This window comes from Pseudoxanthomonas beigongshangi, assembly GCF_016820515.1.
Taxonomy (GTDB): Bacteria; Pseudomonadota; Gammaproteobacteria; order Xanthomonadales; family Xanthomonadaceae; genus Pseudoxanthomonas_A; species Pseudoxanthomonas_A beigongshangi.
Genome location: NZ_JADHDV010000013.1, coordinates 1 through 56,994 on the forward strand (window position 1 = coordinate 1; position 56,994 = coordinate 56,994).

General features: G+C 67.8%; 49 protein-coding genes. 33 read left to right on the plus strand and 16 right to left on the minus strand.

Annotated features, from left to right (window positions below; genetic code table 11):
* The first annotated feature begins 605 nt into the window (after positions 1-605).
* The gene (locus IQ458_RS11020; protein WP_203322838.1) at positions 606-953 is read left to right on the plus strand and encodes a hypothetical protein; all 348 of its coding nucleotides are present in this window, start codon (positions 606-608) and stop codon (positions 951-953) included.
* A gap of 388 nt (positions 954-1,341) precedes the next feature.
* Here the strand turns inward: IQ458_RS11020 and IQ458_RS11025 are convergent, their stop codons facing one another.
* Positions 1,342-2,421: a hypothetical protein gene (locus IQ458_RS11025; RefSeq protein WP_203322839.1), complete on the minus strand. Its 1,080-nt coding sequence runs from the start codon at positions 2,419-2,421 to the stop codon at positions 1,342-1,344.
* Between the two features lie 176 nt (positions 2,422-2,597).
* Positions 2,598-3,293 (minus strand): class I SAM-dependent methyltransferase, encoded by a 696-nt coding sequence (locus tag IQ458_RS11030; RefSeq protein ID WP_203322840.1) that lies wholly within the window; start codon positions 3,291-3,293, stop codon positions 2,598-2,600.
* A gap of 167 nt (positions 3,294-3,460) precedes the next feature.
* Here IQ458_RS11030 and IQ458_RS11035 point away from each other — a divergent pair, with 167 nt between their 5' ends.
* Positions 3,461-4,084 carry a glutathione S-transferase family protein gene (locus IQ458_RS11035; protein WP_203322841.1) on the plus strand — a complete coding sequence of 208 codons (624 nt, stop codon included), beginning with the start codon at positions 3,461-3,463 and terminating at the stop codon, positions 4,082-4,084.
* A 134-nt stretch (positions 4,085-4,218) separates the two neighbouring features.
* Positions 4,219-5,118: a TolB family protein gene (locus tag IQ458_RS11040; RefSeq protein ID WP_203322842.1), complete on the plus strand. Its 900-nt coding sequence runs from the start codon at positions 4,219-4,221 to the stop codon at positions 5,116-5,118.
* Between the two features lie 73 nt (positions 5,119-5,191).
* Here IQ458_RS11040 and IQ458_RS11045 read toward each other — a convergent pair whose 3' ends face one another.
* The 3 genes from IQ458_RS11045 to IQ458_RS11055 all read right to left on the minus strand — a co-directional run bounded on the left by IQ458_RS11045 (position 5,192) and on the right by IQ458_RS11055 (position 8,503).
* Complete coding sequence (locus IQ458_RS11045; protein WP_183638906.1) at positions 5,192-5,665, minus strand: hypothetical protein; 474 nt, start codon at positions 5,663-5,665, stop codon at positions 5,192-5,194.
* Positions 5,666-5,967: 302 nt separating this feature from the next.
* On the minus strand, positions 5,968-7,761 hold the full coding sequence (gene recQ, locus IQ458_RS11050; protein WP_203322843.1) for a DNA helicase RecQ: 1,794 nt from the start codon (positions 7,759-7,761) through the stop codon (positions 5,968-5,970).
* A 211-nt stretch (positions 7,762-7,972) separates the two neighbouring features.
* Positions 7,973-8,503 (minus strand): Dps family protein, encoded by a 531-nt coding sequence (locus tag IQ458_RS11055; RefSeq protein WP_235996781.1) that lies wholly within the window; start codon positions 8,501-8,503, stop codon positions 7,973-7,975.
* An 87-nt stretch (positions 8,504-8,590) separates the two neighbouring features.
* Between IQ458_RS11055 and hrpA the strand changes: the two genes are divergently transcribed.
* From hrpA to IQ458_RS11070, 3 genes are all read left to right on the plus strand, one after another.
* Positions 8,591-12,616 carry an ATP-dependent RNA helicase HrpA gene (hrpA, locus tag IQ458_RS11060; protein ID WP_203322845.1) on the plus strand — a complete coding sequence of 1,342 codons (4,026 nt, stop codon included), beginning with the start codon at positions 8,591-8,593 and terminating at the stop codon, positions 12,614-12,616.
* 155 nt (positions 12,617-12,771) lie between these two features.
* Positions 12,772-14,886 (plus strand): bifunctional (p)ppGpp synthetase/guanosine-3',5'-bis(diphosphate) 3'-pyrophosphohydrolase, encoded by a 2,115-nt coding sequence (locus IQ458_RS11065; protein WP_203322904.1) that lies wholly within the window; start codon positions 12,772-12,774, stop codon positions 14,884-14,886.
* 20 nt (positions 14,887-14,906) lie between these two features.
* Positions 14,907-16,493 (plus strand): tetratricopeptide repeat protein, encoded by a 1,587-nt coding sequence (locus IQ458_RS11070; RefSeq protein WP_225562305.1) that lies wholly within the window; start codon positions 14,907-14,909, stop codon positions 16,491-16,493.
* Here the strand turns inward: IQ458_RS11070 and IQ458_RS11075 are convergent.
* Positions 16,490-17,785, minus strand: a complete 1,296-nt coding sequence (locus tag IQ458_RS11075) for a glycosyltransferase (RefSeq protein WP_268963381.1) — start codon at positions 17,783-17,785, stop codon at positions 16,490-16,492. The genes IQ458_RS11070 and IQ458_RS11075 overlap by 4 nt on opposite strands.
* Positions 17,786-17,824: 39 nt before the next feature.
* A complete protein-coding gene (locus IQ458_RS11080) occupies positions 17,825-19,042 on the minus strand; it encodes a glycosyltransferase (RefSeq protein ID WP_203322847.1) in 1,218 nt (405 codons plus the stop codon).
* Between the two features lie 170 nt (positions 19,043-19,212).
* On the opposite strand from IQ458_RS11080, the gene mrcB reads away from it, so the two are divergent.
* Genes mrcB through tsaB form a run of 4 tightly spaced genes read left to right on the plus strand, consistent with a single transcriptional unit; the run spans position 19,213 to position 24,957 of the window.
* Positions 19,213-21,633 carry a penicillin-binding protein 1B gene (gene mrcB / locus IQ458_RS11085; protein ID WP_183641175.1) on the plus strand — a complete coding sequence of 807 codons (2,421 nt, stop codon included), beginning with the start codon at positions 19,213-19,215 and terminating at the stop codon, positions 21,631-21,633.
* 2 nt (positions 21,634-21,635) lie between these two features.
* Positions 21,636-22,235, plus strand: a complete 600-nt coding sequence (locus IQ458_RS11090; RefSeq protein ID WP_425504680.1) for a tetratricopeptide repeat protein — start codon at positions 21,636-21,638, stop codon at positions 22,233-22,235.
* Between the two features lie 2 nt (positions 22,236-22,237).
* The gene (yoaA, locus tag IQ458_RS11095) at positions 22,238-24,235 is read left to right on the plus strand and encodes a DNA repair helicase YoaA (protein ID WP_203322849.1); all 1,998 of its coding nucleotides are present in this window, start codon (positions 22,238-22,240) and stop codon (positions 24,233-24,235) included.
* Positions 24,232-24,957 carry a tRNA (adenosine(37)-N6)-threonylcarbamoyltransferase complex dimerization subunit type 1 TsaB gene (tsaB, locus tag IQ458_RS11100; protein WP_203322850.1) on the plus strand — a complete coding sequence of 242 codons (726 nt, stop codon included), beginning with the start codon at positions 24,232-24,234 and terminating at the stop codon, positions 24,955-24,957. Before yoaA ends, tsaB begins: the two co-directional genes overlap by 4 nt.
* A gap of 57 nt (positions 24,958-25,014) precedes the next feature.
* Here tsaB and IQ458_RS11105 read toward each other — a convergent pair whose 3' ends face one another.
* Positions 25,015-25,383 carry a helix-turn-helix transcriptional regulator gene (locus IQ458_RS11105; RefSeq protein ID WP_203322851.1) on the minus strand — a complete coding sequence of 123 codons (369 nt, stop codon included), beginning with the start codon at positions 25,381-25,383 and terminating at the stop codon, positions 25,015-25,017.
* Positions 25,384-26,128: 745 nt separating this feature from the next.
* Between IQ458_RS11105 and IQ458_RS11110 the strand changes: the two genes are divergently transcribed.
* Positions 26,129-26,674: a hypothetical protein gene (locus IQ458_RS11110; RefSeq protein WP_203322852.1), complete on the plus strand. Its 546-nt coding sequence runs from the start codon at positions 26,129-26,131 to the stop codon at positions 26,672-26,674.
* Between the two features lie 87 nt (positions 26,675-26,761).
* Here IQ458_RS11110 and IQ458_RS11115 read toward each other — a convergent pair whose 3' ends face one another.
* Both IQ458_RS11115 and gshB read right to left on the minus strand, forming a co-directional pair.
* Complete coding sequence (locus IQ458_RS11115; RefSeq protein WP_203322853.1) at positions 26,762-27,637, minus strand: energy transducer TonB; 876 nt, start codon at positions 27,635-27,637, stop codon at positions 26,762-26,764.
* Between the two features lies 1 nt (position 27,638).
* Positions 27,639-28,586, minus strand: a complete 948-nt coding sequence (gene gshB / locus IQ458_RS11120; protein ID WP_183638879.1) for a glutathione synthase — start codon at positions 28,584-28,586, stop codon at positions 27,639-27,641.
* Positions 28,587-28,815: 229 nt separating this feature from the next.
* Here gshB and pilG point away from each other — a divergent pair, with 229 nt between their 5' ends.
* From pilG to IQ458_RS11155, 7 genes are all read left to right on the plus strand, one after another.
* Positions 28,816-29,217 (plus strand): twitching motility response regulator PilG, encoded by a 402-nt coding sequence (gene pilG, locus IQ458_RS11125; protein ID WP_141455768.1) that lies wholly within the window; start codon positions 28,816-28,818, stop codon positions 29,215-29,217.
* Between the two features lie 43 nt (positions 29,218-29,260).
* Positions 29,261-29,794: a chemotaxis protein CheW gene (locus IQ458_RS11130; RefSeq protein WP_141455769.1), complete on the plus strand. Its 534-nt coding sequence runs from the start codon at positions 29,261-29,263 to the stop codon at positions 29,792-29,794.
* Between the two features lie 36 nt (positions 29,795-29,830).
* Complete coding sequence (locus tag IQ458_RS11135) at positions 29,831-31,867, plus strand: methyl-accepting chemotaxis protein (RefSeq protein WP_183638877.1); 2,037 nt, start codon at positions 29,831-29,833, stop codon at positions 31,865-31,867.
* An 89-nt stretch (positions 31,868-31,956) separates the two neighbouring features.
* On the plus strand, positions 31,957-38,205 hold the full coding sequence (locus tag IQ458_RS11140; RefSeq protein ID WP_203322854.1) for an Hpt domain-containing protein: 6,249 nt from the start codon (positions 31,957-31,959) through the stop codon (positions 38,203-38,205).
* Positions 38,192-39,499 carry a chemotaxis protein CheB gene (locus IQ458_RS11145; RefSeq protein WP_328805156.1) on the plus strand — a complete coding sequence of 436 codons (1,308 nt, stop codon included), beginning with the start codon at positions 38,192-38,194 and terminating at the stop codon, positions 39,497-39,499. Before IQ458_RS11140 ends, IQ458_RS11145 begins: the two co-directional genes overlap by 14 nt.
* Positions 39,500-39,512: 13 nt before the next feature.
* A complete protein-coding gene (locus IQ458_RS11150; RefSeq protein WP_141455773.1) occupies positions 39,513-39,980 on the plus strand; it encodes a chemotaxis protein CheW in 468 nt (155 codons plus the stop codon).
* Positions 39,981-40,121: 141 nt separating this feature from the next.
* On the plus strand, positions 40,122-40,472 hold the full coding sequence (locus tag IQ458_RS11155; RefSeq protein ID WP_183638873.1) for an EF-hand domain-containing protein: 351 nt from the start codon (positions 40,122-40,124) through the stop codon (positions 40,470-40,472).
* A gap of 16 nt (positions 40,473-40,488) precedes the next feature.
* Here IQ458_RS11155 and IQ458_RS11160 read toward each other — a convergent pair whose 3' ends face one another.
* Together IQ458_RS11160 and bioA are read right to left on the minus strand one after the other, a co-directional pair.
* Positions 40,489-41,226 carry a 16S rRNA (uracil(1498)-N(3))-methyltransferase gene (locus IQ458_RS11160; RefSeq protein ID WP_203322855.1) on the minus strand — a complete coding sequence of 246 codons (738 nt, stop codon included), beginning with the start codon at positions 41,224-41,226 and terminating at the stop codon, positions 40,489-40,491.
* Entirely contained in the window at positions 41,217-42,590 is a 1,374-nt protein-coding gene (gene bioA / locus IQ458_RS11165) for an adenosylmethionine--8-amino-7-oxononanoate transaminase (RefSeq protein ID WP_203322856.1), read from the minus strand. Before bioA ends, IQ458_RS11160 begins: the two co-directional genes overlap by 10 nt.
* Positions 42,591-42,679: 89 nt before the next feature.
* Between bioA and nudE the strand changes: the two genes are divergently transcribed.
* The 5 genes from nudE to IQ458_RS11190 all read left to right on the plus strand — a co-directional run bounded on the left by nudE (position 42,680) and on the right by IQ458_RS11190 (position 45,617).
* A complete protein-coding gene (gene nudE / locus IQ458_RS11170; RefSeq protein WP_203322857.1) occupies positions 42,680-43,234 on the plus strand; it encodes an ADP compounds hydrolase NudE in 555 nt (184 codons plus the stop codon).
* Positions 43,231-44,052: a 3'(2'),5'-bisphosphate nucleotidase CysQ gene (cysQ, locus tag IQ458_RS11175; RefSeq protein WP_141456020.1), complete on the plus strand. Its 822-nt coding sequence runs from the start codon at positions 43,231-43,233 to the stop codon at positions 44,050-44,052. The genes nudE and cysQ overlap by 4 nt, the downstream gene beginning before the upstream one ends.
* Positions 44,036-44,863: a nucleoside triphosphate pyrophosphohydrolase gene (gene mazG / locus IQ458_RS11180; protein ID WP_268963382.1), complete on the plus strand. Its 828-nt coding sequence runs from the start codon at positions 44,036-44,038 to the stop codon at positions 44,861-44,863. The genes cysQ and mazG overlap by 17 nt, the downstream gene beginning before the upstream one ends.
* Positions 44,864-44,897: 34 nt before the next feature.
* Positions 44,898-45,221 (plus strand): YnfA family protein, encoded by a 324-nt coding sequence (locus IQ458_RS11185; protein ID WP_203322859.1) that lies wholly within the window; start codon positions 44,898-44,900, stop codon positions 45,219-45,221.
* Between the two features lie 93 nt (positions 45,222-45,314).
* Positions 45,315-45,617: an Mpo1-like protein gene (locus IQ458_RS11190; protein WP_192197920.1), complete on the plus strand. Its 303-nt coding sequence runs from the start codon at positions 45,315-45,317 to the stop codon at positions 45,615-45,617.
* A 10-nt stretch (positions 45,618-45,627) separates the two neighbouring features.
* On the opposite strand, the gene IQ458_RS11195 is transcribed toward IQ458_RS11190, so the two are convergent.
* A complete protein-coding gene (locus tag IQ458_RS11195; protein ID WP_203322860.1) occupies positions 45,628-46,239 on the minus strand; it encodes an NAD(P)H-dependent oxidoreductase in 612 nt (203 codons plus the stop codon).
* Between the two features lie 103 nt (positions 46,240-46,342).
* Here IQ458_RS11195 and IQ458_RS11200 point away from each other — a divergent pair, with 103 nt between their 5' ends.
* Positions 46,343-46,954, plus strand: a complete 612-nt coding sequence (locus tag IQ458_RS11200; RefSeq protein WP_203322906.1) for a TetR/AcrR family transcriptional regulator — start codon at positions 46,343-46,345, stop codon at positions 46,952-46,954.
* Between the two features lie 9 nt (positions 46,955-46,963).
* Here IQ458_RS11200 and IQ458_RS11205 read toward each other — a convergent pair whose 3' ends face one another.
* Positions 46,964-47,302, minus strand: a complete 339-nt coding sequence (locus tag IQ458_RS11205; RefSeq protein ID WP_203322861.1) for a DMT family protein — start codon at positions 47,300-47,302, stop codon at positions 46,964-46,966.
* A gap of 125 nt (positions 47,303-47,427) precedes the next feature.
* Here IQ458_RS11205 and IQ458_RS11210 point away from each other — a divergent pair, with 125 nt between their 5' ends.
* The 7 genes from IQ458_RS11210 (at position 47,428) to IQ458_RS11240 (ending at position 54,149) form a co-directional block, all read left to right on the plus strand.
* Complete coding sequence (locus tag IQ458_RS11210) at positions 47,428-48,129, plus strand: response regulator transcription factor (RefSeq protein ID WP_079724910.1); 702 nt, start codon at positions 47,428-47,430, stop codon at positions 48,127-48,129.
* A gap of 37 nt (positions 48,130-48,166) precedes the next feature.
* Positions 48,167-49,435 (plus strand): sensor histidine kinase, encoded by a 1,269-nt coding sequence (locus IQ458_RS11215; protein WP_203322862.1) that lies wholly within the window; start codon positions 48,167-48,169, stop codon positions 49,433-49,435.
* Positions 49,436-49,578: 143 nt separating this feature from the next.
* Entirely contained in the window at positions 49,579-51,096 is a 1,518-nt protein-coding gene (locus tag IQ458_RS11220; RefSeq protein ID WP_203322863.1) for an efflux RND transporter periplasmic adaptor subunit, read from the plus strand.
* A gap of 5 nt (positions 51,097-51,101) precedes the next feature.
* The gene (locus IQ458_RS11225) at positions 51,102-51,842 is read left to right on the plus strand and encodes an ABC transporter ATP-binding protein (RefSeq protein ID WP_318287662.1); all 741 of its coding nucleotides are present in this window, start codon (positions 51,102-51,104) and stop codon (positions 51,840-51,842) included.
* Positions 51,839-53,074, plus strand: coding sequence for an ABC transporter permease (locus tag IQ458_RS11230; protein WP_203322865.1), 1,236 nt, complete (start codon positions 51,839-51,841; stop codon positions 53,072-53,074). Before IQ458_RS11225 ends, IQ458_RS11230 begins: the two co-directional genes overlap by 4 nt.
* A gap of 40 nt (positions 53,075-53,114) precedes the next feature.
* The gene (locus tag IQ458_RS11235) at positions 53,115-53,738 is read left to right on the plus strand and encodes an RNA polymerase sigma factor (protein ID WP_203322866.1); all 624 of its coding nucleotides are present in this window, start codon (positions 53,115-53,117) and stop codon (positions 53,736-53,738) included.
* 33 nt (positions 53,739-53,771) lie between these two features.
* Complete coding sequence (locus tag IQ458_RS11240) at positions 53,772-54,149, plus strand: VOC family protein (protein ID WP_183638846.1); 378 nt, start codon at positions 53,772-53,774, stop codon at positions 54,147-54,149.
* A gap of 69 nt (positions 54,150-54,218) precedes the next feature.
* Here IQ458_RS11240 and IQ458_RS11245 read toward each other — a convergent pair whose 3' ends face one another.
* On the minus strand, positions 54,219-54,692 hold the full coding sequence (locus tag IQ458_RS11245) for a VOC family protein (protein WP_203322867.1): 474 nt from the start codon (positions 54,690-54,692) through the stop codon (positions 54,219-54,221).
* Positions 54,693-54,797: 105 nt separating this feature from the next.
* Entirely contained in the window at positions 54,798-55,502 is a 705-nt protein-coding gene (locus IQ458_RS11250; protein WP_235996791.1) for an SGNH/GDSL hydrolase family protein, read from the minus strand.
* A 217-nt stretch (positions 55,503-55,719) separates the two neighbouring features.
* Between IQ458_RS11250 and IQ458_RS11255 the strand changes: the two genes are divergently transcribed.
* The gene (locus tag IQ458_RS11255) at positions 55,720-56,112 is read left to right on the plus strand and encodes a diacylglycerol kinase (RefSeq protein WP_183638840.1); all 393 of its coding nucleotides are present in this window, start codon (positions 55,720-55,722) and stop codon (positions 56,110-56,112) included.
* Positions 56,113-56,133: 21 nt separating this feature from the next.
* On the plus strand, positions 56,134-56,883 hold the full coding sequence (locus IQ458_RS11260; RefSeq protein WP_192197913.1) for a TerC family protein: 750 nt from the start codon (positions 56,134-56,136) through the stop codon (positions 56,881-56,883).
* Positions 56,884-56,994 lie beyond the last annotated feature (111 nt).

The window sequence follows — 56,994 nt, forward strand, 5'->3', positions numbered from 1 at the left end:
GTCTACGAAAGGCTGGCCGGTCCAGACCTGGACTCAGTTCAAGACCCTAATGGAAGGCACGGGCAAGTCGGCAAAGGTCAAGAAACGCGCGAAGACGCAAGCCGCTAAGAAGGCAAAGACCGCTGCCAAGATGGCCTGATCCACGCGGCTAACAAGCCGATGCCGCTTCGCGGCACGGCTTAATTCAGGCATTCAATGTCCGCTTCTGGCCGATAGCGGACGTTGCTTGTTGGCCAGCACTCGCGTATCAAGTTAAGCAAACCAATGGGCCCGGGGGGGTGAAACGCTTGTCTATGAAAGCTGCTGGCGCTTCAAACAGGTTCTGGAGCTGGCTAGCGATAGCAATCGGCTTAGCGACAATACTTCTAGCACTGAACCAGGCTATTCTTTCGCTGGTCGTTGGCTCGTTGCAGTTCTCGTCCAGCAAGTACGGATTCATTGCATACGGCATAGAGGCGGCGATGATCTATGCAGTACTTCTCATTGGCTCAACTCTTATCATCGGTATCGGTTGGCGAGGGCTGCGGCATGGTCGACAGGACGCCTAACAATTCATTCAAGCCGACGCCGCTTCGCGGCACGGCTAAATTCAGGCGTTAGGCCGCATGAGTATCACTCCGCAAGAATGCGAGACGCTCCTTTCAAGGATGGAAGACGCCGATATGGCTCGGTTCCTGCCGCTCTTTGGGCATGAGCTCACAGTGATTGCCAGGACGGCTTACGAGTTTCAGGGCCCCGGCGTCACAGACCCGCGCTTCCTTCGCGACATCAATGAGATCCAACACCGAGTATTTGGCCAACTGATGGCAATTGGTCGCAGCAACCGATCCAGCTATCTGCCAGTAGATGTTCTGGCATCCTGGCTGCTTGCGGAAAACAAAGCACCTCGACTAAAGCTCGAGGTGACACATGCTTTTGTGCGGGCCGTCCAGCGCTTCCGTGCTGCGGCCTAACAGTTCATTCAAGCCGAACCCGCGTCGCGGGTCAGCTTAATTCCGATGTCCGCTCCTGGTCGATAGCGGACATCGTGGGATCGCCGGAAAAATGGCGTCCAGCCTTACGACAAGTCAATGGTTTCACGGCTGCGGTCTGGAAAAATGGATCTTTCTAACCCATTGAAAGTACGGCTTAATCGAACAGACTTTTAATCTTTTGGTCGAAGGTTCGAATCCTTCACGGCCCACCATTTCGATGCAGGCGGCTGAAGGCGCGCGAGCGCCTTTTTTCGTGGTCGCGGAACACTGGCAGGCGGGCAGGAAGGACCTTGGGGAACCCCATGAAGGGCTCCCCTCCCGTGCAGCGGCTCCACCTGCTGCATGCGGGCGGGCTGGACCGTTGCGGCTACAACACCACCCGGTACAGGGTGCCGCCGAAGTACACGTACCAGCTGCCCTGCAGCCAGGCACCGCCGGTGCCTTCGGCAAAGGGTGAAACCAGCACGGGCGCCGCGCCGGGCCGTCCCAGGTAGAGATAGCCATTGCTGACGAACATCACCTGGCCCCCCGCGATCGCATGGATCGATGCGTCCGCATCCGCCTGCGAGACCGCCGTCAGCTGGCCCTGCGGAGAGCGCAGCCAGACCTGCCTGACGGTGTTGCCGTTCACGGTGTTCAAACGAGTGAAACCGACCCATCCACTGCTGGGGAAATAGTCCGCACGGGGCGTGAAGTAGTCGCTGCTGGCATCGCGCAGGACCACTTCGCCGAGATTGTCGTTGTACAAGACGATCTGCGAGGCCGTGGTCGACACCTGCTTGCGGTAGACCACGTTGATGCCGTCGGTCAACGGATTGAAGTGCGAATAGGTCGGATCGTGGGTCAGTTGCACGGTCTGCCCGGCCCGGTAGCGGAACACGTTGTAGGGCGCCGGCCCTTCGGTGTAGACGACTTCGCCTCCGTCGCCGACATCGGCCAGATCGGCGACGCGGCCGTTGCCGACCAGGGTGTCCTTGTAGAGCATCACGTCGCGCAGGTTCAGGTAGCGTCCCGGGCGCCAGGTCGGCCAGATGACATAGCGCTTGTTGTTCGGACTGACGCGCATGCCACGTGGCGTTCCATCATTTCCCAACGGCGCGGCGGCGCCGTTCCATTCGTACACCGACGTTTCGTCGTCCTCGGTGATCCCGTACACCACGCCACGCGCGGTCAGCTTTTCGTAACCCGGCGTATGGCCTGTCGGATCCGGGACCGTGCGCAGGCTCCCCGTCGCGCGGTTGTAGACCTTCAGCAGTGGCCGGCCATCCTCGATGACGAAGAACAGGATGCGTTGCGGGGTGACGTCGGTGATGGTGCCGTCGACTGCGGTCACGTACTCGAGGCGGGCGGCCTGGCTGGAGAGCGGGATTGCGACGGCAAGCAGTGCGAGTGCCGTGCGAACCAGAAACAACGTAGGGAACTGCCGCATGATGATGCGCATGTCCATGGCGGGCTCAGCAGTATCGTCGTCTTGACGGGAGCCGAGCGTGCGAGCGTGTCCGTGAAACGGATGTCAAGCGGATTCAGGAATGGCGCCGATGCCATCCACGTTTCGAGGAGTCGTCATTGGATGAAAAAAGCCCGGCGCATGACCGGGCCTTGTTTCATCCAGGCATCGAACGCTCAGGTGTCGTATCCGACCTGCCCCAAGGTGAAGCCGCGGGTCTTGCGTATCGCCAACTGGTTGGTCACGCCGAGCAGTTCGTAGTGTCCCGCCAACGTGGCGAGCATGCCGTCGACACCCAGCTTGGGCGTTTCCGTGGGAACGCTGGCGATCTGGCGTTCCAGTGCGTCGCGGCGCCAGTCGCGCCCCCGCAGCTTGGCCCAGTTGCGCACCAGTGCGTTCGGCTTGCGGGGCACCTGCTTCGGCGGAACCCACAGATAGTCGTCGAAGATCATCACGCCGCCGACCTTCAGCAGTGGCCAGGTCATCACGCCATCGGCAAGCGCGCCGAAAGCCGAGTGCCAGCCGTCGATGTAGATGAAATCGAACTCGCCTTCGATCCGGCGCAATGAATCGAAGCTGTAACCCGGATGCTCGGTGATCCGATCGGCGAAGGCGGCCGTGTTCTGACGGAACCGCGCGTGGTAGTCGCCATAGACGGGATCGGGGGCGAACAGATCCACGCAATCGACGCGTGCGCCCACGCCGGTGAGGATGTGCTGGCACAGCCACAGCGTGGAGCGACCTTCGAAACTGCCAATTTCCAGCGCACGGATGCCTGGCCGATCACGGAAACCGCCCAGCCATTGCTGCCAGTGCGGGATGTTGTGATCGAACCAGTTCTCGCTGTATGGGTTCTGCGTCTGTTCCGGCATTGCTTCCTTCAACACAATGTGAGTTCCCCCTGCCCGTTTGCCACGGGCTGGGCGGATTTTAAGCGGATCCGCCTTGGCACGCGATGGCCTGCGCCGCCGGGTGCGGCAGCAGGCTCCGGGGCGCTAAGGTAGCGTGCCCGCGCCCGGCGGGCGTACGGACACGAATCATGTTGAAAATCCTGGGAAAGTCGACCTCCATCAACGTCCGCAAAGTGCTCTGGCTGTGCGAGGAACTCGGCTTGCCCTTCGAGCTGGAGGAGTGGGGCAGCGGCCACCGCTCCACTTCGGAACCCGAATTCCTGGCGTTGAATCCCAACGCGCTGGTGCCGGTGATCCGCGATGGCGGGCAGGTGCTATGGGAGTCGAACACGATCTGCCGCTACCTGGCCGGTCGCGAGCAACGCGACGATCTGCTGCCACGGGCGCCGGCCGAGAGGGCCAGGGTCGAGCAATGGATGGACTGGCAGGCCACGGAACTCAACAACGCCTGGCGCTACGCCTTCATGGCACGGGTGCGACAGAGTCCCGAGCACGCCGATCCCGCGCAAATCGAAGCCAGCGTGCGGGAGTGGAACCGGCGGATGGGTATCCTCGATGCGCAACTGGCCAGGACCGGCGCGCATGTTGCCGGCGATGCCTTCACCGTGGCGGACATCGTGGTGGGGCTGTCGGTCAACCGCTGGAAGATGACCCCGATGGAGCGTCCGGAACTGCCGGCGGTGACCGCCTACCTGCATCGGCTGGAAGCGCGGCCGGGTTTCCGCCGACATGGCGGCAATGGCATTCCCTGACCGGCAGGCCTCCTGACCCGGATGCGCGCGCGGGAAAGCGGTTGGTCACTCGCCGCGATGCGTTCGTCACAGCCGCATGGCGGCCGGAGCCGGCGGCGCGGACAGTGCAAACACCATCCGCACGAGGGACTTCCATGAAGCACGTCGCCCCGTTGTCCGCCGCCGTTGCACTGGTCCTGGCGCTACCGGCCTGGGCGGCCAAGCCGCCGCCGCCGGTTTGCCTGGGACCGGCCCAGGTGTTCGCCCCGGGAGTCATCAGTACGCCTGGACTCAATGAAGGCCGACTGGCATTCACTCCGGATCGGCAGACGATCTACTGGCACGTCAACGAGATCCCGGGCCCGCCCGGATCCGACGCACTGTTCACCATCATGACCGCCCAGCGCACCGCGACCGGCTGGTCGACCCCGGACGTGGCCTCGTTCTCCGGCCTTGGCCAGTTCGCCGATTCGGACCCGGTCGTCTCGCTGGATGGCCAGCGACTGGTGTTCTCGTCCAACCGGCCCGGGAACCTGGGCCCCTATCCACTCAACGACCTCTGGGTGGTCGAGCGCACCGGCTCGGGCTGGAGCGAACCGGTCAATCTGGGACCGAACGTCAACAGCCCCTACAACGAGCTGTATGCCAGCCTGGATCGCGCCGGCAACCTGTACTTCGCCAGCGATCGCGACCGCGGGCAGTGGGACATCTACCGGAGCCTGCGCCAGCCGGATGGCCGCTATGGCCCGGCGATGTCGATCGGCCCGGGCGTGGACCATTCCCACCTGTGGGAATTCAATCCGCAGATCTCGCCGGACGGCCGCAGCCTGTTGTATTCCACGGTGGGCCGGCAGGACGGGCTGGGCGATGTCGACATCTACCTCAGCCGTATCGAGCGCAACGGCCGGCTCGGCAATCCGGTCAACGTGGGAAGCTGCGTCAACAGCGCGGGAACCGAGTTCCATCCGACCATGCTGTGGGATTCCAACGAGCTGTACTTCGCGCGCGTCCATGAAACGATCGATTTGATGGTGGCGCCGATCGAGATGCCGTGAGCGAGTTGTGGGCGGCGAACGAAAGAGGCGCCGGAAGGCGCCTCTTTTTCTTTAGGGGGCGATGGGGTGCGGATCAGGGCCGCATCGGCGTACCGCCGAAGCCGCGCGGCGGCGGCGGTCCCACGTCGCCGGGCAGCCGGCGATAGCCATGGAAGCCCGGACCGTCGTACCGGCTCACGCCGATGTTGAGGTTGAACGCGCGGGATTCGCCCTCGTCGTTGTTGTAGGACTTGCAAAGGTTGATGTTGGCGGCGTTCCAGTGGCTACTGCCATAGCCCTTGGTATAGCCGATGCCGGTGGCGACGCTGCCGGAGACATCGACCTTGCCGTCATCCTCGTCGACCGGCTTGCCGCAGGCATTGCGGGCCACTGGCGCCGGACGCAGTGCGCGGGCCGGGCGTCCGCTGGTGTCGCCGTAATAGGTGCCGGGCGGGTCGGCCGAATAGAGCGCGGGCCGGGGCAGGGTGAGATCAAGGGACTCCGCCGATTGGGCCAGGGCGCTTCCGGAAGCCAACAGACTCAGCAGCAGCGGGGCAATTGCCTTCATGGGGGCCTCGGTCGAATGCGGATCAGTACGCGATCCATGCGCCAGTTGCCAGACGCTAGCAGCCACTGCTTGAACCCAGGCTGGCTTCCGCATGAACTTTCCGGCTAGGACGAAGGTCACGGTGACTTGATGGCGTCGCCCTGCCTTCCCGCAGCGGGAATCATGGCCATGCCGGACCGCTCCAGCGGATTCCCGTCGTGTCCGCCGGGCGGTTCCCCGCATAACAACCACAATATAGCTGTGCTCTCTCATCGCGGTCGCAGGGGTCCTGCGGCCGCATTTTTGTTCGTGGAGGTCCGCCCTCAACCGGCCGCGCGGATCGCTTCCAGCACCTGTTCGCCGTAGCGGGCCAGCTTGGTCCCGCCGATGCCGCCGACCTGGGCCAGTTCGTCCAGGGTGCCGGGCCGGTGCTCGGCGATGTTGCGCAGGGTGCTGTCGTGGAAGATGACGTAGGCCGGGACGTTCTGTTGCTTCGCCAGCTGTGCGCGCAGGTCGCGCAAGGCGCCGAACAGGGGTTGGTCGGTAGGTGCGACGACCACGCCGCTGCGCGGGGAGCGCTCGCGTTCCCGGGCCGGGGCATCCTTGCGCAGCAGCAGGCGGCGTTCGCCCCGCAGCACCGCCCGGCTGGCCTCGGTCAGGCGCAGGCTGCCATAGCCCTCCGCGTCGACCTCCAGCAGGCCGGAGGACACCAGTTGCCGGAACACGCTGCGCCAGGTGCCGGCGTCCAGATCCCGGCCGATGCCATAGGTGGTGAGCTGGTCATGCCCGCACTGGCGGATCTTCTCGCTCTCGCTGCCGCGCAGCACGTCGATGATGTGGTTCACGCCGAAGCGCTGGCCGCTGCGATAGACGCAACTCAACGCCTTCCGCGCGGCCTCGGTGGCATCCCAGGTGGCGGCCGGATGCAGGCAGTTGTCGCAGTTGCCGCATTCCTGGGGATAGGTTTCGCCGAAGCTGGCCAGCAGCACCTGCCGGCGGCATTGCATGGATTCGCAGTAGCCCAGCAGCTGATCCAGCTTGCGCCGCTCCAGCCGCTTGCGTTCCTCGCCGGCCTCGGACTGCTCGATCATCTGCTTCAGCAGCACCACGTCGCCCAGCCCGTAGCACAGCCAGGCGTCGGCGGCCTCGCCGTCGCGACCGGCGCGGCCGGTCTCCTGGTAGTAGCCCTCCAGCGACTTGGGCAGGTCCACATGCGCCACGAAGCGCACGTCCGGCTTGTCGATGCCCATGCCGAAGGCAATCGTCGCGACCATGACGATGCCTTCCTCGCGCAGGAAACGGCGTTGGTGGTGCGCGCGCATCTCGGCGTCCAGGCCGGCGTGGTAGGGCAGGGCATTGAATCCCTGCTCCAGCAGGTAATCGGCGAACTGCTCCACCCGCTTGCGCGACAGGCAATAGACGATGCCGGCCTCGCCCTTGTGGGCCTGTAGGAAATCGCGCAGCTGGCGCTTGGCGTTGTCCTTCTGGGTGACCGTGTAGCGGATATTGGGGCGGTCGAAGGAACTGACGAAGCGCTGCGCCTCGGTCAGGCCCAGGCGCTCGGCGATCTCGCGCTGGGTGGGCGGGTCGGCGGTGGCGGTCAGGGCGATCCGCGGCACGTCGGGCCAGCGCTCATGGAGGATCGTCAGTTCCAGGTACTCGCGGCGGAAATCGTGGCCCCAGGCCGAGACGCAGTGCGCCTCGTCGATGGCGAACAGCGCGATCCGGCTGCGATCCAGCAGGGACAGGAAGCGAGGCGTCAGCAGCCGTTCCGGGGCCACGTACAGCAGGTCCAGTTCGCCCTTCAGCAGGGCGCGTTCGACGTCCGCCGCGGTGGCGGCGTCCAGCGTCGAGTTGAGGAAGGCGGCGCGCACGCCGAGCTGGCGCAGTGCTTCCACCTGGTCCTGCATCAGCGCGATCAGCGGGGACACCACGATGCCCACGCCTTCGCGCAGGAGCGAGGGAATCTGGTAGCACAGCGACTTGCCGCCGCCGGTCGGCATCAGGACCAGGGCATCCTGGCCGGAGACGAGCTGTTCGACGATGGCCTGCTGGTGGCCGCGGAAACGGGAGTAGCCGAAGACCCGCAGCAGCAGGTCCGTGGGACGTTCTGACATGGGCGATAGGGTAGCAGGCGGGCGGCCGCGCGGCGCTCGGAAAACCGCCCGGAGCGCCGTCCGTGGATGCGCGAGTGGCCTGTCGGGATTTTCCCGGCCGGCGAGCCAAGGGCGGATTCGGGGGTCAGGGTGCCCCATAAGCACGCGCCCGACGGAAGCCGGGCGCGCGGGTCGTCTTCAACAGGCCGTATTCAAACGGCCGGTTGCAGTCTCATTCGAGCAGCGAACGCAGCATCCAGGCATACTTCTCGTGCGTCTGCAGGCGCTGGGTCAGCAGGTCCACGGACGGGTCGTCACCGGCGTCGTCGGCGGTCTTCAGCACCTGGCGGGCGGTCCGGCACACCGCTTCGTTGCCGGCCACCAACTGCTTCACCATGCCCTGCCAACCCGGCACGCCATCGGCGCCGGATTCCTCCTGGATGGAAGACAGGCGGACGAATTCGCCATAGGAGCCGGGCGCGTTGTAGCCCAGCGCGCGGATGCGCTCGGCGATCTCGTCCAGCGCGGTCCACTGTTCGGTGTACTGGGTCTCGAACATGGTGTGCAGCGAGTTGAACATCGGGCCGGTGACGTTCCAGTGGAAGTTGTGGGTCTTCAGGTACAGCGTGTAGCTGTCGGCGAGGAACCGCGACAGGCCCTCGGCGATCTTCTTGCGGTCACCGGTGGTGATCCCGATGTCGATGTTCGGGGAGGTGGCCGCGGGCGCGGCGGCCGTCTTGGTCTTCGCCTTGGTCTTGGACATCTGCATTCTCCTTGAGGGGGGATCAATGGCCCACAATAGCTACCCTAAACGAGTTTGGGTAATAAAACGTTTCACGCCGTTGGATTGATGAACGCTATCGAACCTTCCCCCGATCACGACCTCCAGGCCGCCCGTCGCGCCATCGACGGCGCGCTCAGCCGGGACCGCGGACGCCTGCACGGACTCTGGTCGCGCTGGCAGTCGCGGCCGCGCGATGCCGCCGCGCGCGAGGCCTTCGCCCAGGCACTGGCCGGCTCGGTGTCGCTGCGCGAAGCGCGCGCGGCGTCGGTGCCGGAGGTGAGTCTTGACGAAGCCCTGCCGATTGCCCGTGAAGGCGAACGCATCGTCCAACTGATCCGCCGCCATCCGGTGGTGGTGATCGCCGGCGAGACCGGCTCCGGCAAGACCACCCAGTTGCCCAAGCTGTGCCTGGCCGCCGGACGCGGAGTGGCCGGCATGATCGGCTGCACCCAGCCGCGCCGGATCGCCGCGCGCGCGGTCGCGCGCCGGGTCGCGGAGGAACTGAAGACCGGCGTCGGCGACGCGGTCGGCTACCAGGTGCGTTTCACCGACCAGGTCGGCGACAACACCCGGGTCAAGTTCATGACCGACGGCATCCTGCTGGCCGAAATCGCCAGCGATCGCTGGCTGTCGGCCTACGACACCATCATCGTCGACGAGGCCCACGAGCGCAGCCTCAACATCGATTTCCTGCTTGGCTACCTCAAGCAGCTGCTGCGCAAGCGCCGCGACCTGAAGGTGATCGTCACCTCGGCCACCATCGACACCGAACGCTTCTCCCGCCATTTCGACGACGCGCCGGTGATCAGCGTGGAAGGGCGGACCTATCCGGTCGAAGTCCGCTACCGGCCGCTGGAAGGCGAGGGCGAGCAGCAGGGCGAGCGCACGGTCAACGACGCCATCGTGGCGGCGGTGGACGAGATCACCCGCCAGGATCCGCGCGGCGACGTGCTGATGTTCCTGCCCGGCGAGCGCGAGATCCGCGACGCCCACCAGGCGCTGGAACGGCGCAAGTACCGCGAGACCGAAGTGCTGCCGCTGTACGCGCGACTGTCTGCGAAGGATCAGGACCGGGTGTTCAACCCCGGCCCGAAGCGCCGGCTGGTGCTGGCGACCAACGTGGCCGAGACCTCGCTGACCGTGCCGCGGATCCGCTACGTGGTCGATCCGGGCTACGCGCGGGTCAAGCGCTACAGCCCGCGACAGAAGCTGGATCGCCTGCATATCGAGCCGGTCTCGCAGGCCAGCGCCAACCAGCGCAAGGGCCGCTGCGGGCGCATCGCCGAAGGCATCTGCTATCGCCTGTATGCCGAGGCCGATTTCCAGGCCCGCGCCGAATTCACCGATCCGGAAATCCGGCGCTCGAGCCTGGCCGGGGTGATCCTGCGGATGCTGCAACTGGGGCTGGGCCGGATCGAGGATTTCCCGTTCCTGGAACCGCCGGACGAGCGCGCCATCGCCGATGGCTGGCAGCAACTGGCCGAACTGGGCGCGGTGGACAAGGATCGCAAGCTCACCACCATCGGCCGGCAGATGGCGCGCCTGCCGGTGGACGTGAAGCTGGCGCGCATGCTGGTGGCCGCGCAGCAGCATCGCTGCCTGCGCGAGATGATCATCATCGCGGCGTTCCTGGGCATCCAGGATCCGCGCGAACGCCCGCCGGAAGCGCGCGAGGCCGCCGACAACGCGCATGCGACCTTCGCCGATGCCCGCTCGGAGTTCCTCGGCATCGTCAAACTCTGGGACGCCTACCGGCAGGCCCACGAGGATCTGACCCAGTCCAAGCTGCGCGACTGGTGCGAACGCCACTTCCTCGGGTTCCTGCGCATGCGCGAATGGCGCGAGCTGCATCGGCAGTTGCTGCTGCTGTGCGAGGAGCTGGGGTGGATGCTGGAAGCAATGCCTGCGGCCAACAGCGACGTCCCGCGCAAGACACCGGAGCGTGCACGCAAGCGTGGCGATTCGGATGCGGCCGCCGCGCCCGCCACGGCCGACGGCCCCACCGAAAAGCAGCGCCAGGCCGCGTATGTCGCGCTGCACCGCGCGTTGATCGCCGGCCTGCCCACCCAGGTGGGCCATCGTGGCGAGAAGGGCGATTTCCAGGCGCCGCGCCAGCGCCGCTTCCAGGTTTTCCCGGGCTCTGCGCTGGCGAAGAAGCCGCCACCGTGGATGCTCAGCGCCACCCTGCTGGATACCCAGCGCGTGTGGGGCCTGACCAACGCCGCCATCGAACCGGAGTGGGTCATCGCCGAGGTCCCGCACCTGCTGATGCGCAAGCATTTCGACCCGCACTGGTCGCGCGCGCAGGGGCATGTGCTGGCGTCGGAGCAGATCAGCCTGTTCGGGCTGGTGCTGGCGCCGAAGAAGCCGGTCCACTACGGCCGCATCGCGCCGGTGGAAGCGCACGACATCTTCGTCCGCCAGGCGCTGGTGACCGGCGAAATCAACACTCGCGCCAGCTTTGTCGCCGACAACCTGAAGACGCTGGAACAGGCGCGCGAGGAGGAAGCCAAGCTGCGCCGCGCCGGCCTGGTGGCCGACGAGGACTGGCAGGCGCGCTGGTATCTGGACCGGATTCCGCCGGACATCCATTCCGCCGCCGGCCTGGATGCGCGGTGGAAGGGCCAGCCGCCGGAAGCGCGTCGGCGCCTGCTGTGGACATTGGCCGATCTGCTGCCGGGCGAGGGCAGCGAGGAGGATCGCTTTCCGAAATACTTCGCGCTCGGCGACGCGCGCCTGCCGCTGCATTACCGCTTCGAACCCGGCGCGGCGGACGACGGCGTCACCCTGGAAGTACCGCTGCACCTGCTCAACGCGCTGGATCCGGCCCGTCTGTCCTGGCTGGCGCCGGGTTTCATCGGCGACAAGGCATCCGGCCTGATCCGCAGCCTGCCCAAGGCGATGCGGCGCAACTACGTGCCGGCGCCGGATTTCGGGCGTGCATTCTTCGAGGCGTATCCGCAGGCCACCGCCGACGACATCCGCGGCGAACTGGCGCGGTTCCTGTCGCGCACGACCGGCGTCGCGGTGGCCGCCACCGACTTCGACGAGTCCGCGCTGGAACCGCACCTGCGCATGAACCTGCGCCTGCGCGAGGACCCGCGCAAGGGCGGGGAGGCGCGGATCCTGGCCGAGTCGCGGGATCTCGATGAACTGCGCGCGCGTTTCGGCGAACGCGCCGGGCAGGCGTTCGCCGCGCGCGCCGGCCGCGCGATGGCGGCGAGCGGGTTGCGCGAGTTCCCGGCCCAGCCGATCCCGTTGCAGGTACCGGGCGAAGCCGGCGTGCCGGCGTTCCCCGCATTGCGCGACGACGGTGACAGCGTGGCGTTGCAGGTATTCGCCGACCGCGCGGAAGCCGAGGCCGCCCATCCCGCTGGTGTGCGCCGCCTGCTCGAAATCGCCCTGGCCGATCGCGTGCGCCAGGCGCGCAAGCAGTTGCCGGTGGCGCCGAAGGTGGGGCTGCTCTACGCCGCCATCGAGCGCTTCGCCGAGGGCGACAAGGCGGGCGAAAAGGAGCGTCTGCGCGCGGACATCGCCGACGCCGCGCTCAATGCCGTGCTGGCCGACGGACTGGAAGGGATCCGGGATCGCGTCGCGTTCGAGCAGCGCCGAGACGACGCCGGCCGCCGGCTGTTCGGCGAGGCGATGGAGCGGCTGAAGCTGGCCGAGGCGATCCTGTCGGCGGTCGCGGAACTCAAGCCGCAACTGGAATCGCCGTTGATGGGCTGGGCGCGCGGCAACCTGGACGATCTGCGCGCGCAGCTGGACGGCCTGGTGCATCCGGGCTTCCTGCGCGACACGCCCGCGCAAGCGCTGGCGGAACTGCCGCGTTACCTCAAGGGCATGCGCCTGCGCGCCGAACGCGCTCTGCGCGATCCGGCGCGGGATCAGGCCCGCATGCTGGAGATCAAACCGTTCGCCGACGCGCTGGCCGATGCGACGCGACTGGGCGTGGCGCGCCAGCCGGGATGGCAGGCGTTGCGCTGGGAACTGGAGGAATTGCGGGTTTCGATGTTCGCCCAGGAACTGGGCGCGCGCGGCGGCGTTTCCCCGAAGAAGTTGGCCCAGCGGCTGCAGGCGTTGCGTGGTTAGCAGCAGACAACCGGCCGGCATGAAGGGAAACCGCCGCAAGGCTGTTCGTTCGCGCCGTGTACGGGTAACGTAACCGGACGCCCCCTCAGGATCCGATCGTGTTCTCCGTCCCGCGCGAAGCTCTGCTGGAAGTGCTGCAACGGCCCTCGGCCGCGATGCTTCCAGCGGATTCGCGCCAGGCCATCCGGACACGCATCGAAACCTCGCCCGGGCCGGAGCTGCCATTGCAGGATCCGCTGCCGGTGCTGGTCGACACGCTGGAGACGCTGGCCGCATTGTCCGCCGCCGGTGAAGTGATCGCCGCGGCCTGGCTGTTCGCGCTCCCGCCGATCCCGGAGGCATCCGGACCACGCAAGGCCGCGCCCACGGGCATCGTCGACCTGCTGGAAGGACAGCAGGCGGCCGCGCAGGTCTGGGCGCTGCACGCGGAACAGCATCGTGGCGCCAACAACGAAGGCCTGCGCCGGTTGCTGCTGGCAATCGTGCGCGACCTGCGGGTGGTGCCGATACTGCTGGCGCGGCAACTGGCGCGGATGCGCAACGCGGGCCTGCTGGACGACCCGCAGCGGCGCGCGCTGGCGCGGCTGACCCGCGACATCCATGCACCGTTGGCCAACCGGCTGGGCATCTGGCAGCTGAAGTGGGAACTGGAGGATCTGGCCTTCCGCTACCTGGAGCCGGATACCTACCGGCAGATCGCCGCGCAGCTGGATGACAAGCGCGCCGGCCGCGAGCGCTACATCGAATCGGTCAAGTCGACCTTGCGCCAGGCGCTGGCCGAGCACGGCATCGTCGCCGAGATCAGCGGACGGCCCAAGCACATCTACAGCATCTGGCGAAAGATGCAGCGCAAGCAGGTCTCCTTCGACGAGCTGTATGACCTGCGCGCGGTGCGGGTGACCGTGGAGGACGTCGGCGCCTGCTACGCCGCGCTGGGCATCGTGCACGCGCTGTGGACGCCGGTGCCAAGCGAGTTCGACGACTACATCGCCCGGCCCAAGGCCAACGACTACCGTTCCCTGCATACCGCCGTGGTCGGCCCGGAAGGCCGCACACTGGAAGTGCAGATCCGCACGCACGAGATGCACGCGCAGGCCGAACTCGGCGTGGCCGCGCACTGGCGCTACAAGGAAGGCGGCGGCGACCGAGCCTTCGATCGCAAGATCGCCTGGATGCGCCGGCTGCTGGATCAGTCGCAGGAAGGCGGTGAAGGCGGCGGACTGGCCGGCGACCTGGACTCGGAACTGGTCGAGGATCGGGTCTACGTGCTGACTCCCAAGGGCGAGGTCATCGACCTGCCGCATGGCGGCACCGTGCTGGACTTCGCCTACCACGTGCACACGATGGTCGGCCACCGCACCCGCGGCGCCAAGGTCAACGGCCGCATCGTGCCGCTGAACCATGCCCTGCGCAGTGGTGACCGGGTCGAGATCATGACCTCCAAGACCGGTGAGCCGCGCCGCGATTGGTTGCTGCCGGCCAACGGCTTCCTCGCCTCGGGTCGATCCCGCGACAAGGTGCGGGCCTGGTTCCACAAGCTCGATCGCGCGCGCAACCTGCAGGCCGGGCGTGAATTGCTGGAGAAGGAACTCAAGCGGCTGGGCCTGCACCACGCCGACCTGTCCGGTGTGGCGAAGAAGTTCCATGCCGAGAACGTCGAGGAACTGCACATCCAGATCGCCCTGGGCGACGTCGGCCCCAACCAGGTGGTGCGCGCGCTGCACGAGGAACAGCGCGCGGCCGCGCAATCGGCCGCTCCGCAGGGCCTGCCGCCTGGCCTGCCGCTGCGGAAGCCGGGCGGACGCAAGCCGTCGCCGCCGTCCAGATCGCAGTTCACGGTGGAAGGCGTCGGCAACCTGCTGGTGCAACTGGCGCGCTGCTGCCAGCCGGTGCCGGGAGAGGCGATCAGCGGTTACCTGACCCGCGGCCGCGGCGTCAGCGTGCACCGGACCGACTGTGCCGCGTTCCAGCGCCTGGCCGCCTCCAACCCGCAGCGGGTGCTGCCGGTGGAGTGGGGCCAGACCGGTGGCGGTTACGAAGTCGACGTGCAGGTGCGGGCCATCGACCGCAAATGGCTGCTCAAGGACATCACCACGCTGATCGCGCAGGAGGACGCCCACGTGCTGGGCATCAACAGCGACCAGGCCGGCGCCAGTGGCCGGGTGCAGTTGCGCCTGCGCTTGAAGGTCGCCGATTTCGGTCAGCTGTCCACCCTGCTCGGGAAACTCGATGCGCTGCCGGGGGTGGAGGAAGCGCGACGTTCAGCCTGAATGGTTATGCTGGGCCGGTGATGCCCGAGCACAGCCCCGAGCAACCCCGCCAGGACGGCCGGATCGAACCGATCGCCGACTGGGAACATCTGCGTTTCCGCGGCGACGACGCGCCTCCGCGCAGCGCGCCGCCCTTGTGGCGGGCACGACGGACCTGGCGATGGGGCGCGCTGGCGGTGGTGCTGCTGCTGACCCTGCTGGCGGTGTTCCGGCAACCGCTGGCGAACCTGTTCTGGCCCGACACCCGAATCCAGCAATTGCTGGACAACGGCCAGGCCGCGCTCGCTTCGGGCCGGCTGACCGCGCCCGACGGCACCGGCGCCCGCCAGTACTACGAGGCCGCGCAGGCATTGGACAGCGACCGCAGCGAGGCCCGCGACGGCCTGGCTCGGGTGGCGCGGACGGCGCTGGAACAGGCCCGCCAGGCGACCGCGCGCGGGGACTTCGCCGCCGCGCACACCGCGCTCGCGCTGGCCAACGAATTGCAGGTGCCCCGCGCGGAAGCCGCCAGGGTGGCCGAACAACTGCGCAAGCGCGAAGCCGCCGACGCCGGCATCGAGTCGCTGCTCAAACAGGCGCTGGAGGCGCAGGCGGCCGGCCATCTCGACGGCGACCCCGCGGCGGCGCTGCCGTTGTTGCAGCGCGTACTGGCGCTGCAACCCAACCGCATCGAAGCACTCGAGGCCCGCGAAGACATCCTCAGCGACCTGCTGCAACAGGCCGGCACGGTGATGGCGCGCGGCGATCTGGAAGCGGCCGGCCGGCTGATCACCCAGGTGCGCGGCTACGACGGCGGCCACGTGGATCTGCCGGCGGCGCAGGCTTCGCTGGCGCGCGCGATCGACGAGCGTTTGCGCCGTGCCGATACGGATCTGCGCCGTGGGCGACTGGCAAAGGCGACAGAGGGTTACCGGGCGGTGCAGTCCGCCGCGGGCGACGACGCGCGCGCGCGACAGGGCATCGAACGGCTCGCCGCCGCCTATGCCGAATCGGCACGGCGCCAGGCGGGCGATTACCGCTTCAGCGAGGCCGAGTCGGCGCTGGCGCAGGCGCGCGAGCTGTCGCCGCAATCGCCGGCGGTAGGCGAGGCCGTGCAGTACCTGGCGCGCGCCCGCGCCTCCCGGGCCAGCCTGCCGCCATCGCTGCCGCCGCGCGAACGGCAGCGCCGGGTGGAAAGCCTGCTGGCGGGCATGGCCCAGGCCGAGGCTCGCGGGGACTGGATGACGCCACCGGGCGAAAGCGCCTACGACAGGTTGCGCGCGGCGCAGGCGCTGGCTCCCGACGACGTGCGCGTCCGCCGTGCCGCCTCCCGCGTGCTGGCGGCGGCGCAGCAGTGCTTCGAACAGGAGTGGCGCGGCAACCGGGTGCGACGTGCGCAGTCCTGCCTGTCCGCGTGGCAGACGATCCGTCCAGGCGATCCCGCCCTGGCGGAGGCGCGCCGGCGGATGGCGCAGAAATGGATCGCGGTCGGCGACGAGCGCCTGGGCGCGGGCGATGTCGCCTTCGCGGCGCAGGCGCTGGAGGAGGCGCGCGGGATCGAGCCGCGCGCACCCGGCTTGTCCGATTTCGCCGAGCGGGTCAGGCTGGCGCGGCAGGCACAGCGCTAGCGCTGCGGCGCCTGCAGCACCTGATTCGCGATCGCTTCCAGCCTGCGGGTGAGCGCGGGCCAGCTGTATTGGGCGACGGATTCCAGGTCGAGTTCCAAACCCTCGTCCAGGCTGGCCGTCTCCTTCAGCAGGCTGGCCCGGTCGAGCCAGCCCTGCAATGAAGCCAGGGAACCGTCGCTCACCCAGCCGCGTCTCGACGTGGCGATCAACTCCGAACTGATGTCGTGCTGGCGCGTCACGTGCAGGATTGGACGACCCGACCCCAGATACTCGTAGAGCTTGCCCGGAACCTGGGAGGGATCGTCGTTGGCGATGTTGATCAGCACGTCGGCCGAGCGCTGCAACTGCAGGATATGCCGATGGGGAAGGAATCCCAGCAGGCGAATCTGGTCCGGCATGGATTCGGCGGCGCGAAGCAGCGACTCGGGTACGGTGACGGAAGCGATGTTGAGCCTGGCCGCCGGATGGGCGGCGATGGCGGCCACCAGATCGTCCGGCTTGCGGAAATGGTAGAAGCTGCCGGTGTACAGCAATTCCAGCCGCACCGGATCGAACAGGACATTCGCGGAAGCGGCCGGAGGCTCCGGCGCGAAGCCCTGGGAGATGATGCTGATGTCGTTCCTGTGTCCATGGCGCTCCGCCAACAGTGCTGCGGCTCCGGCGTTCGTGACGATCAGGTGATCGGCTTTCCTGCAGGTCTCACCTTCCACACGAAGTGCGCGGTCACGCCAGCGCGCGGGTGTGTAGGGCGCCAGCACGGGATCTCCAAGATCAGCGATCCAGGGGAAGCCCTTCGCCTTGGCCAGCAATCCCAGTTCCAGCGACGTCGCCGGCTCATGCGAACTGATCACGATGTCGGGCTTGAACTCGTCCAGGCATCGGGTGAGGGCGCGCCTGGCCCAGGGAAACCATTCACCGCGCACATCCGGGAACACGAAGCGCGCCGCGAGCCCCTGCGCGGTCTCCGACAGCGATTGCTTCCAACTGCGGGCCGGGCGCAGGGGAGAGGAAGATGGCGTGGGAGAACCGGCATCCGGCGTCACTGAAGAGGCCTGCGCCTGCCGGCGGTCCCGCAAATAGGCAAGCAGGCCTCGCACAGGCCCGGCGAAAGTCCGATGCGTTTCCAGCGTGGAAGGAAGATGCGGCAGACCCGGGGTTTCTCCGCCCAGGTGGATGGTCAGGACCTTGACCTGATGCCCGAGCGCGATCAGTTCGCGCACCAGGTAAGCCCAGCGCAGCGATTGTGGCGAAGGACTCGGCGGGAATTCGTAGGCGATCAGCAGAAATCGCATGTGGTCGGTTCTTTCATTGCGCGGCGAGTTTGATCGGCGTCAGCGGATGGAGGTCGATGCCGGCGGGAAGGTGCGCAGGATGGCAGGCAGCATCGCTTCCTCGGAAAAATGGCGCCGAATGTTGGCCAGGCCGTGCCCGGACAGTCGCTGCCACAGATCCCCTTCCGCATGGAGCCGTTCAATCGCGGCGGCGAAACCGGATTCGTCATCCGCGAGCAGTACATCCTGGCCATCGGTCAAGTGCATCGCTTCGGCTGCGAGGGACGTTGCCACCGTGGGGAGTCCGTGGGACATGTACTGGTTGATTTTTCCCTTGACCCCGGCCCCGAAGCGCAACGGCGCGACACCCACGCGACAGCGCTCCAGCAAGGGGGACAGATCGGGGACGTGGCCATGCACCTGCACGTTCGCGGGAAGGCTGAGGCCGCCCAATGCTTCCTGCAGCCCAGCTCCCACCAGGTGGACATCGATCGCCTGCCTTTTCCCTTCGCCCAGTCGCGGCAGGATCCCGGAGACCAGCCAGCGCACTGCATCGGCGTTCGGCGGATGCCTGCCGCCGCCCACGAACAACACGCCGTGGCGCTGCGCGAAATGCGGGATTGTCGCGCGCGGTGCGTGAATGTTGGACACGATTTCGATCGTCGCGCCGGGCACGAGTTCGGCCAGCAGGTCGCGTTCCACTTCGCTGACCACCCAGGTCGTGTCCGCCCGGGCGATCTGCTCGAGTTCCTGTCGACGGGTCGCGCGCGCCGCACGCGCGAGCGCGGCCTTGTTCATCAGCTCGGCTTCGCGTCCTTCGCGCAGGAAATGCAGATCCACGGTATCCAGGATGCGTCGGGTCGTGGATGCGTGTTGCCGCAGGAGCGGGAACCAGTAGCGGGCCAGGTGATAGCGGCATGCCAGCACACCGGCATGGGGTGCGGAACGCAGCAACCGGCTCGCCGGCATGGAGGACCAGCTTCGGCCGAGGACCCGTACGCCCAATGCCCGCAACGCATCGGCATCCGTGCCTTCTTCCCCCCCGTCCTCCGGCAGGAAGTCGACGTCCAGGCCGGCCTCTCTCATCAGGCGCAGAATCGCCAGCATGCGGACGGAACCCGAATCGCGATCCGGTCGCGGCAGACTCCCGTCGATGACCAGCAAACGATTCCGCGGGTCATGCTCGGGGATCGCCAGACGGCGCGGCGCGACGGGGGAAGGGGGCGTCGGCGGATCCGATACCTGGCCGGCCCGCAGCCTGTCCAACAAATGGCCCATGCCCCTGGACGCCAGGGCAACGCGCACGCGATGCAGCCTGGAAAGCAGCCGGTGCCAATGGAAACCTATCAGTGGGAGCACGGTTAGCTGGGCGGATACTGAATTGCGGGCGATCCGGATCCTGGCCGTTGCCAGGACTGGGGTAGACTGCCCGGAATTCCCATTGTCGCATCCCCGTGGCCCATACCGACTACGACGACGAAGACGATTACGAGTACGACGAGGACGACACCGAGGGCCGCCCGGCCTGGCGCCAGCGACTGATCACCTGGGGCCTGGCAGCCCTGGGCCTGGGGCTGGGATTCCTGATTCCGTATACGTTGTACCTGAACCACCAGGTCACCCAGCGGTTCGGGGAGCTGCGCTGGCAGGTCCCCACGCGCGTCTACGCGCGCCCGCTCGCGCTGGCGCCCGGGGTGGCGATGGATGCCCAGACGCTGAACACCGAACTGGCCGCCGCCTCCTACCGCGATGACGGCACCGGCAAGCTGCCCGGCACCTACGCCCGTGAAGGTGGGCGTTTCACCATTTCCAGCCGCGGCTTCATCGACGTGGACGGACAGGTGGCGCCACGCCGGGTCCAGGTGAGCCTGTCCGGCGGCCGGGTCGCCGGGGTGCGCGATCCCGATCGCCGGCAGAACCTGAAGGTGGCGCGACTGGATCCCGCCCGCATCGCGACCCTGTACGGCCAGAAGCAGGAAGAGCGCCGGCTGGTCCGGCTGAAGGAGGTTCCGCTGCTGCTGGTGACCGGCCTGCAGGCGGTCGAGGACCGCGACTTCAAGGATCACCACGGCATCGATCTCAGCGGCATCGTGCGCGCCATCTGGGTGACCCTGCGTTCCGGAGGCGAGACCCGCCAGGGTGCCAGCACCCTGACCCAGCAGCTCGCGCGCAGCGGCCTGCTCGGCATCGGCAAGGAAGTCACGCCCTCGCGCAAGTTCAACGAAATCCTGTTCGCGCTGATCCTGGAAGCGCGCTACGACAAGAGCACGATCCTGGAGGCGTACTTCAACCAGGTCTATCTCGGCCAGCGCGGCAGCCAGGCGATCCACGGCGTTGCCGCGGGCTCGGAATTCTGGTTCGGCCGCGACCTCAATTCGCTGACCACCGAGCAGGTTGCGCTGCTGATCGGCATGGTGAAGGGGCCTTCCCATTACGATCCGCGTCGCAATCCGGAGCGGGCGAAGGGACGTCGCGACTTCGTACTGGGCAAGCTGCTGGAAACGAAGCTCATCGACGAAAAGGAATACAAGCGCGCGCTGGCCGCGCCGCTGGGCGTCACCCAGACCCCGGGCATGGCTGCCGCCAACCGTTTCCCGGCCTACGTGGATCTGGTCCGCCGGCAACTGGCGCGTGATTATCCGGAAAGCGCGCTGCAGGGTGCTGGCCTGACCGTGCTGACCGGCATGTCGCCGTCCGCGCAGGCCTATGCCGAAGGCGCGGTCACCCGCACGATCAAGGCACTGGAGAACAAGCGCCGGCCGCCGTTGCAGGCGGGCGTGGTGGTGACCGACGTGCACGACGGCGATGTGGTGGCGGTGGTCGGCAGCCGCGACGTGTCGCAGCCAGGCTTCAACCGCGCGGTGGAAGCGCAGCGTCCGGTCGGCTCGCTGCTCAAGCCATTCGTATACCTGCTGGCGCTGGCGCAGCCGGACAGCTATTCGCTGGCCAGCTGGGTCGACGATTCGCCGGTGACGGTGCAACTTGGCAAGAATCGGCGCTGGACGCCGGGCAACGCGGACAATCGCAGCCATGGCACCGTGCGCCTGATCGACGCGCTCGCGCGCTCGTACAACCAGGCCACCGTGCGCATCGGCATGAAGGTCGATCCGGAACGGCTGGCCGAGCTGCTGCGCGTGCTGGCCGGGATCAAGGCCGACGCCAATCCCGCATTGATCCTGGGTTCGACCGACCAGAGTCCGTATGCGATCGCGCAGCTGTACCAGTTCCTCGCGTCCGGTGGCGAAATCCAGCCGCTGCACGCGGTGCGCGGCGTGCTGGATCCCAACGGCAAGCTGCTCAAGCGCTACGACAAGACGCCCGCGCCCGCGCAGGAGGGCGATTCCATCGCCGCCAACCTGATCAGCGTGGCGCTGCAGGAAGTGGTCAGCAACGGTACTGGCCGGCGGCTGCTTGGCGACGGTCTGGGTCGCTTGCAGTCGGCCGGCAAGACCGGTACCAGCAACGATGGCCGCGACAGCTGGTATGCCGGTTACACCGGCGATCACCTCGCGGTGGTCTGGATGGGCAACGACAAGAACGAACAGACCGGCCTGCAGGGCGCCACCGGCGGCATGCGGGTGTGGTCCAACCTGTTCGCGCGACTGCCCAGCGCACCGCTGAACGTGTCCGGAAAGGGTCTGGACTGGCAGTGGGTGATGGGTTCCAACACCACCGATCCCGGCTGTCCCGGTGCCCGCCAGTTGCCGTTCGTGGCCGGCTTCGCGCCCGCCTACAGCGCCTGTGTCATCGAGGCGCCGGTGGCGCCGGAAGAAGAGAGCGGCGGCTGGCGCAGCTGGTTCGGCCTGGATCGCAAGCCTGAAGAAGCCCCGCCCGCCGAAGACACTCCCCCGCCCGCATCACCGCCATGAAGATGAAGTCGTTTCCGCGCACCGCCATCCTTGCCATTGCCACGGTATCGCTGGCCGCCTGCGTCACCACGCCGCCCGAGCCCGAGGCGCCCGCCGTCGCGCTGCGCACGCCCGCGCAGATGCTGGGTGCGGTCTACAAGGCCGCGCAGGGCGGCGACGAGCGCGAACTGAACGTGCAACCGCTGCGCGATCCGGAGGTCGAGGATCTGCGCGATACCGCCGGCAAGGCACTGGCCGCGGGCGATGCCGCCGCCGCCGCCGCCGCGCTGGACAAGGCGCTGGGCATCGTCGCCGACGACCCGGCGGTGTTGCAGGAGCGCGCCGAGGTCGCGCTGGCGCAGGGCGAATTCGATCGCGCCGAGCAGTTCGCCGCGCGCGCCACCGCGCTCGGTTCGGCGGTCGGCCCGCTGTGCCGCCGGCACTGGGAAACCGTCCGCCAGGTCCGCGAACGCCGTCGCGAGCAGGTGGCCGCGCCGCTGAAGCGTCCCAACCAGGCGCAACTGGACGAACAGGCGGCGAAGCTCGCGGCGCTGGATCGCGCCATCGGCGAGGCCGGCCAGCAATTCGATGCCTGCACGGTGCCCGGCATCAATAGAATGTAAGGATGTCCCAGCTTGCCCAAGCCAGTTGCGAAGCCCTCAGCGAGGGCGGCGCCATGGCCAGCCGTCTCGATGCTTTCGTTCCCCGCGAGGCGCAATTGCGCCTCACCCGGGCCATTGCCGATGCCTTCGATCAGCGCGATGTGCTGATCGCCGAGGCCGGCACCGGCACCGGCAAGACCTTCGCCTATCTGGTGCCGGCGCTGCTGTCCGGGCTGAAGACGATCGTGTCCACCGGCACCCGCGCACTGCAGGACCAGCTCTATCACCGCGATTTGCCGCGCGTGCGCGACGCGCTGGGCATCGGGTTGAAGAGCGCGCTGCTGAAGGGCCGCGCCAACTACCTGTGCCGCTACCGGCTGGAACAGGCCAAGGGCGAGCCGCGCTTCACCTCGCGCGAACAGGTCGATCAGTTCCAACGCATCGTCGCCTGGGGCGGACGCACCCACTTCGGCGACATGGCCGAACTGGCGACGCTGCCCGACGACTCGCCGCTGCTGCCGATGGTCACCTCCACGGTGGACAACTGCCTGGGATCGGATTGCCCGTTCTGGGAGGACTGCTTCGTCGTGCAGGCGCGCCAGCGCGCGCAGGCGGCCGATCTGGTGGTGGTCAACCATCACCTGCTGCTGGCGGACCTGGCACTCAAGCAGGAAGGCTTCGGCGAAATCCTGCCGGGCGCGCAGGCCTTCGTGATCGACGAGGCGCACCAGTTGCCCGAACTGGCGGCCAATTTCTTCGGCGAAGGTTTCGGCATGCGTCCGCTGCAGGAACTGGCGCGCGATTGCCTCAGCGAGTGCAAGGACGTGCCCGGCGCGCTGGCCGCGTTGCAGGCCCCGGTGCAGCGGCTGGAACTGGCGCTGCGCGACTTGCGCCTGGCGATGGAGGGATTACCGGTACGCGGTACCCGCGAACGCGCGCTGGGCAAGATCGAGGTGAGCGAGGGTTTCGATCACGTGGTCGAAGCGCTGGCCGAGCTTTTCCAGTGCGTGGTCGGCATGGCCGAGGCGTCCATCGGTCTGGATGCCTGCGCCGCCCGCGCGCGCGAATTGTCCACGCGGCTTTCGCGCTGGCTGGGTGAAGGCGAGAGCGAGGCGATCCCCGGATTCGACGACGACGAACACGCGCATGACGCCGCCGGCGACGTGTTCTGGTACGAACTCACCCAGCGTGGTTTCCGCTGCCAACGCACGCCGCTGGACGTGTCCGCGCCGCTGCGCCAGCACCGCGAACAGTCGCGTGCGGCGTGGGTGTTCACCTCGGCGACGCTGGCGGTGGGCGGTCGCTTCGACCACTACGCCGAACGCCTGGGCCTGGAAGATCCGCCCACCTTGCTGCAACCCAGTCCGTTCGACTGGCCGCGGCAGGCGCTGTGCTACCTGCCCGGCAGCCTGCCGGATCCTGGCTCGCGCGATTTCGGCCGGGCGGTGATCGAAGCGGTCAAGCCGGTGCTGCATGCCTCGCAGGGGCGAGCGTTCCTGCTGTTCGCCTCGCATCGCGCGCTGCGCGAGGCGGCGGAGCTGCTGCGCGGCGGTCCGTGGCCGCTGTTCGTGCAGGGCGAAGCGCCGCGCGCGCTGCTGCTGCAACGGTTCCGCGAATCCGGCAACGGCGTGCTGCTGGGCGCGGCCAGCTTCCGCGAAGGCGTCGACGTGGCCGGCGATGCGCTGTCGGTGGTGGTGGTCGACAAGCTTCCGTTCGCGGCACCGGATGATCCGGTATTCGAAGCGCGCCTGGACGCGATCCGCCGGCATGGCGGCAATCCGTTCCGCGACGAACAGCTGCCGCAGGCGGTGATCGCGCTCAAGCAGGGCGTGGGCCGGCTGATCCGCAGCGAGACCGATCGCGGCGTGCTGGTGCTGTGCGATCCGCGCCTGCTGGGCAAGTCCTATGGCCGGGTGTTCCTGGATTCGCTGCCGCCGTTTGCGCGCACCCGACGGGTGGAAGACGTGCAGGCGTTCTTTGCGCCAGAATCGGCGGACCAGAGGGAAATGGATCTGTCATGAAGCTGCTTGCATTCGAGACCGCCACCGAAGCCTGCTCGGTGGCCCTGTATCTGGACGGCGAAGTGCGCGAGCGCTTCGAGATCGCGCCCCGCAGGCATGCCGAACTGGCGTTGCCCTGGGCCGATGCGCTACTGGCGGACGCCGGGTTGGCGCGGACCGAACTGGATGCCATCGCGATCAGCCGGGGGCCTGGCGCGTTCACCGGCGTGCGCCTGGCGATCGCTTTGGCGCAGGGCATCGCGATGGCGCTGGACCGGCCGATCGTTCCGATCTCCACCCTCAAGGTGGTGGCGGCGTCGCTGGTGCTGCCGTATGCCACCGAGTCGGTCGGGGCGAAGCAACGCATTCTCGCCGCCATCGACGCGCGCATGGGCGAGGTCTATGCCGGTGCGTTCATGCGCGATGGCGCGGATCTGGTGGCGCTGTCGGAAGAGACCGTGTCCGCGCCGGACGCGGTCTTGCTGCCCGACGAGGACGGCCGCTGGCATGGCGCGGGCACCGGCTTCGCCGCGCTCGACGGCGTGCTGCAGGCACGTCTCCAGCCTTGGCTGGCCAGCGTGGATTCGCAGGTGCTGCCGCATGCGTCCGATCTGGCGCAGTTGGCATCGCTGGCTTACGCGCGTGGCGAAACCGTCGCGCCCGAGCGGGTGGAGCCCGCCTACCTGCGCGACAACGTCGCGCTGACGCTGGCCGAGCAGGAAGCCTTGCGGGCATCCAAGTAGGCAGGCGCGGCCGTCCACACATCCCGCCCGCGCGATGACGCGGACGGGATGTCCGCTTCATGCGCGGCGCTTGCGCGCATGGACCTCGACGACGTCCAGGATCAGCGGACGCTGCTGCTTCGGCGCCTCGCGGAACAATTGCAGCAGGCAGCGTTCGTCACTGTCACGGGCGAATTCTTCCTGTGCGGCGACCGGGTGCGGAGATTCCTGATCGTCGTTCCCCGCGCCGCGCCCCGTCGCCAGCCATTCGAAGCTCACGCCGGTGAGTATCGCCAACCGGATCATGTGTTCGACCGTGGGCGTGACCTCGGAGTCGGACTCCCAGTTGGCGACCGCGCCGCGGGTAACGCCGATGCGCTCGGACAATTCCTGTTGCGACAGTCCGGCATTCTGGCGGGCGATACGGATGCGTGATGTGAGTTTCATGTCGTCATTCCAGCAATGAAGGAGCAACGAGCGTAGTGCGCGCATTCGCGTCGCTGCAACTAACATTGACTCTCACATTGCAAGTTGCGTTTGCGAAAATCATTCGCCAACGGCTGTCCGCTGTTCCAGGTGAATGATCTTGCGAACGAATCGGGACGAATGCATCTGTTCGAGTATTGCGCATTGATGGATTCAAGACTCACACGGTGAACTAGTGCAAGGAATCGCCCAATGTTAATTGACCGGGCTGAAGGTCGCGTATGAGAAAGGGGGCGCAGGAAATGCCCGGTGGAAAGATATCTGGATTTTCCTGTCCCGGACGCAGGGGGTGCGTCGTCTTTAGGAATACGGAAATGCGCGAACTTTCAGAGAGCGAAACGGCGGCGGTTGGAGGCGGATTCGCCCCGGTACTGGTGGCGATCGGAATTGCATTGCTTTCCGGATGCGCCACGACCGGCGGATTGCGGAAGGGGGAGGAACCCCCCGAATAAGTGGATCCGACTTCATGTCGATGACTGCCCCAGCCATGCATTCTGCATGGCTGGGGATACTTCCGTTCAGGTGATGAATGAATGTGTATCGGATGTTTTACCGAGGAGCTGGTTTCACTGCGCTGATCCTGGCCCTATGTCTGTTCGACGTTCTGCCGGGGTTACGGCTTCCAATGGTTGCTGGCTGCCTGATCGGACTGGGAATCTGTGCTGTCCTGGCGTTTGGATTCCGCCGGGCATGGAAAAGAGGCCGCGTGACCATTCCCCTGCTGGCTGGTGCGGCCTTCATCGTCGGTGGAGCGGCATTCGACATCTACGCGACGTTGCACCACTCACCGGATCTGGAACACGAAGCGAATCCGCTGGCCAGGGCGCTCCTGGATGAAGGATTGGCGCCGGCAACGGTGTTGATGCTGGGAGGAATTGGCCAAACCTGCCTTGTTTTCACTTCGCTCATGATCTGGATGAACCTGGTAATCCGGTTCAAATGGTATGAAGGAAAGATCGGGACATCGGAGAGATCCGGGCTGGCCGGCAGGATGCTTCTGGCGAACAGGATGTTTGGCGCCCCGGACAACGGACTGGCGTCCTTGCTGGGGATGCGCACGGATCCCGAAGTCCTGATCTGCGGGGTCGGATTCCTGATGCTGCCCCTGTATGCCTATCGCTGGTATCTGGGGCTGGAATGGTTCGGACTCGTTCCCATTTCCAGAATCGTCGTGCCCGTGTCGCTGGTGGTGCTTGCGCTCGCGGTGCAATTCATCTGGGCCACACGCGTGTCGCGCGCCTCCCCGGGTTGATCCATTGTTGGCTGGATGCAGCGGGTTGCCGCAGATCAGCGCTTCCGGACGCACGCTGAGGCGGCGGCGGGCATCGGCGGCTGGCGACTACTCGTCCCGCACTTCACCGCCGGGCAGGAAATTCCACGTGCGGGTGACGTGCAGGATGTCGATGTGCTCGTCGGTTTCCGGCAGCGGCGGGAAGGGTTCGGCGAGGCGGACGATGCGCAGCGCGGTGGAGTCGAGCAGCGGGATGCCGCTGGACTGGATGATGCGGGTCTGCTCGATCGAGCCGTCGCGACGTACCGCCACGCTGATCACCAGCTGTCCGGCCAGCCGCTTGCGGCGCGCCTCGTCCGGATAGTTGAGATTGCCCACGCGTTCGGCGCGATCGACCCAGGCGCGCAGGTAGTTGGCATAGGCGTACTCGCGGGTGCTGGCGGAGACGAACTTGCGCTTGGGCCGCTTGGCGTACAGCTCCGAGCGCAGGTGGATTTCGGCGGCCAGCCGCGCCATCTCGGCGTCGTGCTGGATCTTGCGCTCGCCCCGCGGCAGGTCGGGGCGTTCGAACGGTGGCGTCGATTCGGCCGGCGGCACCCGCTGCGCGCTGTCGCGGGTGGTGATGACGCGCGCCTCCGGCGGCGGTGCGGGCGCCGGCGATTGCGCGCGCAACGGCTGCGGCGCCAGCCCGGTCTCCTGCTGCGGCACCCAGCCGGCCTGGCTGTCGCGCGGACGCCTGGCCTTGTCGTGGTCGCCGCCGCCCTGCTGATTGGCGGCGGCCAGGAAGTCGGCTTCCTTCGGGGTCAGCGGGGTCTGGGTCTGGCTGAGCACCACGTCCAGGGTGGGTACCACCGGCGCCGCCTCGTCCAGGCTGAAGCCCACGCCGAGCACCAGCATGCCGTGCAGGATCAGCGACAGCGCCAGGGTCGCGCCCAGGCGTTCGTTCTCGCCGACGCGGGGCGGGGCAACGGCAACCGCGTTCATGTCAGCCGGCCAGCTTGCGCTCGATGACGTCGAACAACTGCCCGGCGATGTTCAGCCCGAACTGAGCATCGAGCTCGCGCACGCAGGTCGGGCTGGTGACGTTGACCTCGGTCAGGTAGTCGCCGATCACGTCCAGGCCGACGAACAGCATGCCGCGGCGCTTCATTTCAGGGCCGACCTGACCGGCGATCCAGCGATCGCGCTCGCTCAGCGGGCGGCCTTCGCCGCGGCCGCCGGCAGCGAGGTTGCCGCGGAATTCGTCGCCTTGCGGGATACGCGCCAGCGCGTAGTCCACCGGCTCGCCATCGACCAGCAGGACCCGCTTGTCGCCGTCCTTGATGCCGGGAATGAAGCGCTGGGCCAGGGCCAGGTGGCCGGGGCCGACCAGGGTTTCCAGGATCACGTTGGTGTTGGGATCACCGGCGCGGACCCGGAAGATCGAGCGCCCGCCCATCCCGTCCAGCGGCTTGAGCACGGCTTCGCCATGCTCGTGGACGAAGGCCTTGAGCGCGGCCGGGTCGCGACTGACCAGGGTGGGCGGGCAGCACTGCGGGAACAGCAGCGCGGCCAGCTTCTCGTTGAAATCGCGCAGGCCCTGAGGATCATTGACCAGCAGGGCACCGGCGGCCTGGGCCACCGACAGGATGTGGGTGTCGTACAGGTACTCGCCGTCCACCGGGGGGTCCTTGCGCATCAGCACCACCTGGCCGGGGCCGAAGCGCTGGTCGACCGGTTCGCCGAGGGTGAACCAGCCGGCCTTGTCGTCCTTCACCGCCAGCGGGGCGGTGCGCGCCCAGGCCTCGCCGCCGCGCAGCGACAGCCCGCCCGGGACCACGTAGTGGAGCCGATGGCCGCGGCGCTGGGCTTCCAGCAGCATGGCGAAGGTGGTGTCCTTGGCAATCTTGATGGACCCGATGGGGTCCATGACGACGATGACATCGAACGGCATGGCGGGGAGGTGGCGGACCGGTGCGGAAAGTGCCGCGATGGTAGCAGGCCGCGCCCGTCGGGCCCGTCGGGAAGCCTGCGAGGCCAAGTGAGACGGAGTTCGCATCGCCGTGTTCAGCTGGGGCCTTTCCCGAGGCCCAACTTGACAGTCCGCCCCGGGGCTGGAATATAGGGGCATCGCAGCGACGCCGGTTGGTCAATGAAGCGTCGCGCGCACGGGGATTCCAGTAATGACGCAGAACGCTGACCGGGCCGGGGAACTCAATGGCCTCCGGGTCATGGTTATCGATGACTCGAAAACCATCCGCCGCACCGCGGAGACCCTATTAAAACGAGAAGGTTGCGAGGTGGTGACCGCGACGGACGGCTTCGAGGCCCTGGCCAAGATCGCCGACCAGCAGCCGCAGATCATCTTCGTCGACATCATGATGCCGCGGCTGGACGGTTATCAGACCTGTGCGCTCATCAAGAACAACCAGGTGTTCAAGAGCACCCCGGTGATCATGCTGTCCTCCAAGGACGGCCTGTTCGACAAGGCCCGCGGCCGGATCGTCGGATCCGAGCAGTACCTGACCAAGCCGTTCACGCGCGAGGAACTCCTCGGCGCGATCCGCGCGCACGTCAGCACTTGAGTGCCGTGACGCCGACTGCCACACCGCGCACTGGGAGCGGGACATGAGTCGTACGCCGTTCGATATCCTCGCAGAATACGAGCGCCGCAGCCTGGCGCATGCGGTCGTGCTGCCTGCCGTCGAGCAGGCGCCCGACCAATGGCGCGGGGTCGGCTACCGGGTCGGCCAGCGCCGGCTGGTGTCCAACTTCGCCGAAGTGGTGGAAATCGTGCCGCTGCCGCCGATGACGCAGGTGCCGGGCGCGCAACCCTGGCTGCTGGGCATCGGCAACCTGCGCGGCAACCTGTTTCCCGTGGTCGATCTCAAGCAGTTCCTGGAAGGCGAGCGCACCGTGCTGCACGAGGGGCAGCGAGTGCTGGTGATGCGCCAGCCGGGCGGGGACGTCGCCCTGACCATCGACGAGCTGTACGGACAACGCAGTTTCAATGAAACCCAGCGGACCGAGCCGGGGAGCCTGGCCGAGGGGCGTTACGGATATTTCGTCGACCGTGCGTATCACGGCGACGAGCACGATTGGGGGGTGTTCGCGCTGTCGTTGCTGGCGCGCACACCGGAGTTCCGACAAGCCGCGCTCTGACGCGGACGACAACTAGAAACAGCCAGGGGTTTGGAAATGAGCACTGCGGCGGATTCCCCCAACACCAGCAAGCTGGGCGGCCTGGGCAGCACGTCCTGGCTGGTCCTGCTGGTGATTGCGGTATTGCTGTTCGGCGCCAACACGGGCGTCGCCACCTGGCAGGGCAGCCGGTTGTCCGGCGCCAGCACCGGCGCATCGGACATGCGCGTACTGTCGCAACAGCTGGCCAACTACGGCCGCGAGGCCGTGGCCGGCAACGCCGATGCGTTCAAGGCGTTCCGGACCACCAAGGAACGCATCGACACCACGGTCACCGAACTGGAAGGCCGGTTCGGCAAGGAAGGCGCCATCGTCGGACCGCTGACCCAGCTGAAGACGACCTGGGCGCCGCTGGACAAGAGCGCCGACCAGATCATCGCCAGCGAGGCCGCGGTGCTGGCCCTGTCCGGCAACGCCGATCGCTTCGCCGGCCAGGTGCCGCAGTTGCAGGCGCAGTTGAACGAGGTGGTGCGCGCGATGTCGGCCGGCGGGGCGCCGTCCTCGCAGATCTACAGCGCGCTGCAACAGGTCGTGCTGGCCGGCACGATGGCCCGTCGCGTGACCGAAATCCGCGCCGGCGGCGCCGGCGCCTCGATGGCCGGCGACGCGCTCGGCCGCGACGCGGTGCTGTTCGGCCAGGTGCTGGAAGGCCTGCGCAACGGCAACGCGGACCTGGGCATCGCCGCAGTCCGCAACGCAGGCGCGTTGTCCGCGCTGGACCAGTCGCAGGCGCTGTGGAACAACATGAAGAAGGATCTGGACGCGATCCTCGGCAGCTCGCGCAACCTGTTCGGCGCGCAGTCCTCGGCCGCGGCGCTGACCAACGGCGCCGGCAAGATGCTGGAGGACAGCACCCGGTTGTTCGAGGCGTTCACCGCGTTCGGTTCCGTGCGCGATACCCGCCTGTTCCCGAACTTCTGGATTTCGGTGGGTGCCGGCTTCCTGCTGCTGGTCTCGATCGGCGGCTTCCTTTTCAGCCTGTACCGCAACCGCCAGCGCGAGCAGGAAACGCGCTACCAGACCCAGGTCGAATTCAACAGCCGCAACCAGCAGGCGATCATGCGGTTGCTGGACGAAATCAGCTCGCTGGGTGAAGGCGATCTGACGGTCAAGGCCTCGGTGACCGAGGACATGACCGGCGCCATCGCGGACGCCATCAACTACGCGGTGGACGAACTGCGCAACCTGGTGACCACCATCAACGACACTTCGGTGCAGGTGGCCGCCTCGACCCAGGAAACCCAGGCCACCGCGCTGCAACTGGCCGAAGCGGCCGGCCACCAGGCCGACCAGATCACCAACGCCTCCGAGCGCATCAACGAAATCGCGGTCAGCATCGACCAGGTGTCGCGCAACTCCACCGAATCGGCGGACGTGGCGCAGCGCTCGGTGCAGATCGCGACCGAGGGTGCCGGCGTGGTCCGCGAGACCATCCGCGGCATGGACCAGATTCGCGACCAGATCCAGGAAACCTCCAAGCGCATCAAGCGCCTGGGCGAGTCCTCGCAGGAAATCGGATCGGTGGTGGAACTGATCAACGACATTTCCGAACAGACCAACATCCTGGCCTTGAACGCCGCGGTGCAGGCCGCTTCGGCGGGCGAGGCGGGCCGCGGTTTCGCGGTCGTGGCCGACGAAGTGCAACGGCTGGCCGAACGCACCTCCGGCGCGACCCGCCGCATCGAGTCGCTGGTGCAGGCGATTCAGGCCGACACCAACGAGGCGGTCAGTTCGATGGAACAGACCACCGCCGAAGTGGTGTCCGGCGCGCGCCTGGCCGAGGACGCGGGCACCGCGCTGGGCGAGATCGAGCGCGTGTCCAGCGATCTCAACGACCTCATCAAGAACATCTCCGGTGCGGCCCAGCAGCAGTCGGCCGCGGCCTCGGACATCACCGAGACGATGGGCGTGATCCGCCAGATCACCTCGCAGACTTCGCTCGGCGCCAAGCAGACCGCCGATTCGATCGGCCACCTGGCGCAACTGGCGGCGGACCTGCGTCGTTCGGTCGCCGACTTCAAACTGCCGGGCTGAGGACGGAACGCACGGATGAAAGCCCGAATTTCCACCGCATGGCACCCGTCCCGGACGGGCTGCCGCTCGCTTGCTGACGGAGCGTGCCGATGAGCGCGTTGCGCGAGGCCATGAGCCATGCCGTCCTGGGTTGGGTCAAACCCGAGCTGGACGAGACGCTGCGCCTGGCGCGCGGCGAGATCGAGGCGTTCGTCGAGACCCCGACCGACGGCAGCCGGATGCGGTTCTGCGCCGGTTACCTTCACCAGGTCCAGGGCACGCTGCGGATGGTGGAACTGTATGCCCCGGCGATGGTCGCCGAGGAGCTGGAACAGCTGGCGCAGGCATTGCAGGAAGGGAACGTCACCGACCGCGAGGAGGCCTGCGCCACCCTGATGCGCGGCGCGGTATTGCTGCCGGACTACCTGGAGCGCCTGCAGGACGGCCATCGCGACATCCCGATCGTGCTGCTGCCGCTGCTCAACGAAATCCGCAACGCCCGCGGCGCGTCCGGATTGAACGAAAGCATGTTGTTCCCGCCGGGAACCCAGGCAGCCGAGGCGCCGCAGCCGAGCGCCGAGGAAATCGATCACGCGCGCAGCAGCATCAGCGGACGCAACCGCGAACTGCTCGACACGGTGGGCGGCGCGGTCAAGGAAGAACTGCTGCGGGTCAAGGACGCGCTGGATCTGCACCTGCGCACGCGCGGCGATGCCGCATCGCTGCAACAGCAGGTTGCCGAACTGGGCAACGTCGCCGACACCCTGGGCATGATGGGCCTGGGCGTGGCGCGCGATGTCGTGCAGCAGCAGCGCGACGCATTGCGCGACGTGGCCGAAGGCCGCCGCCAGGCCGACGAGGGCACGCTGCTCGACATCGCCGGTGCGCTGCTCTACGTGGACGCGTCGCTGGACGACCAGGTCGCGCGCCTGGGCGGTCCGGCCGACGAAGGCCAGCAGGATCCGAGCGCGGTTGAATCGCAGCGCACCGTCGAGGTGCTGGCGCAGGAGGCGATCATCAATTTCGCTTCTGCGCGCGAGAAGTTCGTCGCCTTCATCGAGACCAACTGGGATCACGCCGAACTCGCCGAAGTTCCGCGCCTGCTGGACGAGGTCGCCGGCGCGATGCGCATGCTGGAACTGGATCAGGCCGGCGACTACCTGCTGGGCGTGCGCCGTTACGTCAGCAACGAGCTGATCGGCAAGCGCCGCGTGCCCGGCGGACAGCAGCTCGACACGCTCGCCGACGCGCTGGCCAGCCTGGAGTATTACCTGGAGGCGCTGCGCGAGCGGCGCCCCAATCGCGACGACATCCTGGAAATCACCCGCAGCAGCCTGGAAAACCTGCGGTACTGGCCGTTGCCGGAGGAAGCTCCGGCCGGCGCGCCCGTGGAGGAGCCGCAGGCGCCGGCGCAGCCTGAAACCGTGGCGCCGACGGCAGCCCTCACCGCGTCCATCGACGGCACCGATGAGCCGGCACATCCCTTCGACCCGGTGGGTTTCGAGTTCACCGAGGAAGCTTCACCGGCGCCGAGCACGGTCCCGGTCAGCTGGGAACCGGTCGAGCTGGAAATCGAATCCGATACCGCCGACGACGACGAACTCGCCGCGGTGATGGCCGACATCGACGCCGCGGCCAGCGCGCTGGCCCCGTCCGGTGACGGCCACGCCGTGCCGCAGGGCGCTCCGCAGGTACCGCACGCGCCGCCACCGGTCGCGGCGGTGACCGCGCTGGCCGGCGGGTTCGAAGTCGAGGGTGGCGACATCGACGACGAGATCCGGGAAGTGTTCCTGGAGGAGTTCGACGAGGAAATCGTCAATCTGCGCCAGCTGTTGCCGGCCTGGCGGATGGTGCCCGAGGATCTGGAACGGTTGCGTCCGATCCGCCGCGTGTTCCATACCCTGAAGGGCAGTGGCCGCCTGGTCGGAGCCAAGGCGCTGGGCGAGTTCAGCTGGAAGGTCGAGAACATGCTCAACCGCGTGCTGGATCGCACGCGCGCACCGAGCACCGCGGTGGCGGTGCTGCTGGAACAGGCCTGCGACGTGCTGCCGCAGTTGAACGCGGCGCTGCGTGGACAGGCGCCGGTCAGCGCGGACCTGGAAGGCATCAAGGCCGTGGCCGATCGGATCGCGGCGGGCGAGGAAGCGTTCTACTCGAAGCAGGACGCGGCGGACGCCGAAGCCATCGAGGCGATCGAGGATGGCGAACCCGCGGCCCTCGAGCCGATGGGGGCCGCGGCCGCGGACAGCCGCAGCGCCGAACCGGAACCGGACTTCCTCTCGGGTACGCCGGCTTCGGTGGACTCGGTCCTGCGGGAGATCCTGGAAGCGGAAGTCGCCACTCATCTGGAGACCGTCCACGGCTGGCTGTCGGCGGCGCGGATCGCGCCACAACCGGCGACCGAACCGCTGCTGCGCGCGATGCACACGATGAATGGCGCGTTCGCGATGGCGGACGTGCCCGAAATCATCGAGGTCACCGCACCGGCCGAGCAGTACATCAAGCGGTTGCTCGCCGTCGCCGGCACACCCGCGCCGGAAGGCGTGGACGCGCTTTCCGACGCCGCCGCGGCGATTGCCCGCAGCATCGACGCACTCAACAGGCCTTCGCCGCGCATCCCGGTGTTCGCGGCGCTGTCCGCGCGCCTGGCCGCCCTGCGCGACAGCCTGCCCGACGTGCGCGCAGGCGCCCAGCTGGTCAACGACAGTGCCCAGGGCACCTATGTCGAGACCGTGTCCGGCACCGCGGGCCCGGCACCGCTGGAAGACGTGCAGTTGGCGCCGCACGATCTGTCCCGCTTCATCGAGCCTTCGCAGGCCGACGCGCTCGGCGTCACCGGCTGGCGTGACGCGACCGGAACAGCGGCAACGACGGACGCAGGCGACGTGCAGGAGACCGGGGCGTTGCCACCGGTGGAAGCGGGCGAGCCGCTTGCGCCTGCAGCACTCGATTCCGCAATGGTCGATTCGACCTCCTCCGAAGTCGCCCCGTCCGAAGGCGCGCCGGAGGCGTCGGTCGCGGATGCCACCGCGGCGGCGCAGGCCGCCAGCACCATCAACTTCTACGATGTGCACGACGTGCGCACCTCGTATGTCTATACGCCCTGGTCCGATGCCGGATCCGTCCCCGCGATCGATGCGGCGTCCGGTTCCGCCGATGATGCGACGCCGGCTGCCGAGCCTGCACCGGAAACGACGGTCGAGACAACGTCCGGGCTTTCCGGCGATGCGCTGGTGGTCGAGGAGATTGGCCTCGACGCGACGGATGGAGAGGTCGGCGAGGAAATCGCGCTCGACGATGCCACGACCGTTGGCGATACCGCGAGCCTGGACGACGCGCTGGTATGGGAAAGCGTCACGCTGGTCGAGGAAGCCAGCGTCGAGCCCGCGTCCCCTGTGTCCGTCGCGCGCGACGACGCCGACGAGCCGGATGGTCGGGAAGAAGACACCGTTGCTTCCCTGGATTCGGAAATCACGCCCGTGGAAGTGGAAGCTTCCGCGGCCGACGCATTCGTCACGGAAAGCGCCGGCCAGCCAGGGCCGGAAGCGGATGGAGAACCGGTTTCCGCTGCCGTCGACGTTGAAGTCGCCGACATTGAATCGGAGGCATCTTTCGCCACGCCGGAGATCGGCGCGGGTGACGAACCGACGTCCGACCTCGAAGCCGGCGACGCCGGTTTGATCGCCGCCGGATTGGCCGAAGCGGAACCCGAACCGGAACAAGAACCGGAACAAGAACCGGAACAAGAACCGGAACAAGAACCGGAACCGGATCTGGCGGAAGCCGGATTTGCGGAAACCGAAGCCACCGAAGCCACCACCGCGACCGAAACCACCTTCGATGCGGCCGTGATCGAGGCGGAATCCGAAGCCCTGCCCGCGGCCGGGCCGGCCCCGGAACACGTGGAAGCGGAGACCGCAGGTGCGGACGCCGATACGTCGCCGGCGCCGGCGGCGTTCGAGACCGCCGCTGCGGCGGAAGACGCGGTACAGGCATCCGCCGAGGCTGCAGCCATGGAAGAACAGCCCGAAGACGCGCTCGATCTGACCGGTCTGGATCTGGATCTGGTCGAGATTTTCGTCGAGGAAGGCAACGACCTGCTCGACCATTCCGACGACCTGCTGGCCAGGCTGCGCGAAACGCCGGAAGACCGTAGTCTGGTGACCGGCCTGCAGCGCGATCTGCACACCCTCAAGGGTGGCGCGCGCATGGCCGGCATCCACGCGGTCGGCGATCTGGGCCACGCGATCGAATCGATGCTGGAATCGATCGTGGCCCAGCGCACCGAACTGGATCGGCGCGGCGTGCAACTGCTCGAACGTGGTTTCGATGCGTTGCACGAACAACTCAAGCGGGTGTCCGCGCGTCGCGCGGTCCGCCTGCCGGAGGGGCTGATTGGCGAATTCGTCGCGCATGCGCGCGGGCTGGAGCCGCCCGCCGGACCCGAACGCGTGGTCGAGCCGGCGCCCGCGCCGGTCACGCTGGCGCCGCTGTCGGCACCGGTCGAGACCGAATTCGCGCAGGACGAGGAGTTCTTCCCCCATAGCCAGCAGGAGCAGGTACGCGTACGCGCGGATCTGCTGGACCGTTTGGTCAACCACGCCGGCGAAGTGGCGATCTACCGTGCCCGTCTGGAGCAGCAGCTCGGCGCGTTCCGCGGCGCGATGGCCGAACTGGAGCGCACCAACATCCGCCTGCACGACCAGTTGCGTCGCCTGGACCTGGAGACGGAGGCGCAGATCGTCGCGCGCTACCAGCGCGAGCAGGATCACCAGGACGCCACCTTCGACCCGCTGGAGCTGGACCGCTTCTCCACCCTCCAGCAGCTCAGTCGCGCGCTGGCCGAATCGGCCGCCGACATCAGCGGCCTGCAGGGCGTGCTGGACGATCTGGCGCGCAACTACGACAGCCTGCTGCACCAGCAGTCGCGCGTGAGTTCGGAACTGCAGGACGGCCTGATGCGCGCGCGCATGGTGCCGTTCGAAGGCATCGTGCCGCGCCTGCGGCGCGTGCTGCGCCAGGCGGCGGCCGATACCGGCAAGCAGGTCCGCCTGCTGCTGGAAGGCACCCACGGCGAAATGGACCGCAACGTGCTGGAGCGCATGACCGCGCCGCTGGAACACCTGCTGCGCAACTCGGTGGCGCATGGCCTGGAGTCGCCCGACAGGCGCACCAAGGCGGGCAAGCCGGAGGAAGGCACGGTGCAGGTCCACCTGCGCCGGGAAGGTTCGGAAATGGTGCTGAGCGTCCGCGACGACGGCGCGGGCCTGAACCGGACGGCGATCCGCGAGCGCGCCGAACAGCGCGGCCTGCTGCAGCCGGGCGCGGCCATCGACGACATCGACCTAGATCGGTTGATCCTGGAGTCGGGTTTCTCCACCTACGACAGCGTCAGCCAGTTGGCCGGACGCGGCGTCGGCATGGACGTGGTCTACAACGAAGTGCGACAGCTGGGCGGATCGCTGGACATCGCTTCGCGCCAAGGCGAGGGGGCGGAGTTCACCCTGCGCCTGCCGCAGACGCTCGCGGTGACCCAGGCCGCGTTCGTGCAGATCGGCGAAACCCAGTTCGCCGTGCCGGTCGCCTCGGTCAGCGGCATCGGTCGCATCAGCCATGCGCGCTTCGAAGCCGGCGAAGGCGGTTACGTCTACGGCGGCGAGGAGTACACCCTGTACAACCTGGGCCACCTGGTCGGCCATGCGCCGGCGCGCGCCGAAGGCGAGGCGCAGGTGCCGCTGCTGCTGATTCGCGCCGGCGACATGCGCGCGGCGGTGGCGGTGGATCAGGTGCTGGGCAACCGTGAAATCGTGGTCAAGGCGGTCGGTCCGCAGCTGGCCTCCATCCCCGGCATCTACGGCGCCACGATCACCGGCGACGGCAGCGTGGTGGTCATCCTGGACATCGCACCGCTGGTGCGTCGCCACCTGGCCCAGCCGCAGCAGCCGGCGTCGGCGGCACCGGTGCAGGAGCAGCGCCGCGTGCCGCTGGTGATGGTGGTCGACGACTCGTTGACCATGCGCAAGGTGACCGGTCGCGTGCTGGAACGCCACAACTTCGAGGTCACCGCCGCGCGCGACGGCGTCGAAGCGCTGGAGAAGCTGGAAGACCGGGTGCCGGACCTGATGCTGCTGGACATCGAGATGCCGCGCATGGACGGCTATGAACTGGCGACCGCGATGAAGGCCGACCCGCGCTTCAAGGACGTGCCCATCGTCATGATCACCTCGCGTACCGGCGACAAGCATCGCCAGCGCGCGTTCGACATCGGCGTGCAGCGCTACATGGGCAAGCCGTACCAGGAACTGGATTTGATGCGCAACGTCTACGATCTGCTGGGAATCGCCCGTGTCCGCGAATGAGGTCAAGCGCGTCGCCTTGCTGGCCCGCTCCGGGCCGGCGCGGGAACGCCTGCGCAGCGCGCTCAACGAGGTGGGCGCGGACATCGTGCTGGAAGACGATCCGGCGGCGATCGATGCGCAGACGGTGACCGACGCGGCCCCCGAAGTGGTGCTGGTGGCGCTGGAGCCGGCCATCGAGGACAGCCTCGCCCGCTTCGATGCGGTGCTCGACGATCCGGCGATCGCCGTACTGTTCGAGGAGGCCGAACTGGCGGCCCGTCGCGATGGCTGGGAAGCACGGCGCTGGGCACGCCACCTGGCGGCCAAGATCAACGGCCACGACGATGTGCTGCCACCCGGCCGCGAAGAGGATGCATCGCTTGCGCTGGAACCGGGCCTGCCGCCCACGCCCGCGCAGATGCACGCCGATGCCGCGATCGAACCGCACGTGCACGAGGCGGTGGATCGCGCCTGGGAACTTCCCGACGACGACTTCGCCTACCGGCCGCCATCGGCGGCGCCCCAGTCCGCGGTGGTCGACGCGGACGAGTGGCTGCGCGGCGCAACGTCGAAGGAAGAACTTCCCGCGGAGACTCCATTGCCTCCGCCGCGTCCGCCGGCCATCGAGCCGGTCTGGGATCTGGCGCTGGAGCCGGTGACCACCGAACCCGCGCCTTCCTCCCCGGCATCGCCGTCCGTCCCGCCGTCGTCGCTGGACGGGAACCCGGCCCCGTCGAAGTGGGAACTGTCACTGGAACCGCTGGAGCCGACGGCGGCGGGCGGCGGTCCGCGCACGCCCGGCGCGGTGCTGGTGTTCGCCGGCATCGGCGGCCCGGATGCGATACGCAAGCTGCTGGCCGAGCTGCCGCCCGATTTCGGCCGTCCGCTGGTCATCCACCTGAAGCTGGATGGCGGACGCTATGACAACCTGGTGCGGCAGATGGCGCGCGTCTCGACGATGCCGGTGATGCTGGCCGAGGCCGGGCACGCCGCCGAGGCCGCGCACGTCTATGTGCTGCCCGGCGATGTCGGCATCGGCGTGGAGCAGGACGCGATCGATTTCCGTGCCCATGGCGAACTCGAAACCGCAATCGCGCAGTTGCCGCCACGCGATAGCGCGGTGCTGCTGCTGAGTGGCAGCGACAGCCAATGGGTCAACGCGGCCTGGGCGTTGAACGCGCAGGGCGCCTGGGTCGCCGCGCAGGCGCCGGAAGGCTGCTACGACCCGACCGCGTCGCACGCATTGGCGGCACGCGGCGGAACGCTGGCGACGCCGGTCGAGATGGCCAGGCAACTGGCCGAACGCTGGATCTGAGGAGAATTCCCGCATGGCACATTCGAACGACGAGATCCGTGGCGTATTGGTACAGAGCGGCGATGACCGCCTGCTGTTGCCCAACGCGACGATCGCCGAAGTGCTTTCGCGCGCACCGATCATGCCGATCGAGGGTGCGCCCGCCTGGCTGGCGGGCGCCATCGACTGGCACGGCTGGCGGGTGCCGCTGGTCGCCTTCGCCCGGCTGACCGGACTGGGCGGCGAAACGGCGCAGGCCAACAACAAGATCGTGGTGCTGAAAGCGTTGGGCGGTCGTGCCGAGCTGCCTTACTACGCGCTGCTGACGCCATCGTTCCCGCGTCTGGTCTCGGTGCCGCGCGACGGGCTGCTGGCCGACGCGACCGAGGAAGAGCTGCCGGCGGGCGTGCAGGTACGCGTGCTGCTCGGCGACGAGGTCGCGATCCTGCCGGACCTGCAACTGGTCGAGGATCGCATCCACGAGGCGCTGCAGGCGGCCTGAGCGCACACCCGTTCACGCGGTTTCCACCGCGCTGAACTTGCGCTGGCGCGGCGACACGCATTCACGCCCGGTTTGCGGCGGCGGTGACAGCGTGATCGTGCTGCCGAGCGCAGCTTGTCCACCGCGAAACGGGAGGCCGTCATGAAAGCCTGGATCCTTCTTCCCCTTTGGCTGCTGGCCGCGCAGGCCGTTGCCCAGCAGGCATCCCCGCAGCCGGTGCGCACCGAATCGCTGACCGCCTATCACGGCGGCGGCCAGAGCCGTCAGCTGCAGGAGCAGAGCGGCCCGGTCACCGTGCGCTGGGGACAGCCGGAAGCGCTGCCCAACGCCGCCGATTACCGGGTCACCGTGACCGATCTCGATCGCAACGGCGATGGCGTGGTAAGCCGCGACGAAGTGCCGGAGGGCCACGCGCTGGCGAGCGAATTCAAGCTGGTCGATCGCAACCACGACGGCCGCATCAGCGCCGAGGAACTGGCCGCCTGGCGATGAGACGCGTGACTCGCGCCTAGGCGAGATCGCCGAAACGCGCCTGCAAGGCCGCGATCGCGGCCAGGCCGGCGGTTTCCGTGCGCAGGATGCGCGGCCCCAGCCGCATGCCCTGGAATCCGGACGCCAGCAGGATCTCGCGATCACGCGGCGACCAGCCGCCCTCCGGCCCGATGGCGACGACAACGCCGGCGTCGGGCGGCAAGGTCATCGCGGCGAGGGACAGCTCGCCGACCGGATCCAGCAGCAGCCGCAGGTCGGACGCCGCGCACGCCTGCGCCGCCTGCATCAGCCCGGCCGGCGGCGCCAGTTCCGGTACCCGGCCGCGGCCGCTTTGCTCGCAGGCCGACACGATCACGCTGCGCCAGTGCGCCACCCGCTTGTCCAGGCGTTCGGCATCCAGCTTCACTTCGGTGCGCTCGGCGTTCACCGGCTGGAACCGGGCGACGCCGAGTTCGGTCGCCTTCTGCAGGATCAGATCCATCTTCTCGCCGCGGGCGATGCCCTGGATCAGGGTCAACCGCAATGGCGATTCGCGATCGACCGGCAGCGCGGACAGGATTTCGGCGCGCACCTCGCGCTTGCTCACCTCGACCAGGCGGGCGGCGTAGTCCTGGCCGTCGCCGTTGAACAGCACGCACTCGTCGCCTTCGCGCAGGCGCAGGACCCGGCCGAGATGGTTGGCTGCGGACTCCGGCAGCGCGAAGGTCCGCGCCGGCGCCAGCGGCAGGTCGACGTGGCAACGGGTCAGGCGCATGCGATGGCCTCCTCGATGGCGGCACGGGTGGTGGCAGCCAGCAGTTCGAGCTGCGCCTCGTCCACGCAATAGGGCGGCATCCAGTACAGCACGTCGCCGAGCGGCCGCAGCACCACGCCGCGGGCCAGCGCCGCGCGGTAGGCGTGCAGGCCGATGCGCCGACCGGATTCGAACGGATGGCGGCGATCGCCGTCGCGGGTCAGCTCGATCGCGAGGATCATGCCGGCCTGGCGCACGTCGGCGACCCAGGGCAATTCCTTCAGCGGCGCGGCCAGCGCCGCCATGCGGCCGGCGGTGGCCCGATTGCGGGCCAGCACGCCATCCTGGGCGAAGATGTCCAGGCTCGCCAGCGCGGCTGCGCAGGCCAGCGGGTTGCCGGTGTAGCTGTGCGAGTGCAGGAAGGCGCGTTCGCGGGAATCATCGAGGAACGCGTCGTAGATCGCCTGCGTGGCCAGCACCGCGGCCAGCGGCAGGAAGCCGCCGGTCAGGCCCTTGGACAGGCATAGCAGATCCGGCATGACGCCACTCTGTTCGCTGGCGAACAAGGTGCCGGTGCGACCGAAGCCGACCGCGATCTCGTCGGCGATCAGGAACACGCCGTGCGCATCGCAGAGTTCGCGTGCGCGTCGCAGATAATCCGGATGGTGCATGCGCATGCCGCCGGCGCACTGCACCCGCGGCTCCAGGATCAGCGCGCAGATTTCACCGGGGTGGCGGTCGAGCAGGTCCGCCAAGGCATCGGCCGCGCGCGCGGCGACATCGGCGTCGCTCTCGCCCGGTTCGGCCTGCCAGGCGTCGGGCGAGGGCGTGAACAGCGCTTCGGCAAGCAGCGGCGCATAGATGCGCCGGTACAGCGGAATGTCGCCGACCGCCAGCGCCCCCAGGGTTTCGCCGTGGTAGCCGTTCTCCAGCGCGATGAACTTCGTCCGCCGCGCCTCGCCGCGATTGTGGAAGTAGTGGAAGGCCATCTTCAGGGCGACTTCCACCCCGGCCGAACCGTTGTCGGCATAGAACACTTTCGCCAATGGCGCACGTCCGGGTTGCCGCGGCGCCAGCGCCAGCAGGCGCTCGGCCAGTTCCACCGCGGGCGGGTGGCTGAAGCCGGCCAGGATCACCTGTTCCAGTTGCCCGGCCTGGCGTGCGATGGCGGCCGCGATGCGCGGTTCGGCATGGCCGAACAGGTTGGTCCACCAACTGCTGACCGCGTCCAGATAGCGCCGTCCGTCCTGGCCGATCAACCAGGCGCCTTCGCCCCGGGCGATGGGAACCAACGGCAAGGTATGGGGATGCTCGCGCATCTGGGTGCACGGATGCCACAGGACCGCGAGATCGCGCGAACGCCAGGCGTCGGCCTCTGCTAGCATTCGGGTTTCATGATTCGTTTCCGCCATCCCGCCATGATATCGGCGTGCCTGCCCTTCCGTCGCCCGGTTCCTGTCCGCGGAGCGCAGCCATGAGCCGGCGCCTGCCGATCATCCACGGCGTGGCCGAGCGATCCGGCGGTCCGCTGGAGCGCAACGTCGAGGAACTCGATCTGGAGTTCAGCAACGGCGAGCGCCGGCGCTTCCATCGCGTTCGCGCGGAAGGGCATGGCGCGGTGGTGGTGGTGCCGCTGATCGACGACGACACCGTGCTGCTGGTGCGCGAGTACGCCGCCGGCGTGCATCGTTACGAGCTGGGCCTGGTCAAGGGTCGCATCGACGCCGGCGAAACGCCGGAACAGGCCGCCGATCGCGAACTCAAGGAAGAAGCCGGCTACGGCGCGCGTCGCGTCGACGTGCTGCGCAGCCTGACCCAGGCGCCCCTGTACATGAGCCACCAGTCCTGGCTGGTGGTCGCACGAGATCTGTATCCGGAGCGCTTGCCCGGAGACGAACCCGAGGAGTTGGAAGTAGTGCCGTGGAAGCTTGATGCCCTCGACCAGCTGATGCTGCGCGAGGATTTTTCGGAAGGTCGTTCGCTGGCCGCGTTGTTCATCGCCCGCGAATGGCTGCGTACCTCGGCATGAGCCGGATGACCTCGGACCTGCACGAAGCCGTACTCGTCATCGCCCGCGAAGCCGGCGAGGCGATCATGGCGGTGTACGAACAGGGCTTCGACGTCACCCGCAAGGCCGACGACAGCCCGCTGACCGCGGCCGACCTGGCCGCACACCGGGTGATCTCGGAGGGCCTGCGCCGGCTGACGCCGGAATGGCCGGTGCTGTCGGAGGAAGCGGCCGACATCCCCTGGCAGACCCGCTGCGCCTGGCCGACCTACTGGCTGGTTGATCCGCTGGACGGCACCCGCGAGTTCATCAAGCGCAATGGCGAGTTCACCGTCAACATCGCGCTGATCGAACAGCACATCCCGATCTTCGGTGTGGTGCAGGCGCCGGTCACCGGCGAGATCTGGCATGCCGAACGCGGCCGCCACGCATATCGGCGGCGCGGCCAGGTGGACGAACAGTTGCGCAGCCGCGCGCCGGCCAAGGCGCCGCTGCGGGTGGCCGCCAGCCGTTCGCACCGCGACGCGCGCACCGAGTCGGTGCTGGCGCGGATGGGCGACATCGAACTGGTGGGGCTGGGTTCGTCGCTGAAGTTCTGCCGCATCGCCGAAGGCACGCTGGACGTGTATCCGCGCTTCGGGCCGACCTCGGAATGGGATACCGCCGCCGCGCAGTGCGTGCTGGAAGCCGCAGGCGGCGCGCTGCTGGCGCCGGATGGACGCGCATTCCGCTACAACCGCCGCGAGACCCTGCTCAATGGCGATTTCATCGCCCTGGGCGATCCCGCGCTGCCGTGGCGCGAATGGCTGGAGGACGGCGCCGTTGAACAGACTGCCTGATCCGCGCGACATCCGCGAACTGCTCGACATCATGGCGCGCCTGCGCAATCCCGACGGCGGTTGCCCGTGGGATCTGGAGCAGGACTTCTCCACCATCGCGCCGTACACGATCGAGGAAGCGTACGAAGTCGCCGACGCGATCGACCGTGGCGATCTGGAGGATCTGAAGGACGAACTGGGCGACTTGCTGCTGCAGGTCGTGTTCCATGCGCAAATGGCGAAGGAGCAGGGCGCGTTCGCGTTCCCGGACGTGGTCGCGGCGATCTGCGACAAGATGATCCGGCGCCATCCTCACGTGTTCGGCGAAGCCAGTTTCGAGGATGCCGAAGCGCAGACCCGCAACTGGGAAGCGATCAAGCAGGCCGAGCGCGCCGCCGCCGGCAACGCCGACACGTCCGCGCTGGCCGGCATTTCGCGCGGATTGCCGGAGTGGCAGCGCGCGGTGAAATTGCAGTCGCGCGCGGCGCGGGTCGGTTTCGACTGGCCCGGCCCGGCGCCGGTGATTGACAAGCTTCACGAGGAAATCGGCGAAGTGCAGGCCGAGCTGGCGCAGGGCGATGTCGTGTCCAACCATGATCGGCTTGAGGACGAGATCGGCGACCTGCTGTTCGTCGCCGCCAACCTGGCGCGCCATGCCAAGGTCGATCCCGGCGCGGCGCTGCGTCGCGCCAACCTCAAGTTCGAACGCCGCTTCCGGGCGATGGAAGCCATCGCGGGCGAGCGCGGCGAGGCAATGAAGGATCTCCCGCTGGAGCGGCAGGAAGCGCTCTGGCAGCAGGCCAAGCAGCGCGAGCGGGGCACGCCGGAGTGAGTTTCCGTATCGGTGCCGGCGAAGGAGGGGACACATGAAGACCCTGCTGCTGTTCGTCATCACCGCGCTGGCGGAAATCGTCGGCTGCTATCTGCCGTACCTGTGGCTGCGCAAGGGCGGCAGCGCCTGGCTGCTGGTGCCCGCGGCCGCCAGCCTGGCCCTGTTCGCCTGGTTGCTGACCCTGCACCCCACTGCCTCCGGTCGCGTCTACGCGGCCTACGGCGGCGTCTACGTCACCATCGCGATTGGCTGGCTGTGGGCGGTCGACGCGGTCAAGCCGACGCGCTGGGATCTGCTGGGCGCGGGGCTGTGCCTGCTCGGCATGGTGGTGATCATGTTCGCGCCGCGGACGGGCTGAATTCCAGCGCGGCGTTGCGCCGGCCACCGCGCGGCGCCATCATCTCCGGCGATCGCCGCGCACCGGGGCGCACCAGGGTCGGGAGAGCGAACCATGGGCCGTTTCGCCAGTTTCCGCGAGTTCTATCCGTTCTATCTGAGCGAGCACAGCAACCGCACTTCGCGGCGGCTGCACTTCGTCGGCAGCTGCGGCGTGCTGCTGCTGGTCGCCTGGGCGTTCGCCTCGGGCAACTTCTGGTGGTTGCTGGCCGCGCTGTTCTGCGGCTACGGTTTCGCCTGGGTGGGGCATTTCTTTTTCGAGAAGAACCGCCCGGCCACCTTCCGCCATCCGTTCTATTCCTTCGCCGGCGACTGGGTGATGTTCAAGGACATCCTGACCGGCAGGATTCGCTTCTGAGCCTGCGCGCTCAGGCCACCTCGGCCAGGCCGCGCTCCCGGTGGGGGGCGAACAGGCGGCGGCCGATATCGAAGGCGGTCGCCAGATGCCGCGCGGGCGCTTCGTCTCCCAGCGGCGCCAGCAATTCGGACGTGGACACCCGCGCGCCGCAGTACTCGAAGATGCCGTGATCGATCTGGGTGCGCATGGCGCCAAAGTAGCCGTGGCGCGCATAGGTCCGCATGTCGGCGCCGCCGATCGCCAACAGGTGCACGCTCAGCCGGCCCAGCCTGCGCTCGTCGCGCCCCTCCCTTTCCTGGTAGGCCCAGCCCTGCGAGAACACCCGGTCGATCCAGCCCTTGAGCAGGCCGGGCATCGACCACCAGTAGACCGGGTACACCAGGGCCAGCGCATCGGCGCGATCGATGCGCGCCTGCTCTGCCAGCACGTCGGCGTCGGCCGGTCCCTGCTGGAGGAAACGGGCGATATCCGTCGCGGTGAAGCGGGGATCGAAGCCTTCCCTGGCCAAGTCGGCGATCTCGGCGGTGTGCCCGGCATCCTCCACGCCATCGGCCAGCCGGCCGGCCACGGCATGGGTGAACGATTGGGACAACGGATGGGCGGTGACGATCAGGGCATGCACGGCGAACTCCGGGAGGGGACGGGTATATACTTCGAGTAACTTACGAAACGTAACTTACTTTTGGTATATAACGATGTCAAGCCGCCGGAAAGCCACCCGGGAGATTCCCGCCGCCGACACGCCCGCCCCGCGCCGGCGGCTCGCGCGCGAAGATCGCTACCGGCAACTGCTCGATGCCTCCTGGCGCCTGATCGGCGAAGAGGGCACCGAGGCCCTGTCGCTGGGACGCTTGGCGGAAGCGGCCGGCGTAACCAAGCCGGTCGTGTACGACCACTTCGGCACCCGTGCCGGCCTGCTGGCCGCGCTCTACCAGGATTTTGATGCGCGCCAATCAGCGCTGATGGACGAGGCGCTCCGCCACGGGGCCGAAGACCTTCCCGCGCGCGCGCACATCATCGCGTCCTGTTTCGTGGACTGCGTGCTGTCGCAGGGGCGCGAGATTCCGGGCGTGGTCGCCGCGTTGACGGGTTCGCCGGAAATGGAGCGGATCAAGCGCGAGTACCAGGGCGCCTTCATGGCCAAATGCCATGGTCTGCTGGCGCCGTTCGCGCCACGTCGCGCGCTGCCGGCGGCCAGTCTTTGGGCCTTGCTGGGCGCGGCGGAATCGCTGTCCTACGCGGCGGCGGCGGGCGCCATCGACGCGGCGCAGGCGCGGCATGCGCTGGCCGACCTGGTCATCGCGATCGTGCAGCGTGGCGAAGACATGCCGGCCTAGCGTCCCGGCTTACTCGTAGAACATCAGGAACGCGGCGCCGACGATCAGCGCGAACGCGGCGTAGTGATTCCACTTCAGCGGCTGGCCCAGGTACCAGGTGGAGAAGCCGGCGAACACCACCAGGGTCAGGATTTCCTGGATGGTCTTCAGCTGCACCACCGAGTAGACGGTGCTGCCCAGGCGGTTGGCCGGCACCATCAGGGTGTACTCGAAAAAGGCGATGCCCCAGCTGGCGAAGATGGCCAGCAGCAGCGGTGTGCTGCGGTACTTGAGATGCCCGTACCAGGCGAAGGTCATGAAGACGTTGGAGCCGAGCAGCAGCAGCAGGGGCAGGATGCGGGCGAGCATGGGAGGGAGTCGGCGGGAGGACGCGCAAGCCTAGCTTCACTGGCGGCTGAATGGCAGGGTTTCCCTTCACGTGACCTCAACCTGGGGCCGGGTAGCTTCACAAACCTGAAGCACAGGAGCCTCATATGCGCCATTCACAGGAAACCGCGGGACTGGTCCTGGTTGTCGAAGACAACCGCAACATTTCGGAAATGGTCGGCGAGTATCTGGAAGGTCGGGGATTCGAGGTCGATTACGCCTCGGACGGACTGGACGGCTACCGGCTGGCCACCGAGAACAGCTACGACGTGGTCGTGCTGGATCTGATGCTGCCGCGCATGGACGGCATGGAAGTCTGCAAGAAGCTGCGCAATGAAGCGCGCAAGTCCACGCCGGTGTTGATGCTGACCGCCCGAGACACCCTGGACGACAAGCTGACCGGGCTCAGTTCCGGCGCCGACGACTACCTGACCAAGCCTTTCGCCATCCAGGAACTGGAAGCGCGCCTGCGCGCGCTGATCCGGCGCGAGCGCAGGCAGGTCGGCGCCGAAGTACTGAAGGTCGCCGATCTGGTGCTCGACCCGGTGAGCATGCGCGCGACCCGCGGTGGCAACGAGCTGATGCTGTCGCCGATCGGCCTGCGCCTGCTGACCATCCTGATGCGCGAATCGCCGCGGGTGGTCACCCGGCAGGAAATCGAGCGCGAAATCTGGGGCAACGGGTTGCCGGACTCGGACACCCTGCGCAGCCACCTCTACAACCTGCGCAAGGTGATCGACAAGCCGTTCGACAAGCCGCTGCTGCATACCGTCCAGAGCGCCGGCTATCGGATCGCGGACATCGGCTGAGGGCCACGGCATAATCCGGCCGGGGAGGGGAGCCGTCATGCCGCAGGGGTTGCCGCGAAAGCTACGCATTGCCTTCATCCTGCAGGCGGTGATGGTGAGCCTGGCGATCGTGCTGGGCGTCTACCTGATCTCGGCGGTCATCAAGCACAGCCTGATGAACACCGCCTTGCAGGAGGAGGCGACCCATTTCTGGGAGCTGTACGACGCCTCCACCGCGCAGCCGCCGCCGAACACCCACAACCTGCGTGGCTACCTGGTGGTCAAGGGCCACTCCAACCTGGTGTTGCCGGACAACCTGCGCGGCCTCAAGCCCGGTTTCCACGAGCTCAAGGACGACGACATGCTGGTGCTGGTGGACGAGCAGCACGCCGGTCGGCTGTACCTGGTGTTCCTGCGTTCGCAGGCCGAACGGCTGGCGTTCTACTTCGGCACCCTGCCGATCATCCTGACCCTGATCGCCATCTACGTGGTGTCGTGGCTGACCTACCGGGCGTCCAAGCGGCTGGTGTCGCCGGTCAGCTGGCTGGCGCGGCAGGTGGCCGAATGGGATCCGCGCCGGCCCGACGTCAGCGGGCTGGCGCCGGATCGCCTGCCGGCCGAGGTGCAGGGCGAGGCCCGACAACTCGCGTCGGCGCTGCACGGCCTGGCCCAGCGCGTGGCCTCGCACGTGGCGCGCGAGCGCGACTTCACCCGCGACGCCAGCCATGAGCTGCGCACCCCGCTGACCGTGATCCGGGTCGCCAGCGATATGGCCATGGCCGAGGAGGCCTCGCCGCGGGTGGTGCGTTCACTGCAACGCATCCAGCGCGCCGGCCGCGACATGGAAGCGGTGATCGATGCCTTCCTGATCCTCGCCCGCGAGGCCGAGGTCGAGCCGCAACGCGAGGATTTCGATGTCGCCGACATCGTGCTGGACGAAGCCGAGAATGCGCGCGCGCTGTTGATCGGCAAGCCGGTCGACCTGGAGGTCACCTGCGTGGCCAAGCCCCGCCTGCACGCACCGCCGCGGGTGTTCCAGGTGGTGGTCAGCAACCTGCTGCGCAACGCGTGCAGCTACACGGACACCGGCCGTATCGACGTGCTGGTCGAGGCCGACCGGGTGATCGTCAAGGACACCGGCATCGGCATGTCCGCCGAATCGATGGAGCGGGTGTTCGAGCCGTTCTATCGCGCCGATCCATCCCGTCCGCGCGGGAGCGGGCTGGGCCTGTCGATTGTCAGCCGGCTGTGCGACCGGTTTGGCTGGAAGATCGAGTTCGAGAGTGAACTGGGCAAGGGCACGGCCGCGACCATCCGCTTCACCTGAGCATCTCTACCTGAGCATCCACGGGAAGGGAAAAATGAGCGGCAGCCCAACGGGCGCGGCCGCCGTCCATGCGCTGTCAACCGCCGTGCCCGGCGTGCGTTAATGGGCCCATACCTCTCCACCGACATTGCCGACTTGCCCGCATGAGCCAGCCGTCCCGCCGTCGTTCCACGCTGATTTCCCGCATCGTCCTCGGCATCGCCGTCCTCGCCATCCTTGGCGCGGGCGCCTGGTACTGGAAGGGACGCCAGGCCAAGGCCGAAGAGGGCACCTACCGCACCGCCCAGGTCGAGCGGGGCAACATCCGGGTGGCGATCTCGGCCACCGGTACCCTGAGCGCCATCTCCACCGTCACCGTCGGCAGCCAGATTTCGGGCCAGGTGACCGACGTGCTGGTGGACTACAACAGCCCGGTGAAGAAGGGTGACGTGCTCGCCCGCATCGACCCCAAGACCTACGAGGCCCAGATCGAACAGGGCACCGCGCAGATCGCCGCCGCGCGCGCTTCGCTGGCGCAGGCCCAGGCGACCCTGCGCAACGCCGAGCTGGACTACCGCCGCAAGGCCGATCTCGGCCAGCAGAAGCTGGTGGCGCAGAGCGACGTGGATCTGGCGCGCGCCGCGCTCGACCAGGCCCGCGCGCAACTCAACTCCGCCCAGGCGCAGATCCGCCAGCAGACCGCCTCCACCCAGACCACCCGGGTCAACCTGGAACGCACGGTAATCCGCTCGCCCGTCGATGGCGTCGTGCTGACCCGCAGCATCGAGCCGGGCCAGACCGTGGCCGCCAGCCTGCAGGCGCCGGAGCTGTTCACCATCGCCGAGGATCTGCGCAAGATGAAGATCGAACTGGCGGTGGACGAGGCCGACATCGGCCAGGTCAAGGTCGGGCAGACCGTGTCCTTCAGCGTCGACGCCTTTCCGGATCGCCAGTTCAAGGGCCTGGTCGAACAGGTGCGCCTGGCCGCCACCACCACCAACAACGTGGTGACCTATCCGGTGGTCGTGACCGTGGACAACGCCGACGAGATCCTGCTGCCGGGCCTGACCGTCAACGCCGAGATCGAGGTCAGCAAGCGCGACAACGTGCTCAAGGTGTCCAACGCGGCGCTGCGCTACAAGCCCACCACCGAGGATGAGCAGGCGCAGGGTGCCCCGCAGATGGCGCAGGTTCGTGGCGGCGGCGTCACCGAGGACATGGAGCGTATCGCCGGCAGCCTGCAACTGAAGCCCGAACAGCGCGCCGCGTTCGACGCGGCGGTGAAGGCGGTACGCGATCGGCAGGCCGCGCGGATGGCCCAGGCCCAGCAGGATGGCGGCAACCGCCTGTTCGCCGGCGGGCCCGGTGGGGGCCCGCGCATGGTGACCAGCGGCGGCAACGGCGGCGCGATGCAGGCGCAACAGCGCCAGCGCATGGCCGAACGCTTCCAGCAGGACTTCGCCGCGTTCCGCGCCAGCCTGGAGCCCGCGCAGCAGCAGCGCTGGGACAACGAACTCAAGGCGCTGCTGTCGGCCAAGCGCGCGCCGCTGTACAAGCTGGTGGCCGGCAAGCCGGAACGGATCATGGTGCGGCTGGGCGCCAGCGACGGCAGCGCGACCGAGGTCGCGGGCAACCTGAAGGCCGGTGATCAGGTCATCGTCGGCGAGCGCGCCAAGGAATGAGTGCCATGAATACGTCCGCCGGCGAGGTGCCGGTGATCCAGACGCGGGCGTTGAGCAAGGTCTACTCGCCCGGCACCGAAGCCGAGGTGGTCGCGCTCAAGGGCGTGGACGTGCGCATCGGCCGGGGCGATTTCGTCGCCATCATGGGACCGTCTGGCTCCGGCAAGTCGACCCTGATGAACCTGATCGGTTGCCTGGACACGCCTTCTTCCGGCACCTACCACTGCGACGGCGTCGATGTGGCGACGCTGGACGCGGAGGAACTGGCGGTGCTGCGCCGGGACAAGATCGGTTTCGTGTTCCAGGGCTTCAACCTGCTGCCGCGGATGAACGCGCTGGAGAACGTCGCGATGCCGCTGGGTTATGCGCAGGTGCCTCCGCACGAGCGCACCGAACGCGCGCGCAAGGCGCTGGCGGCCGTGGGCTTGGCCGAGCGCGGCGGCCATCGGCCCAGCGAACTGTCGGGCGGCCAGCAGCAGCGCGTGGCGATCGCCCGCGCGCTGATCAACGAACCACCGATCATCCTGGCCGACGAACCCACCGGCGCACTCGACAGCCGCACCGGCGAGGAAATCCTGGCGCTGTTCAAGCGCCTGCGCGACGAAGGCCACACGGTCATCCTGATCACCCACGACGCCGATGTGGCCGCCCACGCCGATCGCATCCTGGTCATGCGCGACGGCGAGTTGCATGAGGAGCCGGGATTCGGGAAACGGGATTCGGGATTGGGGGAAAGCAGCCCATGAACTTCACCGACATTCTGCGCACCGCGATCTTCGCCTTGCGTGGCAACTGGATGCGCAGCGCGCTGACCTCGCTGGGCGTGATCATCGGCATCGCCGCGGTCATCGTGATGGTTTCGGTCGGCCAGGGCACCCAGGCGGAAATCGACAAGCTGGTGTCCGGCCTGGGCTCGCAGCGACTGGACATCAACCCCGGTGCCGGCCGCAGTGGTGGCGGCGTGCGCATGAGCGGGAGCAGCTTCTTCACCCTGCGCGAGGGAGACGTCGACGCCATCCGCAACGAAATCCCGGAGGTGCAGTACGTCGCCGGCGCGCTGCGCGGCAGCAGCCAGGTCGTGTATGCCGAGAACAACTGGTCGAGCAGTTGGCAGGGTGTGCAGCCGGACTACTTCGACATCAACAGTTGGACAATCGCTAACGGCGACGGTTTCGATGCGCAGGACTACAGCGGCGCCGGCAAGGTGGTGATCCTGGGCGAGACCGTGCGTCGCGAACTGTTCGGCGAGGAAACCGGCATCGGCCAGACCGTGCGCATCGGCCGGGTGCCATTCACCGTGGTCGGCACGCTGGCGCCGAAGGGGCAGGGTGGTTTCGGCCAGGACCAGGACGACGTAATGATGGTGCCGCTGGAAACCGCGCGCCGCCGGCTGATGGGTTCGATGGGCCTGCCGCCCAGCGCGGTGATGCAGATTGCGCTCACCGTGGCCGACGCCAAGGATCTTGGCTACGTGCAGGGCGAAGTCGAGGCATTGTTGCGCCAGCGGCACAAGATCGCGCCGGGCGAGGATGACGACTTCAACGTCCGCAACATTTCCGAAATCGTCGCCACGCGCACCGCCACCACCCGCCTGATGTCGCTGCTGCTGGGTGCGGTCGCGACCATCTCGCTGATCGTCGGCGGCATCGGCATCATGAACATCATGCTGGTGTCGGTGACCGAGCGCATCCGCGAGATCGGCCTGCGCATGGCGGTCGGTGCCGGACCGAGCGATGTGCGCAGGCAGTTCCTGGCCGAGGCCATGCTGATCTCGCTGATCGGTGGCGTGCTCGGCATCGCCATCGGCATCGTCGGCGCGCTGCTGGTGGGCAAGTTCAGCGAGCTGCCGGTGGCGTTGAACGGGCAGGTCATCGGCCTGGCCGCGGGCTTCTCGGTGGCCACCGGCCTGTTCTTCGGCTACTACCCGGCACGCAAGGCGTCCCAGCTGGATCCGATCGAGGCGCTGCGCTCGCAGTAGGCCGGCTCCGCCGGCCACGCTTCTGCGGCATCATCGGCGGATGGATCTGGAGACCTATCGCGAATTGCGTTCGCAGGCGCGCCGGCTGGCGCGCTCCGCCGCCGACGCCGAGGATCTGGTGCAGGACACCCTGGCCGCGGCCCTGGCCGCCGGCCGCGCCGATGCACCCTGGCTGGCCGGGACGATGCGCAACCTGGCCGCGATGCAGGCGCGCACGGCGGTGCGCCGCCGTCGCCGCGAGGCGCTGGTCGCGGACGACGACCCGTCCGGGGAAGCGACGGCCGGGATGGAATCCCCGGCGGTTCCCGGATGGCTGCACGCCTGGCCCGCCAGCCTGCGGCGGGTGGCCGTGCTGGCGTTGCATGGCCTGTCGGCCGATGAAATCCGCTGGATCCTGGCGCTGTCGCCCGAGGCGTTCCGCCAGCGGCTCAGCCGCATCCGCAAGGCGCTCGGCGAACTGCCGCCCGCCGCGCGCGCGGAGAGCCTGGCCATGGCCTACGTGCGCGATCCGGCGCGCAGCGTGGATCTCCAGTTCGGCCTGATCCGCCGCGGGCTCCGGGCCGCGCTCGGCGCCGGCGCCGGACTGGCCACCCATGATGTCGACGGCCACCTGCTGGTGATCCGCCGTCCCGGTCACACCTGGCGTCCCGGCGGCAACGGATAGACGGGACCACAAACAACCACAAGGAGGACTCCCATGCTTTCCCAATGCAAGGTCGGCGCCATCGTCTTTTTCGTCAGTGATCTGGCCCGCTCGGTCGCTTTCTACCGCGACACCCTCGGCCTGCCGGTCAACGCGATCGACGGCCATGACGGCCCGTTCGCGCTGGCCGAGGTCGGCGAGCTGACCCTGGTGTTCATCGTCCAGGCGGTCCGCCCCGGCGAATCGCCGGTGGTGGTGTTCAGCCTGGACGGCGGCATCGACGACTACGCCGAGGCGCTGGCCGGGCGCGGCGTGGAGATCGTCGTGCCGGTCAGCGAATCGCCGGACGGCGGGCTGTCGCTGGACTTCGTCGATCCGGATCGCAATGTGCTGAGCCTGCACCAGGATGCAGGCCTGGCGCGCCGGAAATAATCCGGGGCACGAGCCTGTCGATGCGACGCCGCCCGCGGATCCTGCATCCGCGGGCGCGTCGTGCATGCATCAGGTGGATGCCTGCTGTTGCGACCAGGCTTCCATCCGCCGCTGCATTTCTTCCGGCGCGACGTCCTCGACATGGGTCGACAGCGACCACTTGTGTCCGAACGGGTCCACGACCGAACCGATGCGGTCGCCCCAGAATTCCTGCTTGACCGGACGGTCGGCGCGGGCGCCGGCCTTGACCGCGCGCGCATAGGCGGCGTCGGCGTCCTCGACGTAGATCATGAAACTCGAGGTCGCGCCGCCGCGGGTGTTCGGCGACAAGGCGTTCATGTCCGGCCATTCGTCGGACAGCATCAGCACGGTGTCGCCGATGCGGGTTTCGGCATGGCCGATGCGGTCGCCCATCGGCAGCCGGTACATTTCCTCGGCGCCGAAGGCGTCGCGGTAGAAATCCAGCGCCTTGGCGGCGTCGTCGACGATCAGGTAGGAAGTGACGCTGTGGTAGCCCTGCGGCCGGTACGTGGTGGTAGCCATGGAGGGGTCTCCTCTGCGGGAGGCCGACGCTACGCCTGCGGGAGTTATGTCCCCGTCTAGAAAGCCGCTGTCCGGAAAAACGGAAAGGGCCCGTGCGCCCGAGGCTCAGTTCACGTAGGGAGCCAGCAACCCGCGCCAGATCGCGTAACCGGCTGGATTCATGTGCAGCCGGTCGGCCAGGAACAGGTCCTCGCGCGGCTTGCCGTCCGCGTCCAGCATCGGCGTGAACACGTCGATGTAAACGAAGTCGTGACGCGCGGATTCGGCCTTGATCAGCGCGTTGGCCTCGCGTTGCGCGTCGAGCAGGTGCGCGCGGGACGGGCTCGGCTTGGTGGAGATGTAGACCAGGCGCGTCTTCGGCAGCTTGCGATGGATGAGTTCGGCGAAAGCGACGAAGTCGTCGTGCAATTGCCGTGGCGTGCGCCCGCTGGCGAGGTCGTTGTCGCCCGCGTACAGCACCACCGTTCCCGGCTTGTAGGGCAGCACGATGCGCGGTGCGTACCAGGTGCTATCGCGGATTTCCGAGCCGCCAAAACCGCGATTGATGACCGTGGCGTCGGGGAAATCCCGGGCCAGCGATTCCCACATCCGGATCGAGGAACTGCCGACGAACAGCACCGCGTTCTGCGGCGGGGGATGGCTGGCGTCCTCGGCGGCGAACCTCTGCATGTCCTTCTCCCACTCCGCGTTGGAGACCTCGGCAGGGATGGCCGGCGCCCGCTTCGGGCCGGAACCGTCGGACCAGGTGGCGCAAGCGGAGAGCGCCAGCAGGGCCGGCAACAGCAGGCAGGCCAGGCGGTGCGCGGGCAGCGGGAAACGGGACATCGGCGCGGGTCTCCGGGACGGGAAGAGGGGCCAGTGAACCAGCCGGGACCGCCAAAGGCAAACCGATACGCGCCGGGAAGGTCTCCCGATATGGCAAGATCGGGGTTCTCACGGACCCTCCGCACTCCATGCCCGCTGCCGCGACGCCCCGCCTTCCGCATTGCCCGCCCGCCCGTATCGCGGGCTGACCGGAGATCCAGGAATGGCGGACGAAATCGGACACATGCCCCGGGGTCCCGGGCGCATCCTCAAGGCGGCGATCTGGTCGATGCAGGGATTGCGCGCGGCCTGGCTGCACGAATCCTCGTTCCGGCTGGAGGTCTACCTGCTGATCGTGCTGGCGCCGCTGGCCTTGTGGCTGGGCGACACCGCGGTGGAGCGGGTGCTGTTGATCGGCAGTTGCCTGCTGGTGCTGGCGGCCGAACTGCTGAACTCGGCGATCGAGGCGGTAATCGAGCGCTACGGGCCCGAGCACCACGAATTGGCCGGACGCGCCAAGGACATGGGTTCGGCGGCGGTGTTCGTGCTGATGATGAACGTATTGCTGTGCTGGGGCCTGATTCTCTGGCCCCGCCTGTCCGAACTTTTCTCCTGATATAGCAAGGTTGCAAATCGAATGAGTCTCGAGTTCCTGGCCGACCCCAATGTCTGGCTGACCCTGGTGACGCTGAGCGCGCTGGAAATCGTGCTGGGCATCGACAATCTGGTGTTCATCTCGATCGCGGTGAGCAAGCTTCCGGCCCACCAGCGCCCGACCGCCCGCCGCTTCGGCATCGCGGTGGCCTGCATCACCCGGATCGCGCTGCTGGTGTCGCTGGCGTTCCTGGCGCGCATGCAGAACGACCTGTTCACCGTCGCCGGCATGGGCATCTCCATCCGCGATCTGGTGCTGATCCTGGGCGGCATCTTCCTGCTGGTGAAGGGCGGCATGGAGATCAAGGAACTGATCACCGGCGGCGAGGACGAGGACCCGTCCACCACCAAGGCTTCGGCGGTGTTTGGCCTGGTCATCGCCCAGATCGCGATCATCGACATCGTGTTCTCGCTGGACTCGGTCATCACCGCGGTCGGCATGGCCCAGCACATTCCGATCATGGTCGCGGCGATCCTGCTGGCGGTGGCGGTGATGCTGCTGGCGGCCAATCCGCTGGGCCGCTTCATCGACGCCAACCCGACCATCAAGATGCTGGCGCTGGCGTTCATCGTGCTGATCGGCGTGGTGCTGATCCTGGATGGCCTGGAAATCCACGTGCCCAAGCCGTACGTGTACTTCGCGATGGGCTTCTCGGTGATGGTCGAGTGGCTGAACCTGATGATGCGCCGCCGCGCCGCGCAGAAGCACATCCCGGGCGCCGGCAACTGGTAAGCCGCCGCTGGCGTTTCCGTCTCCCCGACGCCCGGCTTCCGCCGGGCGTCGGCGTTTGGGGGTAGCTGACGGGGCGGCAACGGTGGTGCCGCCGCCGCGCCGGCGCGGTTG

What these genes read in the sequence shown, in the direction of transcription:
- IQ458_RS11020 (WP_203322838.1), top strand. Translation starts at nt 606, where the DNA reads ATGAGTATCACTCCGCAAGAATGCGAGACGCTCCTTTCAAGGATGGAA.
- IQ458_RS11025 (WP_203322839.1), bottom strand. Translation starts at nt 2,421, where the DNA reads ATGGACATGCGCATCATCATGCGGCAGTTCCCTACGTTGTTTCTGGTT.
- IQ458_RS11030 (WP_203322840.1), bottom strand. Translation starts at nt 3,293, where the DNA reads ATGCCGGAACAGACGCAGAACCCATACAGCGAGAACTGGTTCGATCAC.
- IQ458_RS11035 (WP_203322841.1), top strand. Translation starts at nt 3,461, where the DNA reads ATGTTGAAAATCCTGGGAAAGTCGACCTCCATCAACGTCCGCAAAGTG.
- IQ458_RS11040 (WP_203322842.1), top strand. Translation starts at nt 4,219, where the DNA reads ATGAAGCACGTCGCCCCGTTGTCCGCCGCCGTTGCACTGGTCCTGGCG.
- IQ458_RS11045 (WP_183638906.1), bottom strand. Translation starts at nt 5,665, where the DNA reads ATGAAGGCAATTGCCCCGCTGCTGCTGAGTCTGTTGGCTTCCGGAAGC.
- recQ (WP_203322843.1), bottom strand. Translation starts at nt 7,761, where the DNA reads ATGTCAGAACGTCCCACGGACCTGCTGCTGCGGGTCTTCGGCTACTCC.
- IQ458_RS11055 (WP_235996781.1), bottom strand. Translation starts at nt 8,503, where the DNA reads ATGTCCAAGACCAAGGCGAAGACCAAGACGGCCGCCGCGCCCGCGGCC.
- hrpA (WP_203322845.1), top strand. Translation starts at nt 8,591, where the DNA reads ATGAACGCTATCGAACCTTCCCCCGATCACGACCTCCAGGCCGCCCGT.
- IQ458_RS11065 (WP_203322904.1), top strand. Translation starts at nt 12,772, where the DNA reads ATGCTTCCAGCGGATTCGCGCCAGGCCATCCGGACACGCATCGAAACC.
- IQ458_RS11070 (WP_225562305.1), top strand. Translation starts at nt 14,907, where the DNA reads ATGCCCGAGCACAGCCCCGAGCAACCCCGCCAGGACGGCCGGATCGAA.
- IQ458_RS11075 (WP_268963381.1), bottom strand. Translation starts at nt 17,785, where the DNA reads ATGCGATTTCTGCTGATCGCCTACGAATTCCCGCCGAGTCCTTCGCCA.
- IQ458_RS11080 (WP_203322847.1), bottom strand. Translation starts at nt 19,042, where the DNA reads ATGGGCCATTTGTTGGACAGGCTGCGGGCCGGCCAGGTATCGGATCCG.
- IQ458_RS11090 (WP_425504680.1), top strand. Translation starts at nt 21,636, where the DNA reads ATGAAGTCGTTTCCGCGCACCGCCATCCTTGCCATTGCCACGGTATCG.
- yoaA (WP_203322849.1), top strand. Translation starts at nt 22,238, where the DNA reads ATGTCCCAGCTTGCCCAAGCCAGTTGCGAAGCCCTCAGCGAGGGCGGC.
- tsaB (WP_203322850.1), top strand. Translation starts at nt 24,232, where the DNA reads ATGAAGCTGCTTGCATTCGAGACCGCCACCGAAGCCTGCTCGGTGGCC.
- IQ458_RS11105 (WP_203322851.1), bottom strand. Translation starts at nt 25,383, where the DNA reads ATGAAACTCACATCACGCATCCGTATCGCCCGCCAGAATGCCGGACTG.
- IQ458_RS11115 (WP_203322853.1), bottom strand. Translation starts at nt 27,637, where the DNA reads ATGAACGCGGTTGCCGTTGCCCCGCCCCGCGTCGGCGAGAACGAACGC.
- gshB (WP_183638879.1), bottom strand. Translation starts at nt 28,586, where the DNA reads ATGCCGTTCGATGTCATCGTCGTCATGGACCCCATCGGGTCCATCAAG.
- pilG (WP_141455768.1), top strand. Translation starts at nt 28,816, where the DNA reads ATGACGCAGAACGCTGACCGGGCCGGGGAACTCAATGGCCTCCGGGTC.
- IQ458_RS11130 (WP_141455769.1), top strand. Translation starts at nt 29,261, where the DNA reads ATGAGTCGTACGCCGTTCGATATCCTCGCAGAATACGAGCGCCGCAGC.
- IQ458_RS11135 (WP_183638877.1), top strand. Translation starts at nt 29,831, where the DNA reads ATGAGCACTGCGGCGGATTCCCCCAACACCAGCAAGCTGGGCGGCCTG.
- IQ458_RS11140 (WP_203322854.1), top strand. Translation starts at nt 31,957, where the DNA reads ATGAGCGCGTTGCGCGAGGCCATGAGCCATGCCGTCCTGGGTTGGGTC.
- IQ458_RS11150 (WP_141455773.1), top strand. Translation starts at nt 39,513, where the DNA reads ATGGCACATTCGAACGACGAGATCCGTGGCGTATTGGTACAGAGCGGC.
- IQ458_RS11155 (WP_183638873.1), top strand. Translation starts at nt 40,122, where the DNA reads ATGAAAGCCTGGATCCTTCTTCCCCTTTGGCTGCTGGCCGCGCAGGCC.
- IQ458_RS11160 (WP_203322855.1), bottom strand. Translation starts at nt 41,226, where the DNA reads ATGCGCCTGACCCGTTGCCACGTCGACCTGCCGCTGGCGCCGGCGCGG.
- bioA (WP_203322856.1), bottom strand. Translation starts at nt 42,590, where the DNA reads ATGCTAGCAGAGGCCGACGCCTGGCGTTCGCGCGATCTCGCGGTCCTG.
- nudE (WP_203322857.1), top strand. Translation starts at nt 42,680, where the DNA reads ATGAGCCGGCGCCTGCCGATCATCCACGGCGTGGCCGAGCGATCCGGC.
- cysQ (WP_141456020.1), top strand. Translation starts at nt 43,231, where the DNA reads ATGAGCCGGATGACCTCGGACCTGCACGAAGCCGTACTCGTCATCGCC.
- IQ458_RS11185 (WP_203322859.1), top strand. Translation starts at nt 44,898, where the DNA reads ATGAAGACCCTGCTGCTGTTCGTCATCACCGCGCTGGCGGAAATCGTC.
- IQ458_RS11190 (WP_192197920.1), top strand. Translation starts at nt 45,315, where the DNA reads ATGGGCCGTTTCGCCAGTTTCCGCGAGTTCTATCCGTTCTATCTGAGC.
- IQ458_RS11205 (WP_203322861.1), bottom strand. Translation starts at nt 47,302, where the DNA reads ATGCTCGCCCGCATCCTGCCCCTGCTGCTGCTGCTCGGCTCCAACGTC.
- IQ458_RS11210 (WP_079724910.1), top strand. Translation starts at nt 47,428, where the DNA reads ATGCGCCATTCACAGGAAACCGCGGGACTGGTCCTGGTTGTCGAAGAC.
- IQ458_RS11215 (WP_203322862.1), top strand. Translation starts at nt 48,167, where the DNA reads ATGCCGCAGGGGTTGCCGCGAAAGCTACGCATTGCCTTCATCCTGCAG.
- IQ458_RS11220 (WP_203322863.1), top strand. Translation starts at nt 49,579, where the DNA reads ATGAGCCAGCCGTCCCGCCGTCGTTCCACGCTGATTTCCCGCATCGTC.
- IQ458_RS11225 (WP_318287662.1), top strand. Translation starts at nt 51,102, where the DNA reads ATGAATACGTCCGCCGGCGAGGTGCCGGTGATCCAGACGCGGGCGTTG.
- IQ458_RS11230 (WP_203322865.1), top strand. Translation starts at nt 51,839, where the DNA reads ATGAACTTCACCGACATTCTGCGCACCGCGATCTTCGCCTTGCGTGGC.
- IQ458_RS11235 (WP_203322866.1), top strand. Translation starts at nt 53,115, where the DNA reads ATGGATCTGGAGACCTATCGCGAATTGCGTTCGCAGGCGCGCCGGCTG.
- IQ458_RS11240 (WP_183638846.1), top strand. Translation starts at nt 53,772, where the DNA reads ATGCTTTCCCAATGCAAGGTCGGCGCCATCGTCTTTTTCGTCAGTGAT.
- IQ458_RS11245 (WP_203322867.1), bottom strand. Translation starts at nt 54,692, where the DNA reads ATGGCTACCACCACGTACCGGCCGCAGGGCTACCACAGCGTCACTTCC.
- IQ458_RS11255 (WP_183638840.1), top strand. Translation starts at nt 55,720, where the DNA reads ATGGCGGACGAAATCGGACACATGCCCCGGGGTCCCGGGCGCATCCTC.
- IQ458_RS11260 (WP_192197913.1), top strand. Translation starts at nt 56,134, where the DNA reads ATGAGTCTCGAGTTCCTGGCCGACCCCAATGTCTGGCTGACCCTGGTG.